Raw genomic sequence first — 55,866 nt, forward strand, 5'->3', positions numbered from 1 at the left:
CCCCCCCCCCCCCCCCCCCCCCCCCCCCCCCCCCCCCCCCCCCCCCCCCCCCCCCCCCCCCCCCCCCCCCCCCCCCCCCCCCCCCCCCCCCCCGGCCGGTTTCGGGGGACCATTGACGCAGATCGAGGGCGCCTATTAACTTCGCTATACGGATTGTTGATTCCGTGCAGCGGAAAATTGGAGGGTGTGGGAATGGGTCAGGGTCAGCAGGAGACGGTGGCGACGAGCCTCGCGGGCGCCGTCAGCGAGGAGATCAGCTCCTCCCTCGCGCCGGTCGACGCGGAGCTGGAGCGCCGCTACCCGGGCGACCCCGGCACCCGCCAGCCCGTCCACACCGTGTACGTCCCCGGCGACGCCTTCGCCGCCGACACCCTGCGCACCTGGGGCGACAAGGCCCTCGCCGCGCTCGACGAGCACGCTCCGGACGCCGCCTCCTTCGCCACCGTCCTCGGTCTCACCGACGACCTCGCCGAGCCGGTGTACGAGCGGGTACGGGCCAAGCTGGAGCGCGAGCCCGTCGAGGACCTGCGCGTCGACTTCGAGGACGGCTACGGCCCCCGCCCCGACGCCGAGGAGGACGAGAGCGCGGCGCGCGCCGCCCGGCTGATCGCCGAGGCATACGCGAACGGCACGGCGGCCCCGTACATGGGCATCCGCATGAAGTGCATGGAGGCGCCGGTCCGCGACCGCGGCATCCGCACGCTCGACATCTTCCTCACCGGACTCGTGGCCGCCGGCGGCCTGCCCGAGGGGCTGGTCCTCACGCTGCCGAAGGTGACGTACGCGGAGCAGGTCACCGCGATGGTCCGGCTCCTGGAGGAGTTCGAGAAGGCGCACGGGCTGGAGCCCGGCCGGATCGGGTTCGAGATCCAGATCGAGACCAGCCAGTCCATCCTCGCCACCGACGGCACCGCCACCGTCGCCCGCATGATCCAGGCCGCCGAGGGCCGCGCCACGGGACTGCACTACGGCACCTTCGACTACAGCGCCTGCCTCGGCGTGAGCGCCGCCTACCAGGCCAGCGACCACCCGGCCGCCGACCACGCCAAGGCGGTCATGCAGGTCGCCGCGGCGGGCACCGGGGTGCGCGTCTCGGACGGTTCCACCAACGTCCTGCCGGTCGGCCCGACGGCCAAGGTCCACGACGCCTGGCGCCTGCACTACGGCCTCACCCGCCGCGCCCTGGCCCGTGCCTACTACCAGGGCTGGGACATGCACCCCGCCCACATCCCGACCCGGTACGCGGCCGTGTTCGCCTTCTACCGCGAGGGGTTCGAGCAGGCCGCCGCCCGTCTCTCGCGCTACGCCAACCAGACGGGCGGCGACGTCATGGACGAGCCGGCGACCGCCAAGGCACTCAGCGGCTACCTCCTGCGCGGCCTCGACTGCGGCGCCCTCGACGTCGCCGAGGTGGCCCGGCTCAGCGGCCTCACCCGTGCCGATCTGGAGGCCTTCGCGGTGCCGCGCCGCGGTGACCTGACCGCCTCGGCCAAGTAGCTCAGGCAGACGTCGGGTTCGCGGCTCCGGCCGCGAGCACCGGCGGGGCGGCCGTCATCGTGGCGCCGGGGGCGCGGTCGGCCTCGCCCGGCCGTCGACGACCCGGGCGGGTGCGACGGGAGCCGCTCCGGACCGCCCGTCGGGTCAGCCGGCCGGGGGCAGTTCGCCCGAGCCCCGGGTGATCAGCCGGGTCGGCAGCTCGATGCGCTCGGGGGTGACGAGGTTCCCGTCCAGCTGGCGGAAGAGGCGTTCGGCGGCGGTGCGGCCGAGGGCGGCGGCGTCCTGGGCGACGACGGTCACGCCGGGCTGGAGGAGGTCGGCGAGCTCGATGTCGTCGAAGCCGACGAGGGCGACGGGGCGGCCGCGCTCGGCGATCACCCGGACCACGGTGACGGTCACACGGTTGTTGCCCGCGAAGACCGCGGTGACGGGGGAGGGGCCGGAGAGCATGTCCTCGGCCGCGCGGCGCACCCGCTCGGGGTCGGTGACGCCGAGGGACATCCAGGCGCCCTCGACCGGTATCCCGGCGTCCTCCATGGCGGCCCGGTAGCCCCGCAGCCGCTCGGCGGCGGTGTGGATGCGCGGCATGTCCCCGATGAACCCGATCCGCCGGTGCCCGTGCGCGATCAGATGGGCGACGCCGTCGCGGGCTCCGCCGAAACTGTCCGACAGCACGACGTCGGCGTCGATCCTGCCCGCGGGCCGGTCCACGAAGACCGTGGCGACGCCCGCCTTCATCTCGGGCTCCAGGTACCGGTGGTCGTCGCCGGCCGGGATGACGACGAGTCCGTCCACCCGGCGGGCGCACAGGGCGAGCACCAGCTCCTGCTCGCGGTCCGGGTCCTCGGCACTGGATCCGTTGATGAGCAGGGCGCCGTGGGCCCGGGCGACCTCCTCGACCGCGCGGCTGAGCGGGCCGTAGAAGGGGTCCGCGAGGTCCTCCAGGACCAGGCCGATGCTGGCCGTGCGGCCCTTGCGCAGGACGCGCGCACTGTCGTTGCGGCGGAAGCCGAGCGCCTCGATGGCCTCCTGCACACGGCGCTCGGTGTCCGGAGTGACCCCCGGTTCGCCGTTGACCACGCGGGAGACCGTCTTGAGGCCCACACCGGCACGCGCCGCCACGTCCTTCATGGTGGGACGATTGCCGTAGCGGGTCTCGGATCGGCGGGTGGTCTCGGCCACGATGTGCTGTCCTGTCCTGTCGTCCACGGGGATGCGTAGGTCCATGGGGTTGTATGAGGATGTGGCGTCGAGCATAGAGCCTGGACAACGTTGTCAGATGCGGGAGACACTGTCCATCGCAATCTCCGGTCCGGCACCCCACCTGGGGGAGCGCCGTCCTGCCGGCTTTCCGGCCGGGGATCCGGGCCCGCCCGCGGCAGCCGCCGTGAGCCGGGACCGGCACGACACAGCAGCGGGAGACCTGACTCTGATGCACACCGACCTCGTGGCCGCGCTCGACATCGGCGGCACCAAGATCGCCGGAGCGCTGGTGGACGGCCGCGGCCGGATCCTCCTGCGCGCGCAGCGCGCGACGCCCGCGCAGGAGGACGGTGACACCGTGATGCGGGCCGTCGAGGGCGTCATCGGCGAGCTGACGCTCTCTCCCCTGTGGGGCAGGGCGAGGGCCGTCGGCATCGGCAGCGCCGGCCCCGTGGACGCCTCCGCCGGCACGGTGAGTCCGGTGAACGTGCCGGGCTGGCGCGGCTACCCGCTGGTCGAGCGGGTGCGTACGGCCACCGCGGGCCTGCCGGTCGAGCTGATCGGCGACGGCGTGGCGATCACCGCGGCCGAGCACTGGCAGGGTGCCGCCCGCGGCCACGACAACGCCCTGTGCATGGTCGTGTCCACCGGCGTCGGCGGCGGTCTGGTCCTGAACGGACAGCTGCACCCCGGGCCCACCGGAAACGCCGGCCACATCGGTCACATCAGCGTGGACCTCGACGGCGACCTCTGCCCCTGCGGCTCCCGTGGCTGCGTGGAGCGCATCGCGAGCGGTCCGAACATCGCCCGGCGCGCGTTGGAGGGCGGCTGGCGGCCTGGTCCGGACGGGGACACGTCGGCCGCCGCGGTGGCCGACGCCGCCCGCGCCGGAGACCCGGTGGCCGTCGCCTCGTTCGAGCGTGCGGCGCAGGCGCTCGCCGCCGGTATCGCGGCGACCGCGACCCTCGTCGAGATCGACGTCGCCGTCATCGGCGGCGGAGTCGGCAAGGCGGGGGACGTCCTCTTCACCCCGCTGCGCGCCGCGCTCGGCCGGTACGCGACGCTGTCCTTCGTGGAACGCCTGACGGTGACGCCCGCACTGATGGGCACGGACGCCGGCCTCGTCGGAGCGGCGGCGGCCGCGCTCAGCGGGAAGCCGAGTACGACCGCCGGGGTGTGACGCCCCGGAGGTGGTACGGGCGTGGAGGTGCCGGGGGACCCCCGCCGCGGCGACCTCGGTGTCGTCCGCCCGGATCTCGAAGGCGACGGTGCCCTTGGTGTTCGCCGGGAAGCGGAACGCCGGAGGTCCGGAGAGACGCCTCCGGTCCCGACGGGCGTTGTCAGTGCCCGCCGCTACGCTGGCGGCAACGTAACTACGAACAAGTCGGGTTACTGCTGTGCCCCGCCTTTCCGCCCCGCAAGGGACAGCACCGGAAGGGCGGGGCATGCTGCTCTCGGTGCTCTCGGTGCTCTCGGTGCTCTCGGTGCTCTCGGTGCTCAGTGTGCGGGTGACATGGGAACCCGGTGGCGGGGGCCGTGGGTGCGCCCGGCGGGGTCGTCACCCGTGACTCATACCCGCCTTCGTAGTTGATCCGGGCATGAAGAAGCGAACCATGCTCGCCGTAGCCTCCCTCGCCGCCGGATTCGTCGTCGCGGCGGTCACCCCCTCGCACGCCCTCGACGGCGACGCGCTCGGCGACCTGAACCTCGACAGCACCATCGGCAACCTCGACCACACGATCAGCAACGACAGCCTGGCGATGGGGGAGGGCGTCCTCGACCAGGACGCCTGAGGGCTCGCTGTACGGCGCCGGCAGCCCGGGACGGGGTGCCGGCGCCGCTGCGTGCCGCCCTTCGGTTGGCTCCCCTCATCAGCACCGGGTTTCCGTGGCAGGGTGGAACGGGCAAGCCCCAGGGGGCCAACAGAAGAGGGGGAACCGTGATCGTCTGGATCAACGGTGCGTTCGGTGCGGGGAAGACGACGACCGCACGGGAACTGATCGACCTGATCCCGAACAGCACGCTCTTCGACCCCGAGGTCATAGGCGGCGCACTCACGCACCTGCTGCCGGCCAAACGCCTCGCCGAGGTCGGCGACTTCCAGGACCTGCCGATCTGGCGGCGCCTCGTGGTCGACACCGCGGCCGCCATGCTCGCCGATCTCGGCGGCGTCCTCGTGGTCCCGATGACCCTGCTGCGCCAGGAGTACCGCGACGAGATCTTCGGCGGTCTCGCCTCGCGCCGGATCTCCGTACGGCATGTGCTCCTGGCCCCGGCGGAAACGATCCTGCGGGAACGCATAGCGGGACGCGAGGTGCCACCCGACCTCCCCGACGGCGAGATACGGGTGCGTCAGTGGTCCTTCGACCAGATCGAGCCCTACCGGGCCGCGCTCGCCTCCTGGCTCACCGCCGACGCGCATCCCGTGGACACCAGCGCGCTCACCCCGCACGAGACGGCCCTGCGCGTCGCCGAGGCCGTACGCAGCGGGGACGCGGCGGTGAGCGACATCGTGCAGACGCCCGAGCCGACCGCGGAGACCCTGGCCGCCGGCGTCCTCCTCTTCGACGAACAGGACCGGGTCCTGCTGGTCGACCCGACCTACAAGCCCGGCTGGGAGTTCCCCGGCGGCGTCGTCGAACCCGGCGAGGCTCCCGCGCGCGCGGGCATGCGCGAGGTCACCGAGGAGACGGGCCTCACCCTCGACGAGGTGCCCCGCCTCCTCGTCGTCGACTGGGAACCGCCCGCCCCGCCGGGCTACGGCGGCCTGCGACTCCTCTTCGACGGCGGACGGCTCCCCAGCACCGAGGTCCGGCGCCTGTTGCTGCCGGGCCCCGAACTGCGGGACTGGCGCTTCGTCACCGAGAAGGAGGCGGCCACGCTGCTGCCGCCGGTGCGCTACGAACGGCTGCGCTGGGCGCTGCGGGCCCGCGAGAGAGCCGCGGCGCTGTATCTGGAGGCGGGGGTGCCGGTGGGCTGAGACGGGCTGCCCGTCCCGGTCACGGGTGGGCCCCTCCGCCGAGGGCGGAGAGGCCCCACCACCGGCCACCGGGGCCTCGGGCCGGGTCAGCTCGCCGCGTAGTTCCGCAGGAACAGGGCCTCCGTCACCGACAGGCGCTCCAGTTCCTCGGGGGACACACTCTCGTTCACGGCGTGGATCCGGGCCTCCGGCTCGCTCAGCCCGATCAGCAGGATCTCCGCCCGCGGGTACAGCGACGCGAGGGTGTTGCACAGCGGGATGGAGCCGCCCTGACCGGCGTACTGCATCTCCTGCCCCGGGTACGCGACCGCCATGGCCTCGGCCATCGCCGCGTACGCCGGGCTGGAGGTGTCGGCCTGGAACGCCTGGCCCTGGCCGATCTGCTCCGTGCGCACCCGCGCCCCCCACGGCGTGTGCGCCTCCAGGTGGGCCTGGAGCAGCTTGGTCGCCTCGGCCGCGTCGACGCCCGGCGGCACCCGCAGGCTGACCAGTGCACGGGCACCGGCCTGCACCGACGGCGTCGCGCCGACCACCGGCGGGCAGTCGATGCCCAGCACGGTGACGGCCGGACGCGCCCAGATGCGGTCGGCGACCGTGCCGGACCCGATCAGCCCGACCCCGTCGAGCACCTTCGCGTCCTTGCGGAACGCCTCCTCGTCGTACTGGAGGCCGTCCCAGCGCGTGTCACCGGTGAGCCCGTCGACCGTCGTCGAGCCGTCCTCGGCGCGCAGTGAGTCCAGGGCGCGGATCAGGGCGCCGAGCGCGTCGGGCGCCGCCCCGCCGAACTGTCCCGAGTGGAGGTTCCCCTCGAGCGTGTCCACCTGCACCCGGACCAGCGTCATGCCGCGGAGCGTCGAGGTGACCGTCGGCAGCCCGACCCGGAAGTTCCCGGAGTCGCCGATGACGATGGTGTCGGCGGTCAGCAGCTCCGGGTGCTCCTCGGCGTACCGCTCCAGGCCGCCCGTGCCCTGCTCCTCGGAGCCCTCCGCGATCACCTTCACGTGCACGGGGACGCCCCCGTTCGCCTTCAGCGCCCGCAGGGCGAGCAGGTGCATGATCACGCCGCCCTTGCAGTCGGCCGTCCCTCGTCCGTACCAGCGCCCGGCGCGTTCCGTCAGCTCGAACGGCGGAGTCGCCCAGGCGGCCTCGTCCAGCGGCGGCTGCACGTCGTAGTGCGCGTACAGCAGGACCGTCTTCGCGCCCTCGGGCCCGGGCAGGAAGCCGTACACGGACTGCGTGCCGTCCGGGGTGTCGAGCAGTGCCACGTCCTGGAAGCCCTCGGCGTGCAGCGCGTCGGCGACCCAGTTCGCGGCCCCCTCGCTCTCGCTCCGGGGGTATTGGTCGAAGTCCGCCACCGACTTGAAGGCCACCAGCTCGGTGAGCTCCGCCTTCGCCCTGGGCATCAGCGAGGCGACGGTCTCGGCGACCGGATTCGACGACATGGGCACGCTCCTTGTGGGTGCGACGTTGTGCTTCGGCGTACGGGTACGGGGTGTACGGGCACGTGCACCGGTACGTGGGTGTGCCGGGTGCACGGGGTGTACGTGTTGCGGACCTTGTGAGGGTTGTTCTGCGATCTTCCGGTGGTGCGTACGCGCTTCCTGGTGTGCAGGGCGCATATGTTGCCGATCCTCCCACAGTGGCCTGCGGCGATGCCCGCCGTAGGATGCGGGGGAAAGGTGCGGCAGGCGGCTGGATCGGGAGCAGTAGACCATCGTGAGCAGCGAGAACTCTTCGGCGGCGGACGACGCGCAGCAGGTATGGGACGTCGTCGTGGTGGGCGCGGGACCCGCGGGGGCTTCGGCCGCCTACGCGGCAGCGGTCGCGGGACGCAGCGTCCTGCTGCTGGAGAAGGCGGAACTGCCCCGCTACAAAACCTGCGGAGGCGGCATCATCGGCCCCTCGCGCGACTCGTTGCCACCCGGCTTCGAGCTGCCGTTCCGGGACCGGGTGCACGCGGTCACGTTCTCACTGGACGGGAAGTTCGCCCGCACCCGGCGTTCCAAGCAGATGCTGTTCGGGCTCATCAACCGGCCCGAGTTCGACCAGCAGCTCGTCGAGCACGCCCAGAAAGCGGGTGCCGAGCTGCGTACGGGCGTCACGGTCTCGCGGGTCGAGCAGCACGGCTCGGCCGTGCCCGACCGGCGCACCGTCGCCGTCGTGCTGCAGGGCGGTGAGTCCGTGCTCGCCCGGGCCGTCGTCGGAGCGGACGGCAGCGCCAGCCGGATAGGAGCGCACGTCGGGGTGAAGCTCGACCAGGTCGACCTCGGCCTGGAGGTGGAGATCCCGGTGCCCGACACCGTCGCCGAGGACTGGATGGGCCGTGTCCTCATCGACTGGGGCCCCATGCCCGGCAGTTACGGCTGGGTGTTCCCGAAGGGGGACACACTGACCGTCGGAGTGATCTCGGCCCGCGGCGAAGGCGCCGCCACCAAGCGGTACTTGGAGGACTTCATCGCCCGGCTGGGACTCGCCGGTTTCGAACCGAGCATCTCCTCCGGCCACTTGACCCGGTGCCGCACCGACGACTCGCCGCTGTCCCGCGGCCGGGTGCTGGTGTGCGGTGACGCGGCGGGTCTCCTCGAACCGTGGACCCGCGAGGGCATCTCGTTCGCGCTGCGGTCGGGACGGCTGGCGGGGGAGTGGGCGGTACGGATCGCCGAGGCGCACGACGCCGTGGACACCCGGCGCCAGGCGCTCAACTACGCCTTCGCCATCAAGGCGGGTCTGGGCGTGGAGATGAGCGTCGGCAAGCGGATGCTGGCGGCCTTCGAACGCCGTCCCGGCGTGTTCCATGCCGCGCTCACCGGTCTGCGTCCCGCTTGGAAGGCGTTCACGGGTATCACCCGGGGCTCGACCTCGCTCGGCGAGATGGTGCGCAGCCACCCGATGGCGGGGCGCGCCCTGACCGTGCTGGACCGGCAGTCCGCGGGCTGACGCCGCCTTCTCCGGCTGACGAATCCGCCGCCTGACGGGAGTTGCCCGCCTACGGGTGCGGTGAGGGCGCCCGGGTGTTCCGGCGGTGCGGGGCGGTCCGGAGGTGCGGGGCGGTCGGTTCCGTGGGCTGGGAGAGCGGCGCGAAGGCCGGCTGCCCCGGGCGCGCTGACACCGAGGTTCCGCCGGTGCGTCGGGCGAGGTGTCCCCGGGCGCCGGCGGGGCGGTCCGTCGACCGGCGGCGTCAGGGCTCGATCGTGATGCGGAAGACCGGGTGCCTGGGAGCGGCGGCGAGCAGTTCCTCGTCGCTGCTCTTCGCGTCGACGTCGCCGAAGAAGCGGCCGACCTCCCAGCCCCACTTCTTGAGGTAGGTGCGCAGGACGACCGGCTTCTCCTCGTCGGACATCTCGACCGCGGTGAACTCCTGGGTCCGGCGGCCGACCTGGAGCCGCCCGCCGCCGGCCGCTCGCAGGTTGCGCACCCACTCGGAGTGTCCGCGGGCCGAGACCAGGTAGGGGCCACCCTCGTACGGGAGCGGGTTGACGGGGACCTTGCGCCATTCGCCGCTCTTCCGGCCGCGGACGGAGAGCTCGGCGCTGCCGAGGAGGCTGACGCCGTGCCGGGCGAGCCAGCCGACCAGGCCGTTCATGGCCTTGTCGAAGGGCTTCGGCTTCATGTAGTGGGTCGATGACGACATCGATTCCTCCTCCTTGAGAGAGCAGCGCTCTCAGTTTGCGAGAGCACCGCTCTCGCTTGACATCAGTGTGGACCGGATCGGTGCTCCAAAGCAAGAGCAGTGCTCTCTATTCTGTGCGGCGCTCTTGTTTCGATGCGGCGCTCGCCCTCGGTGCAGGGTGGTGGTCCCGATTCGCGCCGCGTCGACGGGTGGGGTGGGTCGCTTGGGGGGCCGGATCGGCGCTGTACCCCGAAATGAACGGGGCTGCTGATCGAGAGCACTGATCTCGTTTGTGTGCGGTGCTCTGAAAGCGTGGGAGACTGCCCTGTATGAGCACCACACGTGGGGCCCGGGCCCGGGCCAGGATCGAAGTGACCGCGGCCATCAAGAACGAGGCGCGCAGACAGCTCGCCGACGAGGGCGCCGCCCGGCTGTCGCTGCGGGCGGTCGCCCGCGAACTGGGCATGGTCTCCTCGGCGCTCTACCGCTACTTCCCCAGCCGCGACGATCTGCTGACCGCGTTGATCATCGACGCGTACGACTCCCTCGGCGAGGCCGCGGAGTCGGCGCACTCCGAGGTCGCAGGCGCCACGCCGCAGGCCCGCTGGGTCGCGGTGTGCGAGGCGGTACGCGCCTGGGCGCTGGCGCATCCGCACGAGTACGCGCTGATCTACGGCTCGCCCGTACCGGGGTACACCGCGCCGGACGCCACGGTGCCGGCCGCGTCCCGGGTGGGCCTGGTCCTCATCGGCATCGTCCGCGAGGCGTACCGGGGCAAGGGGGTGGCCCGCCCGCCCTTGCCGCCGGAGCTGAAGGCCGAGGGGCAGCGGCTGGCCGGGGACATCGCCCCCGACCTTCCGCCCGAGGTGGCCGTGGCGCTCGTCGCCGCGTGGTCGCAGCTGTTCGGGCTGGTCGGCTTCGAGCTGTTCGGGCAGTTCAACCGGGTCGTCGAGCAGCGGGAGCCGTTCTTCCGGCACGCGGTCGCACAACTCGCCCAGGGAGTGGGCCTGGTGTATCCCTGACCTCGGGCTCCGCGTCGGCGGTACGCCGCACCCAGGACATACCGGCGAGCCTTCTGTCCGGCCCTGCCCCCGGCTCCGACGCCGGTGCAGGTTCCGGCGCTTCGGCCCGGCTCCGGCTCCGGCTCGGGGTCCCGCCTCGGGGTCCCGCCTCGGGACGGGCTCCCGCATGCCGCCGCCGGCCGGCGCCGCTCGGGCTCCCGCGTGCCGCCGCCGGCCCGGCTCCCGCGCCTCGGTCAGACTCCCGCATGCCGCCCCGGCTCCGGTGCCGCGGCCGGAATCCGGCTCTCGTCCTCCGGGAGGCGCTGCGCAGCCGCGGCTCCCGTACTCCCCAGGAAGTACCGCCGATCACCACGCCCGGCTGACGCCGGGGGAGCCGTGCGGCGTCTAGCGTGGCGGGCATGGAAGAGCAGCACAGCCGCAGGCCCCCGGGGTGGGGCGGACCCCGGTGGTGGCGGCACGGGCCGCCGGGGCGGAACCACGGGGACGGCGTGCACACCGGCGCCCGCCTGCCGTGGCGCTCCACTCTCCTGATCACCCTGTTCGTGCTCGCCGGTTCCACCTTCGCGGCCCACGTCCAGGAGGGTGACCGCGCGCCCCTGGACGCCTTCGCCCGCGTGCTGCTGGTCACGGGCTGTGCCGCGCTGCTGTGGCGGCAGCGGTATCCGGTGCTCGTCGCCTTCGCCACGGCCGCGGCGGCGATGGTCTACCTCGGCGCCGGATATCCGTACGGGCCCGTCTTCCTCAGCGTGGCGGTCGGCTGCTTCGGAGCTGTCGTCGCCGGGCACCGCAGAGCCGCGTGGGCGGCGGTGGGCATGCTGTGGGCAGGCCATCTCCTCGTGGCGCACTGGCTGTACCGCTGGCTGCCTCCGGCGGGGGACGGGCCGGCCGCCTGGGGCCAGGAGATCGTCACCGCGACCTGGGTGGTCGCGATCGTCGCGGTGTCGGAGCTGGTCCGGGTCCGGCGTGAGCAGTGGGCGCGTGACCGGGCCGAGCGTGCGCGGGCAGCCGAGCGGCGGGCCGACGAGGAGCGGCTGCGCATCGCGCGGGAGCTGCACGACGTCCTGGCGCACAGCATCTCCGTGATCAATGTCCAGGCGGGTGTCGGGCTGGCGCTGCTGGACTCCGACCCGGAGCAGGCGCGTACGGCGCTCACCACGATCAAGACCGCGAGCAAGGAGGCGTTGGGTGAGGTCCGGCAGGTCCTCGACACGCTGAGGACGCCCGGAGAGGCTCCGCGCGCGCCCGCGCCGGGACTCGAACGGCTCCCCGAACTCGTCGAGCAGGCCGCGAGCGCCGGGCTGACGGTCGAGGTGGTGGGTGAGGCTCCTGGGCTGGCGCCGGGCGTCGACCTCGCGGCGTTCCGCATCGTGCAGGAGGCGTTGACCAACGTCGTACGGCACTCGGGGTCGCGGCACGCGCGGGTCGGGGTAGAGCGCGCCGAAGGTGCCTTGCGGCTGCGGATCGACGACGACGGGCCCGCGACCGGTGCGGACGCCGGAGGCAGCGGCAACGGGCTCGCCGGGATGCGGGAGCGGGCCGCGGCGCTGGGTGGCACGATCGAGGCCGGGCCCCGCTCGGACGGCGGGTTCCGCGTGGTGGCGGTGCTTCCGCTGAAACGTGAGGAGGACCGGTGATCCGGGTACTGCTGGCCGACGACCAGTCGCTGGTGAGGGCGGGTTTCAGGGCCCTGCTCGACGCGCAGCCGGACATCGAGGTGGCCGGTGAGGCCGCCGACGGTGAGGAGGCGCTCGGCAGGGTGCGCGAACTGCGGCCGGACGTGGTGCTGATGGACATCCGGATGCCGCGGCTCGACGGGCTCGCCGCCACGCGCCGGATCACCGGGGACGCGGGGCTGGGGGATGTGAAGGTGGTCATGCTCACCACCTTCGAGCTGGACGAGTACGTCTTCGAGGCGATCCGCTGCGGGGCTTCGGGGTTCCTCGTCAAGGACACCGAACCCGCCGAACTCCTGCGCGCGGTGCGGGCGGTGGTGGAGGGCGACGCACTGCTGTCCCCGGGGGTGACCCGTCGGCTGATCGCCGAGTTCGCGGCCCGATCCAAGGAGCCCGCGGCCGCCGAGTCGCTGTCCGAACTCACCGAGCGGGAGCGGGAGGTGATGGCCCTGGTGGGGATCGGCCTGTCCAACGACGAGATCGCCCGACGCCTGGTCGTCAGCCCGCTGACGGCGAAGACCCACGTCAGCCGGACCATGGTGAAGCTCGGTGCCCGCGACCGGGCCCAACTCGTCGTGTTGGCCTACGAGTCGGGATTGGTACGGCCGGGCTGGCTGGGCTGACGGAGGTGCCGGAAGCGGGTCAGCACCGTCACGACGGTCGCGAAGAAGACGCAGACCGCGAGCGCGACCGCGGTCGACCTCAGGGTGTCGTCCGACCCGCGGGGAGCTCCGAACAGAGCGGGGACCAGATGGCGTACGCCCATGAAGGCCGCCCCCGCGAGCACCGCGCCGGCGAACAGCGCGTATCCGATCTCGACCGTCATCGCGTCCCGCTCCGCCTGCGTACGTTTCCCCATGCATCGAGTCAAACAGGCGTACGCCCGACGGACAAGGAAATGTCCGCCGGACGCAACCGGGTCGAGGTGGGGCGGGTCCGGACGGTCGTGAGGCCGTGGCGGCGAGCCGTGCGGTGTCCCGGGGCGAGGGACGGCGGCCTCAGTCGACGACCGCCACGCGCACCTCCTCGTCGTCCTTCCTCGCCGTGGCCGTCTCCTCGTGGGCGGAGCCGTCGTGCGGGGAGCGGGCGACCAGGATCGTCTCCCGCGTGCGCGGGGTGCGCAGGCCGGTCAGGGTGATGAGCAGGCCGGCGAGGGCGATGGCCGTCACGACGACCAGTCCCGACCGGTAGCTGTCGAGGACGGCCTGCGGAGAGGAGCCCTCGGAGGAGCTCGCGGTCACGACCGCCGTCACGACGGCCAGGAAGATCGCGCCGCCCACCTGCACCGAGGTGTTCAGCAGACCGGAGACCATGCCCTGCTCGTGGTCCTCCACGCCGTTCGTCGCCTGGATGTTGAGCGACGGGAAGACCAGGGCGCAGGCCGCGCCGATGAGCAGCATGGTGGGCAGGATGACGGCCGCGTAGACGGGATCGAGGTCGACGCGGAGGAAGAGCGCGTAGCCCACGACCATCAGGGCGAAGCCGACCGCGATCAGCCGCGGGGTGCCGAAGCGGTCGACCACCGAGCCCACCTTCGTGGAGGACAGCGCGACCAGTGCGCCCGCGGGCAGGAAGGCGAGCGCGGTGTGCAGCGCCGACCAGCCGAGCAGCGACTGCATGTAGAGCGTCACCATGAACTGGAATCCGACGTACGAGCCGAAGAACGCCATAGCGCCGAGCTGGGCGCGGATCTGGCTGCCCGACCGGAGCACCCCGAGCCGGATCAGCGGGCTCGGGCTGCGCCGCTCCACGGCCACGAAAACGGTGAGCAGGACGACGACGGCGGCGAAGGAGAGCAGCGTGCGGGCCGTGCCCCAGCCGACCTCGGGCGCCTGGACGACGGTGAAGACCAGCAGCAGCATCGAGGCGGTGCCGATGACGGCGCCGGGGATGTCGTATCCGCGGTGGTCCTTCTCGCGCTCGCTGCGCGGGATGAGCTTCAGGCCCGCGATCAGCGCGACGACGGCGATCGGCGCGGGCAGCAGCATGGTCAGCCGCCAGCTGGCTTCGGTGAGCAGGCCGGACAGCACGAGCCCCATGGAGAAGCCGGTGGCCGCGCAGGTGGTGTAGATCGAGAGCGCGCGGTTGCGCAGCGGGCCCTCGGCGAAGGTCGTGGTGATGATGGACAGGCCGGCCGGCGCGGTGAAGGCGGCGCTCAGGCCCTTGATGAAGCGGCTGGCGATCAGCAGGGGGCCCGAGTCGACGAGGCCGCCCAGCAGTGAGGCGAGGGCGAAGACGCCGAGGGCCACGAGGAAGACCTGGCGGCGGCCCAGGAGGTCGGCGGTGCGTCCGCCGAGGAGGAGGAGTCCGCCGTATCCCAGGATGTAGCCGCTGACGATCCATTGCAGCGTCGACGTGGAGAGATCCAGTTCGGAACCGATGGACGGCAGGGCGACGCCGACCATCGACACGTCGAGCGCGTCCAGGAACATCGCGGCGCACAGCACCAGCAGGGTGCCCCACAGGCGAGGCGTCCAGCTTCCCTGGGACGCGGGGGTGGTGAGCGGAGAGGTCATGGCGACGACAGTACATGCATACGCATCCAATGCAAGTGCATTTAATTCCGATGCAACAAAATGGATTCTTTGCTACGGTGCGGCCATGGCGGCGAAGAAGGCCGAGCGCGTGCTCGTGGACGAGTGGCGGAACCTCCTCGCGGTGCACGCGCGCACGCAGTGCGAGCTCGACCGTGAACTGCACCGACACGGCCTGGGTGCGAGCGACTTCGAGGTCCTCGACGTACTGGCCGAGGGCGGTGCGTCGGAGAGCGGTGCGTCGTACCGCGTGCAGGAGATCTCCGAACGCGTGCATCTGAGCCAGAGCGCGCTGTCGCGGTTGATCGGCCGACTGGAGAAGGACGGGCTCGTCACGCGCTGCGTGTGCTCGCAGGACCGCCGGGGTGTCAGCGTGACGCTCACGCCGCGTGGGCGCGAGCTCCGCGACGAGGTGCTGCCGCTGCAACGCGGGGTCCTGCGCCGGATGCTGGCGGGTGGGGGGACCGACTGCTCCTGAACCGGAGCCGACGTCCGGTTCGGCTCCTGAACCCTCGTCGGCTCCGAGTTTTCGGTTTCAGCAGGTCAGCTTGATGGAGCGTCAGCCGTAACTCGACCCGGTCACGGGCTTTTCAGTCGTCAGCTCCAGGCGACCGCGGACCTCTCCCGCCACAGCGCCGCGAGTTCGGCGTCGCCGGTCACACCCGGGAACGGCCGGCGGTTCCACAGGGCCAGGTACAACTGCTCCGCGGGTCCGGCCAGCTCGCAGTCGGGTTCCGGGTTCCCGCCCTCACCCCGCTCGCTCACGAGCGGCTCCGACGACAGTCGTACGGTCCACACGGCGCCCTCGGTGTCGGTCGCCCGCACCCTGAGGATCCGAGGGGTGTCCGAACGCACCCTGCTCTTCCCGCGGTTGTGGAACCCGCGCAGCAGTTCGTCGATGCCGTCCACCGCGAAGTCCGTGCCGACGGTGGCAGGCTCGGCACCGAGCGCCGACTCGGCGTCGACCCGGTGCACGGTCGTCTCGTGAGCCTGGCGCCGCGCCCAGAAGGCCAGCGGCGAGGGGGCGGGCAGGAAGGTCCAGCAGCGAAGATCGTGGGGCGCCGCGGCGAGGGTGTCGACGAGCCGGCGGTGACCGTCGCCGAACCAGGCCAGGAGCTCCTTGCCGTCCAGGTCCGGCAGGCCGCCGTCGGGATGGTACGAGGTGTGCCCGTCGGCGACGAACGCCGTCGCCCAGCGGTGCACCATGCCCGTGTGCCGCAGCAGGTCGCGCACCTGCCACCCCGGACACGTCGGCACGTCGGCATCGGCCCCGGCCTCCTCGGCGGCCAGCGCGAGCAAACGGCCCTCGCCGTCGAGGGTTTCCACGAACTGCGCAATCTCCATGCCGTGAGTGTGCCTGATGGAGTGCGGCCGAGGGGAAAACGAGGGGGTGCGAGTGCCCGGCGCCTGATCCGTACGGCCGCCCCGCGGCGCGGCGCGCCCGTGCCTCCGCCGGCCCACTTCTCGGTCTCTCAATCTCCTAAGCGACACTCACCCGGCGCGTGGCGAATGCGATCAGGGCCGCCACTCCCGCCAGGACCGCCACACTGGTGAGGGCCGTCGGCAGTGAGTACCAGTCGGCCATGAACCCGATCGCGGGCGGCCCGAGCAGCATGCCTCCGTAGCCGAGGGTGGAGGCGGCGGCGACCCCGGTCGGGCCCGCGAGCGCCCCGGCGCGGTCCACGGCCACGGGGAAGATGTTGGCGAGGCCGAGCCCGGTGACGGCGAAGCCGAGCAGTGCGGCCCACACCGAGGGGGCGAGCGAACCGACCAGCATGCCGAGCATCGCCGTCGTGCCGCCCGCGACCAGGGTCCTGGTCCGGCCGAGCCGTTCCAGCAGTGTCGTGCCGCTCAGTCGCCCGATCGTCATGGCCAGGGCGAAGCAGGAGTAGCCCGCGGCGGCCACACCGGGGTGTGCGGAAAGGTCCTGTTCGAGGTGGAGCGCGCCCCAGTCGGCGAGCGCGCCCTCGCCGTACGCGGTGCAGAGCGCGATGAGACCGAAGACCGCGACCAGGCCGCGGGTGCGGCCGCCGAGGCGGTGCGGTCCGCTCCCCTCACGGGCCGTGGCCTCCGGGGAGACCGGAGGTTCCTGGCGCAGCAGAGTGCGTCCGGCGATGGCCGTCACGAGCAGGCCGATCACGGTGAGGCCGAACAGGTGGCGGGAGGGGGAGAGGTGACCGGCGACCAGTCCGCCCAGCCCGGCGCCGAGCATGCCGCCGAGGCTGTAGGCCGCGTGGAAGCTGGGCATCACCGGGCGCCGGAGCGCGGCCACCAGATCGACGGCCGCGCTGTTCATGGCGACGTTGATGCAGCCGTATGCGGCGCCGAAGACCAGCAGTACCGTGCCGAGCGCCACGGCCGAGTGGGTGAGCGGGGGCAGGGCCACGCTCAGGGCGAGCAGGACGCCGCAGGCGACCGTCACCGGGTGGCTTCCGAAACGGCGGCAGAGCCGTCCGGTGAGCATCATCGTGATCACCGCACCGGCCGAGACTCCGAGGAGCGCGAGCCCGAGCGTGCTGGCCGAGGCGCCGGTCTGTTCCTTGATCGCGGGGATCCGGACGACCCAGCCGGCGAAGACGAAGCCGTCGAGGGCGAAGAAGGCGGTGAGGGCGAGGCGAAGCCGAGCGAGGTCGGTGCCCGGCACGACGCTGTGCGGGGTGAGTTTGTTTATTAGCGGCACAAATGCAGAGTAGGTGCGGGCGGCGGGTGCTTACAAGGGGGGTGCCTGGAGGGGGTGACCCGGTCGCTCTCCCCGGAGAGGGGTCCTGGGAGTCCGCAGTTTCCCCAGGCGGTGGCCGGGGCGGGGGCCGTGACGGGGCCGTGGCGCGGGCTCCCGAGGGGGGCGGGGCGTGGGTGGGCTCGCGTTGCCAGGGCCTCGGTCGTGGCCGGGCGCGGACCGCGGCGACCGCCTCCCCTCGGCCCTCCCGCCTCTCCCGAGGAGGTGCCGGGTTCGTGGCCGGGCGCGGACCGCCGCGACCTCCACCCCCGCCTCTCCCGAGGAGGTGCCGGGTTCGTGGCCGGGCTCAGACCGCCGCGACCTCCACCCCCGCCTCTCCCGAGGAGGTGCCGGGTTCGTGGCCGGGCTCAGACCGCCACGACCTCCACCCCCGCCTCCTCGAACCGCCGCACTGTCTCGTCCTCGGCCGCGGTGTCCGTGACGAGTGTGTTCACCGCTCCCGCCCCGCAGATGTGGGCGAAAGCGCGCTGCCCCAGCTTGCTGGAGTCGGCGGCGACGATCACGCGCTGGGCCCGCTCGCACAGCAGGCGGTTGATCGCGGCCTCGGCCTCGTCGTGCGCAGCCGCTCCGTGGACGGCGTCGAAGGCGACCACGCCCAGCACGGCGACATCGAGCGTGATCTGGGCGAGTACGCCGTCCGCGAGCGGGCCGATGAGCTCGTACGAGGACGGGCGGGCCACTCCGCCGGTAACCACGATCTTGAACTGGGGCCGCACGGCGAGCTCGTTGGCGATGTTGAGCGCGTTCGTCACCACGGTGAGCGCGGGCGAGCCGGTCGCGAGGTCGGGGCGTACGGCCAGCGCGCGAGCCACCTCGGTGGTCGTCGTGCCGCCGGTCAGGCCCACCGCCTCGCCCGGCGTCACCAAGTCGGCCACGGCCCTGGCGATGCGCTGCTTCTCCGAGGCGCGGCGCGCGGTCTTGTAGCGCAGCGGCAGTTCGTAGGAGACGCCGTGGACGACCGCGCCGCCCCGGGTGCGGACGAGCATCTGCTGTTCGGCGAGCTGGTCGAAGTCGCGCCGGATCGTCGCGGCGGACACCCCCAGCGCCGCCGCTGCCTCCTCGACGTCCAGTCGGCCCTGCTCCACGAGCAGATCCAGCAGCGTCTTCCAGCGGGCGTCGCGCGACATCCGCACTCTCCTGTTCCTCGATCCTCCGCGACCCTAGCGCACCACTCCGCGCGCTGAATGCTTGATTGTGCTCGAAAGCTCGCTATATCTTGCAAGAACAAGCATTCGTGGGAGGGGAACGGCATGACCCATGTCGAGAGCGAACTGAACAGCCAGCCCGAGTGCTGGGCGCGAGCCGCCGAGCAGGCCGCGGGGCACGGTGCCGCGCTGCCCGCGCCGGGGGAGCGGGTCGCGATCGTGGGCTGCGGCACCTCGCTCTTCATGGCCCAGGCCGCCGCCGCACTGCGAGAACACTCCGGACAGGGTGAGACCGACGCCTTCGCCGCGTCCGAGTTCCCGCACGGCCGTACCTACGACCGGGTGGTCGCCCTCACCCGTTCCGGCACCACCACCGAGGTGCTGGACCTCCTCGGCCGGCTCAAGGGCCGTACCCGTACGACAGCCGTCACCGCCGACCCGCACACCCCCGTCATGGAGTCAGCCGACGACATCGTGGTCCTCGGCTTCGCAGACGAACAGTCGGTCGTGCAGACCCGGTTCGCGACCACCGCGCTGACTCTGCTCCGCGCCCACCTCGGGCTCCACACGGATGCCGTCCTGGCGGACGCGGCCACCGCGCTGCGGGCCCCGCTGCCCGAAGGCCTGGTCGGCTGCACCCAGTTCACCTTCCTCGGCCGCGGCTGGACCGTCGGGCTGGCCAGCGAGGCCGGACTCAAGATGCGGGAGGCCTCACTGGCCTGGACCGAGGCCTACCCGGCGATGGAGTACCGGCACGGTCCCATCAGCATCTCCACCCGCGGCACGGCCACCTGGATGTTCGGCGAGGCTCCCGAGGGGTTGCCCGGGCAGGTGCGGGCGACCGGTGCCCTGTGGGTGGGCGGCAGCCTCGACCCGCTGGCCGAACTCGTCCGCGCCCAGCGTCTGGCGGTGGCGGTCGCCGCCGCCCGGGGACTCGACCCGGACCGGCCGCGTCACCTCACCCGTTCGGTGATCCTGCAGCGGAACGCCCACTGAGTCGGCTCAACCACACGCTTCACAGGAGGAGTTGTGCCACTCGCCGCAACCGGTGACCTGGTCGCCGCCGCCGTCCGGGCGCGAAGCGCCGTCGCCGCGTTCAACATCATCACGCTGGAGCACGTCGAAGCCGTCATCGCCGGCGCCGAGTCCGTGGCCGCACCCGTTGTGCTGCAGGTCAGCGAGAACGCCGTCAGATTCCGCTACGGACGGCTCCTCCCGCTGGCCCGGGCCGCGAGCGCGGCGGCCGAGCGGGCGGCGGTCCCCGTCGCGCTCCACCTCGACCACGTCCAGAGCGACGCGCTCCTGCGCCAGGCGGCGGACGCCGGATTCAGCTCCGTGATGTACGACGCGGCCCGGCTGTCGTACGACGAGAACCTGGCCGCCACCCGGGCGGCCACCGACTGGGCGCACGCACAAGGGCTCTGGATCGAGGCCGAGTTGGGTCAGGTCGGCGGCAAGCAGGGTGAGCCGGCCCTCGACGCGCACGCGCCCGGTGCGCGAACCGACCCCGCCGAGGCGCGTGCGTTCGTGACGGACGCGGGCGTGGATGCCCTGGCCGTCGCGATCGGAAGTTCGCACGCGATGACCACCCGGACCGCGACCCTCGACCACGACCTGCTCAAACGGCTGGCCACCGCCCTCGAGGTGCCGCTCGTCCTGCACGGCTCCTCCGGGGTCCCGGACGACGAACTGGCGGCGGCCGTCACCGGGGGCATCGCCAAGGTCAACATCGGAACGGCGCTGAACCTCGCCATGACCGGCGCCATCAGGGAGTTCCTGGCCGCCCGGCCCGAGGCCGTGGACTCCCGCAAGTACCTCGGCGTGGGGCGGGAGGCCATGGCCCGGACGGTGGCGCGCCTCATCGGAGTGCTGCGGGCCTGAACCGCCGGCCCGGTGGCGCCGCTCCGCGGCCGGTGCGGTGCCGGTTTCGCGGCTGCCGGCGTCCGGGGATCGCGGCCGCCGCGGTCCGGGAGGCGCGGGCGATGCGGTTCGGGAGTCGCGGCCCGCCCGGGCGCGCGAACCCGGCCGGTCTCAGTCGCCCCCGCCGGCACCAGCCTCTCGAAGAAGAACTGCCCGCATCCTGCGGTCACCGCCGCGATCGCCCACGTCGAGGCCCACCTCGCCGCACCGCTGACCGTCCCGGCGATCGCCCGCGCCGCCGGCGTCTCGCACAACCACCTCACCCGGCTCTTCCGCGCCGAGACGGGCGCCACGGTCGTCGGGTACGTCCGCCGCCGCAGACTGGAACGCGCCCGTCACCTGCTGCGCGCCTCGACGCTCTCCATCCCGGCGGTGGCCGCGTCCGTCGGCATCCCCGACCTCCAGGCGTTCAACAAGGCGTGCCGCAGGGAACTGGGCCCGTCACCCCGGGCCCTGCGGGCCGCTACTTCCTGACCGCTCTGAGCAGTACGAACTTCGCGTCGCTCGCCACCAGTTCGCTGTTGCCGAACAGGCGCCGCAGCTTCAGGTGGTAGCCGAGGTGCCGGTTTCCGATCACCCACAGCTCGCCGCCCGGACGCAGCGCGCGCCGGGCTCCGCTGAACATCCGCCAGGCCGTCGCGTCGGTCGTCGCCTGGTGGGAGTGGAAGGGCGGGTTGTTGAGCACGACGTCGACACTCCCGCTCGGTACGTCGTTCAGTCCGTCGCCGACCAGGAACTCCGCCGAACCTCCGGCATCCTCCGCCGACTCCGGGCCCCGCACGTTCGCCCGGTACGTCGCCTCCGCGGAGGCCACCGCCTGGTACGACTCGTCCACGAACAGGACGTGCGCCCGCGGGTTGGCCAGGGCCGCCGCCGTACCGACGACGCCGTTGCCGCAGCCCAGGTCCACCACACGCTCGTCGCCCCGGCTCCGCGGGAGGTGCTGGAGGAGGAAGCGGGTGCCGATGTCGAGGCGGTCGGCGCAGAAGACCCCGGCGTGATTGGTGACCGTCCGGCCCGAGACCACGCCGACGCCGTCGGGCAGTTCGTAGCGGTACGGCCACGGATTGTTCGACCGCACGAGCCCCGGGGCCGCGGTACTGAAGATGAGCCGGGCCTTCTGCTCGGCCAGCGAGGTGCGCGTCGGACCGACGATCCGCTCGAACAGGCGCAGCGTCGAGGTGTGGATCTCCTTCACCATGCCGGTGCCGACGACCACCGAGCCCTCGTGCAGGGCCGGGGCGAGCCGGTGCAGCTGGTCCTCCAGGAGCGCGAGACTCTTGGGCACGTGGACGACCAGGACGTCGATGCGGTCGGGCGGGGTGTCCCGGGTGGTGAGGAGAGGTACCGCGTCCTCGTCGACGCCGTTGCGCCGCAGGTTGGCCCGGGTCGCCTCACGGGTGAGAAAGGAGTCGGTGATCTGCACCGGGCGATGCGCCGCGAGCGCCGTGACGAGCGCGCCCCACCGGTCGCCGACCACGACCACCGACCCCGACAGGTCGGTGCCGCTCGCCGCGAGATGGCGCAGGAGATAGGCGTCGGCCGCGTCCCAGGCACGCAGCCGGTCGCGGGGGTCCTCGGGGAAGCGGGCCAGCGTGTACTCGCCCCAGGGTGTGGCCATCCGGTCGTTCATCGTGGCCCCAGGCTATCCGAGCCGCAGCTCAGGCCAGGTCCGGGCGGGGTGGGGACGCCAGTGGGGCGGATCCGGCGGGGCGCGGACGCCCGTGCGGCGGATCCGGCGGGGCCCGGACGCGGGCGTGGCGCATCCGAGCTCGGGCCAGGTCCGGCGGGAGCCCGTACCCGAATGCGGCGCATCCGGCGGGAGCCCGTACCCGAATGCGGTGCATCCGGCGGGAGCCCGGACCCGAGCACGGCGCATCCGGCGGGGCCCACCGGACCCGAGCACGGCGGGCCCGGTGGGCCCCGGCTGATCCGTCGGCGCCGCGAGGTGACCGGCATGAGCGAACCGCACGCTCGCGGTGACCGGTGCGGGCGGCCTCCGAGGTGGCCGTTCCTCACCGGTGACCGTGCGGCCTCGCGTCGCCGTTGCGGGCGCACCGCCGTCCCCACCCTCCGCGATGAGGACGGCTCACCCCTCACATCGCCGGCTTCGCACCGACATGACCACCCGCATCGGCGACTGCGGGATGATGGGAGGCATGGACGGCGAGTTGTTCCCGCGCGGACGGGCGGAGGTAGCGCCGGGCGCGGTGCACCTGCCGGACTGGCTGGACCCCGCAGGCCAGCGCCGGCTGCTGGCTGCCTGCCGCACGTGGGCCCGGCCGCCCGCGGGTCTGCGCACGGTCCGCACCCCCGGCGGCGGCACCATGAGCTCCCGGCAGGTCTGCCTCGGCCTGCACTGGTATCCGTACGGATACGCGCCCGCGGTGGTCGACGGCGACGGCGCCCCGGTGAAACCCTTCCCGGCCTGGCTGGCGGATCTCGGCCGCCGCGCGGTGACGGACGCCCTCGGCCCGGACGCGGCGGGCCACCCCGCGCACGACATCGCACTGATCAACTTCTACGACGCCGACGCCCGGATGGGCATGCACCGCGACAGCGACGAGAAGTCGGACGCGCCGGTGGTGTCCCTGAGCCTCGGCGACAGCTGCGTCTTCCGGTTCGGGAACACCGAGACCCGGACCCGCCCGTACACGGACATCGAGCTGCGCAGCGGGGACCTCTTCGTCTTCGGCGGGGCGTCCCGGCTGGCCCATCACGGGGTCCCCCGGGTGCACGCGGGTACGGCGCCGCCCGAGTTGGGCCTCACCGGCCGGCTGAACGTCACCCTGCGGGTCGGCGGGTTCTAGGCGGCCCGGCCGGGCCGCCGGATGTCCGGATCATGGGAGACTCGCCTTCATGAACGGCAAGGCGGGCCCCCGGGCGGCGGGGGAAGGGAACACACGGACGCGGCTGGACCGGGGGCGTGGCGCGCTCGGCCCCGCGCTGGAGCTCGTGCACACCGGACGTGCGCCGACCCGTGCCGTGCTCACCGCCGAACTGGGAGTCACCCGGGCGACGGCCGGCGCGGTGGCCGCGGAGCTGGAGGCGCTCGGCCTGATCCGCGTGGACGCGCGGCCCGGCGCGGCGGCCGGCTCCCAGGGACGCCCCTCGCATCGCCTCGAACTCGCCGAGGACGGCCCCGTCGCCCTCGCGGCGCAGGTCCACGCGGACGGCTTTCGGGCGGCCCTGGTCGGTCTGGGCGGCCGTATCGTCGCGACCGCGCCCGGCTGCGAGACGGTCGACGCCGATCCGGCGAAGGTCCTCGGCTCGGTCGTCGAGGCGGGCGCGGACCTGCTGGCCGCGACCGGGCGGCGCTGCGTCGGCGCCGGCCTCGCCGTGCCCTCTGCGGTCGCGGAACCGGACGGACTCGCCCTCAATCCGCTCCACCTCGCCTGGCCCGCCGGCGCACCGGTACGGCAGATCTTCGCCGAGCGCGTGCGCGCCGCGGGCATCCTCGGACCGGCCTTCGCGGCGAACGACGTCAACCTCGCCGCGCTGGCCGAACACAGGCACGGCGCCGGCCGCGGTGCCCGCGACCTGCTCTGCGTGGCCACCGGGCACCGGGGCGTGGGCGGCGCGCTCGTGCTGGACGGGCGTTTGCACACGGGCAGTTCGGGCCTCGCGCTGGAAGTCGGGCACCTCACCGTCAATCCGGAGGGACGCCCCTGCCACTGCGGCAGCCGGGGGTGCCTCGACGTCGAGGCCGACCCGCTGGCCTTCCTCGACGCCGCCGGCCGGGCGCCGGGGCCCGAGGTCTCGCTGCTCCAGCAGTCCAACGACCTGATCCGCGGCCAGTACGCCGACCCGGCCGTCCGTACGGCCACCGAGGCGCTCATCGACCGGCTCGGACTGGGGTTGGCGGGGCTGGTGAACATCCTCAACCCGGACCGCATCATCCTCGGCGGCCTGCACCGCACGCTGCTCGACGCCGACCCGGACCGTCTCCGCGCCGTCGTCGCCGACCGCAGCCTGTGGGGTCAGAGCGGCGGAGTGCCGATCCTCGCCTGCACGCTGGACCACAACAGCCTGGTGGGGGCCGCCGAGCTGGCCTGGCAGCCGGTGCTCGACGACCCGCCGGCGGCCCTCGCCGAGGTCTGACGCTCAGCCCCGCAGGGCGCTTCGGTCCCACTCCACCGCGAGGGCACGTCCGGGATTCCGGATCAGCATGCGGTCCACCAGCTCCGCGCCGAGGGCGGCCTCCAGGCGCGGCCGGACCCGGCGCAGCAGATACGGCATCCCGGGGCCGCCGTCGACGGACCGGGCGGCGGCGGTGGTCGTGTCGCCGCCCAGCAGCAGGCGATGTCCGTAACCTGCCTCGGCGAGAGCCCGTACCGCGTCCGGCATGCGCCAGTCGGTGGCGTGGTGGGCGCGCGAGGGCCCGTCGAAGGCGAGATAGGCGCCCGCCTCGGCGGCCTGGCGGTGCACCACCGGATCGGGGGACCGGTTGAGGTGACCGAGGATCACCCGGTGCGGCGCGACCCCCAACTCACCGCACAGCAGGTCGAGTACGTCCAGCGCGCCGGTGCCCAGCTCCAGGTGGACGGCGATCGGGGCACCCGTGGCGTGATGGGCCTCGGCCGCCGCGGTCATCGTCCAGCGGGCGTGCGCGTCCAGCGCGTGGAACCCTCCGGCGACCTTGATCAGTCCGGCCCGGACCCCGGTCGTACCGATGCTCCGCGTCAGCTCGGCGACGAACACCTCCGCCAGCCGGCCGCGCAGCTCGGCGAGCAACTCCGCCGAGTAGTGCACCGCTTGGTGCAGTCCCGTCGCCGCGACCAGGTGGACTCCCGTGTCGCGGGCGACGACCGGCAGATCGGCGGCGCGCCGGCCCAGTCCGTACGGTGTCCACTGCACGACGCTGCCACCGCCCTGCTCCCGGAACGCGGTCAGTTCGGCCCGTGCCGCGGCGGCGTCGCACAGTTCCTCGCCGGGGAGCCGGGGGCTGGCGAAGAAGACGTGGTCGTGCGCGTCGCACACGCCGAGTTCCTCGGGGCGCACGTCCCCGAGGACGGTGCGGACCGTGCTCACCACTGCGGCCCCCGCGGCAGCAGTTCCCGGCCGGGCTGCGACACGTGCAGCACCTGGAACACCTCGCCGGTGACCGCGGGCGAGTCGTGGGCCCAGAGCGAGAAGGTGACGACCTCCCAGTTCCGGGTGTCGACGGCGGCGGCCGCGCGGACCGCGCCGTCCTGTGAGGCCACCCGCTCGGCCTCGCGTGCCGCCTCCCGCGCCGCCTCCGCGGGGTCCACGCCTTCGGGCACGGTCTCGCGCCGCCGCACCGCCACCGCTGCCGGGGAGCCGGCGGCGGCTCCCTCCTCGTGGGCGAGCCCCGTCCACTGCTGGACCACGGGACGCCCGAAGTCGTCGACGATCCCCTGGAACGCGCCCGTCCAGAGGAAGGCGTTCATGCCCCGCAGCGTGTTCCACAGGTAGAACGGGGCGTACTGGTTGACCGGTGAGCCCTGCACGCCCCGTTCGCGGACCAGGTAGGCCTTGAGCCCGAGTCCGTCCCAGTCGTCGAGCCGGTGCCCGAGGCGCGAGACCCGGTCGCGGATGACGCTCATGTCGTAGTCGGCGGGCAGGGTCAGCTCGTACTGCATGGCGTGCATCGTGCCTCCGGAGATGCTGCTCGGGCGGGATGACGGCGAAAGGGCGCGGTGCTCGGCGGGCTGGGGGCGCGCGGGGCGCCGTGCTCAGCGGGCGGGGGAGAGGAGCGCGAGCAGTCCGCGCACACCGGTGTCGAAGGCGGCGGGGGAGCCGGAGGCGCGGGCGAGCACGTACCCGCCCTGGACGGTGGCGACGATCGTCGCGGCCACCTCCTCTGCGTCGAGGTAAGAGGCGAACTGCCCATGCTCTCGGCCCTCTTCGACGAGGGCGGCGAGGCGCTCGCGCAGCCAGTCGATCGTCTCGTCGACGGGGGCGCGCAGGTCCGCGTTCGCCATGACGTCCGGGTCCATGGTCAGCCGCCCGACGGGGCAGCCGCGCAGCACGTCGCGTTCGCGCCGCAGGTATGCCTCGATGCGTTCGTACGGCGTGCCCGGGGTGCTCAGGACGGCTTCTGCGGCGGCGCGCAGCTCACCGGCGGTGCGGACGATGGCGGCCAGGGCGAGGTCGGGCTTGCCCTTGAAGTGGTGGTACATGCTGCCCTGGCCGGCGCCCGCGTGCTGCTGGATCGCCTTCGGGCTGGTGCCCACGTAACCGCGCTCCCACAGCAGTTCGCGCGTGGACTCGATCAGACGCTCCGGAGTGCTCATGGAGTCAGTGTACATACTAGTAGGTACAGAAGCAGGGGAGTGAGGGCACTCGGAGGGAGCAGCCGGGCGGCCTCCGCGTACTCCCGGGGAGGTACGCCCACTGCCGCTGGCCGTACGACGACTCGGACCCCCTCCCGGAGCGAGGCTCGGAGCATCACGAGGAACCCACCGAGGAGATGAACCGAGATGCAGACCCTGGCGAACTGGGACGGCGGCCCCGGCCCGTGGATCCTGTTCTTCCCGCTGATCTGGGCGGCCGTCGTGATCGGCGTCGTGACCGTCCTGCGCCGCACCGTCGGGCGCGGCCGCGGCGGTCCCTGGCGGACCACGGACGCCGGCCGCCCGGCCGGCGACTCACCGATCGCCGTGCTCGGCCGGCGCTTCGCCTCCGGCGAGATCGACGAGGACGAGTACTGGCGCCGGCTCTCCGTCCTGGACGAGCAGTTCGGACGTACGGGCAAGGGAGGGCCGGCATGAGCACGGGACCCGTGGCCACCGCGCCGGCCACCACCCGGCATGCCGCGCGTGTCGCCGACGCCGTCAAGGTGTACGGCTCCGGCGACACGGCCGTGCGGGCCCTGGACGGGGTGAGCGTCGGCTTTCCGGCCGGGCGGTTCACCGCGATCATGGGGCCCTCCGGCTCCGGCAAGTCGACCCTGATGCACTGCGCGGCGGGTCTGGACACGCTCACCTCGGGAACCGCCTTCATCGGGGACACCGAACTGGGCGCGCTCGACGACCGCCGCCTGACCCTGTTGCGGCGCGAGCGCGTCGGGTTCGTCTTCCAGTCCTTCAACCTGGTCCCGACGCTGACCGTCGCGGAGAACATCACCCTTCCGCTCGACCTCGCCGGACAGCGGGGCGACACCGAGTGGATCGACTCGCTGGTCGAGGTCGTCGGCCTGCGCGACCGGCTCCACCACCGCCCCTCCGAACTGTCCGGCGGGCAGCAGCAACGCGTGGCCGTGGCACGGGCGTTCGCGGGCCGGCCGGACGTCGTCTTCGCCGACGAGCCCACCGGCAATCTGGACTCCCGCTCCGGCCAGGAGGTGCTCGGCCTCCTCGGCCGTGCGGTGCGCCGGATGGACCGCACCGTCGTCATGGTCACGCACGACCCGGTCGCGGCCGCCCATGCGGACGAGGTGCTCTTCCTCGCCGACGGCCGGCTCGTCGACCGGATGGAAGCACCGACGGCCGACCGGGTCCTCGACCGCCTGAAGGCCTTCGACGGCAAGGGGGCTCCGTCATGAACGCCTCCCTCCGCCTCAGCGTGTCGTCGCTGCGCACGCACAAACGGCGTTTCGCCGGTACGTTCCTGGCGGTCCTCCTCGGTGTCGCCTTCCTGGCGGGCACGCTGGTGATGGGGGACACCCTGCGGGCCGGCTTCGACACGATGTTCGGGAACGCGACGAGCGGCACGGACGCCGTCGTCCGCAGTGCCGCGACGATCACCACCCCCGGCGAGAGCCAGGGGGTGCGCAGGCCCGTCGACACCGCACTGGCGGACACCGTCGAGAAGGTGCCGGGTGTGGCGGCCGCCGTGCCCGACGTCCAGGGGGCCGGCCAGCTGGTCGGCTCGGACGGCGAACCCATCGGCGGCCAGGGCCCGCCCACCGTCGCCGGCAACTGGATCCCCGACAGCGAGCTCAACCCGTACCGGCTGGCCGAGGGCCGTGCGCCGTCGCGGAGCGGCGAAGTGGTGATCAATCGGGGAGCCGCCGAAAAGGGTGGCCTGAAAATCGGCGACACCACGACCCTGCGTACGCCGGACCCCGTCCGGGTGACGATCGTCGGCCTGGCGACCTTCGGGGGCGAGGACGGCATGGCCCAGGTGACGTTCACCGGCATGACCCAGGCCGACGCCGAGACCTACCTGACGGCCGAGCCCGGCAGAGCGGCGGCCATCCAGGTGCGAGCGGACCCGGGAACGAGTCAGCGCGACCTCGTCGACCGGCTGACTCCCGTGCTGCCGAAGGGAGTCGAGGCGATCACCGGCCAGGAGTCGGCCGAGGAGAACACCGACATGATCTCCAGCCGGTTCCTGACCCTGTTCACCACCTTCCTGCTGGTCTTCTCCGGCATCGCGCTGCTCGTGGCGACCTTCTCCATCCACAACACCTTCGCCATCGTCGTCGCCCAGCGCACCCGCGATAACGCGCTGCTGCGCGCCCTGGGCGCCACGAGCCGCCAGGTCACGGTCTCGACGCTGATCGAGGCGTCCGTCGTGGCGTTCACTGCCTCGGCCGCCGGCCTCGCGGGAGGAGTGGGCATCGCGGCCGGACTGCAGGCACTGTTCCCCGCCATCGGCTTCCCATTCCCCGACGGCTCCCTGGTGATCGGCGGACTGTCGATGCTGCTGCCCCTGGCCGTCGGCGTGCTCGTCTGTCTGGGCTCCGCACTGGTACCCGCCGTACGCGCGGGCCGCACCGCGCCCCTGGCCGCGCTGCGCGAGACCGCCGTCGACCGGTCCGGAGCCTCCCGGGCACGTGCCGCGCTCGGCGGTGGCCTGGCCGCACTGGCCCTCGGCACGAGCCTCGTCGGCGTGCTCGCCGTCCCGTCCCTGTGGCTCGCGGCTCTCGGCGCGGTCATGGCCCTGGCCGCCTTCGTCGTCCTCGGACCGGTCGCGTCCGCCACGGCCGTACGGGTCATCGGCCTGCCCCTCGACCGGCTGCGCGGGATCACCGGCGGCCTCGCCCGGCGCAACGCCCTGCGCAGCCCCAAGCGCACCGCCGCCACCGCGAGTGCGCTGATGATCGGGGTCGCCGTCGTGTCGCTGTTCACGGTCTTCGGCGCGTCGCTGAAGGCGACCATGGACCAGACGGTGTCCCGTTCCTTCGCCGGTGACGTCGCCGTCAGCACGCCCTCGTTCGGCGCGGGCGGCAGCGGGCTCAGCCCGGAACTGGCCCCGGCGATCGCCCGGCAGCCCGGCGTCGAGAACGCCGTCGGACTCGGCCGCGGCGTCGCGGAGGTGGACGGCGAGGGACGGGCCCTGACGGTCACCGACCCCGTCACGCTGGGCAAGGTCTTCGACCTCGGCCGGGTGAGCGGTTCCCTCGACGGCCTCGGCACCGACGGGATCGCCCTCACCCGCAAGGAGGCCGACGAGCGGGGCCTCACGACGGGCGACAGCACCCGGCTCACCTTCACCGACGGCGAGGAGGAGACCTTCACCGTCCGGGCGGTCTACGGGCAGTCCGAACTCGCGGGCGACTACGTGATCACCCGCGCCGCCTGGGCCCCGCACCGCACCCAGGACGCCGACACGCTCGTCGCGGTCTCCTTCAAGGACGGCGTGAGCGCGGCCGAGGGCAAGGCCGCGGTGGAACGGACCGCGGCGGCGTACGGCGGTCCCGACGTGCAGACCCGGGACGAGTACGCGCAGTCCTCGGCCGCCGGCATCGACATGATGCTGACCCTCGTCTACGCGCTGCTCGCGCTGGCGGTGCTCATCGCCCTGCTCGGCATCGCCAACACACTGACGCTCGCGATCCACGAACGCACCCGCGAGCTGGGCCTGCTGCGGGCCGTGGGGCAGACCAGGGCGCAACTGCGCGCCATGGTCCGCTGGGAGTCGGTCCTGGTCGCCGCCTTCGGCACGGCGGGCGGGCTCGCGCTCGGCGGCTTCCTCGGCTGGGTGCTGGTGAAGGCCTCCGACGGAGCCTCCGACAGCGCCTTCGCCTTCGCGGTGCCGCCCGTGCAGTTGGTGGTGGTCGCGCTGGTGGGCCTCGCGGCCGGAGCGCTCGCGGGTCTGCGTCCGGCCCGGCGGGCGGCGCGCCTGGACGTGCTGCGCGCCATCGCCGCCGAGTGACGCGGCCCCGTGACGCGGAGGTCACCGCCCGGTCAGCCGACAACGGCTGACCGGGCGGGAGCGTGTTCGGGCCTGCGCGCCTCGGAGCCGAACCTGCGGACAGGCGTCTCCAGCGCGGTGCCGTACGGCGGTCGGGGTGGCGCAGCCAACGCGGCGGCGTGCGCCGGAAGGGTGAACCACACGACCTTGCCCGACTCTCCGTTCGGCCGCACACCCCAGCTCTCGCTCATGGCCGCGACCATGGCGAGGCCGCGACCACAGGTGGCGAAGGGCTCCGCGTCCTCCACGACGGGCAGGCGCGGGTCGTTGTCGTGCACCGAGACCGTGAGCCGGTCGAGTAGGAACTCGATCTCCACGGTGCACATCTTGTCGGGCTCGGCGTGTCGGTGAACGTTGGTCAGAAGTTCGGTGACGCCGAGCGCTGCGCGGTCTATCAACGGGTCCAGATGCCAGTAGCGCAATTGCGCAGATACGATTCTGCGGACCTGGCCGATCCGCGAGGGCAGGGCTTGGAGCCCCACCGTGCAATGCCTGCTTGGCTGGCTGATCACGGCTGCGACTCCCCGAATTGAGGTCCGGAAGAAGACGGAGATCGGATCCAGCAGATGGCTGCGTGGAACGACCGCCTGCTGTGATGGCCGGCGGGCTGGTTCGCAGCGTTATCGCCGGTAAACCCAGAGTGACGTGAGATCAGCGTGACCCAGGGGATGCCGTCCCGCAACTCGCCGCGCATTCAACCGCTGCGCCCGGCCGCCTTGCGCACGGCCTCGATGAACCGGCGTGCCGAGGGCGGGCCCGGCTTTCCCGGTGCCGGGTCGTGGTCCCCGAGGGTGAGCTGATAGCGCGTGCCGTTGACGTCGGCCGACGCGCGGTCTTCGTGGGCGAACCACGGCTTCGACGCCCGCACCGCCTGTACGGGCGCGCTGTCGATCTCGCTGCCGTAGCTGGTGAGCAACTCGAGCCTGCCGTCGCTGATCCGGACCTGCCCGGCCCGGGTGAGCGAGCGCAGCCTCTTTCCGATCCGCACGCCCGTGGCCGTGAACTCCGGCTCCGCCATGATGCCCCGCCCCCTTGTGCGTTCGGCTGCTCCGTCGTGCTCCAGCGTGGTTCCCGATCCGGTGAAGCACCCCCGTGCGGTGCAGTCTGCCCGCCCCGGGCGTCGAGCACCAGTACGCCGGAGCAGGTCCCGCGGGGTGACGGGAGCACTCGTGAGGATGCGCCCCCCACCTGTCCGCGCCGCGCGCCCCAGGGTCTCCTTTGAGCTGCCCAAAGATGCGTTTATGCAGGTGAGAAGCGTGAGGAAGGTGTTTATGATCGAGGGGTCCGACCCTGTCCACCGGTGTCGGCGCACTGCGTAAGGAGCATCGCCGTGACCACCACGCCCTCGACCGGGACCGGCCTCACCCTCGACGTCGATCACAGCGACCTCGCCTATCGCACCTGGCTCAAAGAAGCGGTCCGCAAGGTCCAGGCCGACGCCAACCGCTCGGCCGACACGCACCTGCTGCGCTTCCCGTTGCCCGAGCAGTGGGGCATCGACCTGTATCTGAAGGACGAGTCGACCCACCCCACCGGCAGCCTCAAGCACCGGCTCGCCCGGTCGCTCTTCCTCTACGGTCTCTGCAACGGCTGGATCCGGCCCGGACGCCCCGTCATCGAAGCGTCCAGCGGATCGACGGCCGTCTCCGAGGCGTACTTCGCGAAGCTCATCGGCGTCCCCTTCGTCGCGGTGATGCCGCGTACGACGAGCGCCGAGAAGTGCCGACTGATCGAGTTCCACGGCGGCCGGTGCCACTTCGTGGACGACTCCCGCCGGATGTACGAGGAGTCCGCCGCCCTCGCGGTAGAGACCGGCGGCCACTACATGGACCAGTTCACCTACGCCGAGCGGGCCACGGACTGGCGCGGGAACAACAACATCGCGGAGTCCATCTTCCGCCAGCTGGAGCTGGAGCGGTTCCCCGAACCGGCGTGGGTCGTCGCCACGGCCGGCACCGGCGGCACCTCGGCGACGATCGCCCGCTATGTGCACTACATGCAGCACGACACCCGCATCTGTGTGGCCGACCCGGAGAACTCCTGCTTCTTCGAGGGCTGGACGACCGGCGACCCGGCCGTCACGACGGACTGCGGATCCCGCATCGAGGGGATCGGCCGGCCCCGCATGGAGCCCAGCTTCGTGCCGGGCGCCATCGACCGGATGATGAAGGTGCCCGACGCGGCCAGCGTGGCCGCCGTCCGCGCTCTGGAGCGGGCCATCGGCCGGAAGGCGGGCGGCTCCACCGGCACCGGCCTGTGGAGCGCGCTGAAGATCGTCGCCGAGATGGTGGCGGAGGGCCGCACGGGAAGCGTGGTGACCCTGCTGTGCGACCACGGCGACCGCTACCTGGACAAGTACTACTCCGACGCCTGGCTCGCACAGCAGGGCCTGGACATCGCGCCCTACACGGCGGCGATCGAGTCGCTGCTCCTGACGGGCGTCTGGCCGGACCGGACGTCCTGAGGGACGTCACGGAGGGCCCGCACCCTGAACGCTCCACGGCAGCCGTGTGGTTGACGGTCCGTCCGGCCGCAGGGCGGGCTGCCGGATCCTCAAGCCGCCGCGGCGGCCAGCCGTCGGTCCAGGGCCACGACCGCGTCCCGGAAGGCCCGTCCCAGGCCCGCCCGTCCCAGCCGGACAGCCAGCCGGAAGGGCGCCGACCCGTCGGCCGCGAAGGTCCACTGCACCCGCGTGCCCGGGCCGGCGGGCGTCAGCCGCCACTCCTCCACCAGGGCACGCACCCCCGGTGCGTTCGTCGCGTCGACGCGATACGCGTACACCCGAGGCGCGTCGGCCGCGAGGACGGTCTCCTCGAAGAACGTGCCGCCCCTGAGCCGGACTTCGCGCCCGTCCGCCGTCGGCCGGGCGCGGGTCACGGCCGAGAACCACTCCGGCCAGCCGGACACGTCCTCGGCGAGCGCCGAGAAGACGAGAGCGGGAGGTGCTGTCACCTCGCGTGCGAAGACCAGACGCAGGGGAGCGGTCTCGGCGAAGTCGAGTCCCACCGGACGCAGTCGGCGAGCCATGGACGAAAACCCCCTCGCGGACCCCGATCCGGGCGGAAACGGGTGCTGCCCGCGCCACCCGCCGCGGGCAGCGTCACCATAGCTGGCGACCCGTCAGATGTCTGCACCGTCTCCGGGCTCGCCCGCCACCACCAGACGCGTGAGGTGCTCCGCGATCTCCGAGCGCGCCTCGGCGGGCAGCCCGGAGTCCGTCACCCAGGTGTCGACCTGCTCCAGCGCGGCGAACGAACTCAGGCCCACCGTGCCCCACTTGGTGTGGTCGGCCACCACGACGACCCGCCGTGCCGACTGCACGAGCCGCCGGTTCGTCTCCGCCTCCGCCAGATTCGGCGTCGACAGCCCCGCCTCGGCCGATATCCCGTGCACGCCGAGGAACAGCACGTCGAAGTGGAGCGCGGCGATGGCCTGGTCGGCCACCGGGCCGACGAGTGAGTCGGAGGGCGTGCGGACCCCGCCGGTCAGGACGACCGTGGCCGCACCCTGACGCTGGCCCGACAGGCGCTGCGCCGAGTGGAAGACGTCGGCCACCCGCACCGAGTTGGTGACGACGGTCAGATCCGGCACGTCCACGAGCTGATGGGCGAGCGCGTACGTCGTCGTGCCCCCCGAGAGTGCGATCGCCGTCCCGGGGGCGACCAGCTCGGCCGCGGCCCGCGCGATGTCCTCCTTGGCCGTCAGCTCCAGTCCGGACTTGGCCTCGAAGCCGGGTTCGTGCGTACTCGCCTCGGCCAGCGGGACCGCGCCGCCGTGGACCTTCTCCACCACACCCTGGCGGGCGAGCGCGTCGAGATCGCGGCGGATCGTCATGTCGGAGACGCCGAGCTTTCGCGTCAGTTCGTTGACGCGGACTCCGCCGCGGCGCCGTACCTCGTCGAGGATCAGGGCGCGTCGCTGCTCCGCGAGGAGGTTCTGATTCTCGCTCACGTCCGCTCCGGTTCCTTTCGCCTCAACCGCCCGACACGCCGTCCGGACCCGCTCCGACGAGGGACGTTCTCCGCGCCGGGGTCCGGAGGACGTCCCATCCTTGCACGGCTCGCCGACAGTCGCGCCACTGCCTGCGCACGCGTCCCGGCCGCCCCCGTCACACGTACAGGGGAGATTCCGTGACGAGAGGTGTGAGCCGCCCCCCGAATGGAGATCCTGTGCCTGCACATGACACGCCAAACGGGCAGCACGGGGAAGTGCAGAACAGTGGAGCGTGCACGGGAACAGACCTCGACCGGGGAGCGCGGCGACTCCCTCCAGCACTCGACGGGGGAGCCCAGGACCACTCCCCGGCGGTCCGAAGGAGCCGAGACCGCCCTCGAACTCCTGGTCCACGGAGTCGGCGGCGCCACACCGCAGGACATGCTCGACGATCCGCGCACGGTGCGGATCACGGGCGACGAGACGGCCGCCGTCTACCGGCGCATCGACGACACCGACGACGGGCGGCACCCGGCGGGCCGACGCGCGGGACCGGTGCCCGAGGCGTACGTGTGGTGCAACCTCACCTCCGGCAACGGTGCCCGGGCCCTGTGGCTGATGCTGCTGCCCTTCATGGTGATCAACCTCGCCCACTGGATGCGCCCCACCGCGCGCGGCCGGACCCGGACGGTACGGCTGTACGGGCTGCTCGTCCGGCTCGTCGGCCTCAGCCTCACGGTGCTGCTGGTGGCCGCCGCCTGCGAGGTCGCCCTCGACCTGACCGCGTGGCAGTGCGCGGGCACACGCGCGTGCGCCGAACGCCACTCCTGGCTCGGGTTCCTCTCACCGGCCGTGTCCGGCGACGGCTGGTGGAGCCGGCCGGGACGCCGGCTGGCACTGGCCGGACTCGTGCCGGCCGCCCTCACCGGACTCCTCTGGTACCTCTCCCACCGCACCTGGAGCGCGTACGAGACACAGCAGCCCATGTCCCGCCGCGCCGAACCCGACGAGGAGACCGGGCGCACCGGGCTCGGCCGGCCCGGGTTCTGGTACGGGCGGCGCCTGGTGGCCCGGCTGCGCGCCGCGCACACCGCCGCGGGCTTCCTGACCGTCGCCGCGGCGGTCGGCACCTCGGCCGCCCGCCACGACCGCGGGTCCGACGGCCCCGCGCTCCTGGAGACCCTGGGCCGCCTCCTGGACGCGACACTCGTCGCGGGCGCGCTCGTCGTGATCTGGGTGGTCTGCAGCAGGGGCCGCAGCGAGAACCGCCTCGACCGGCACGTCGACAAGGCGCTCGTCCGCCTGCTGCCCGCAGGCACGCTCGTCCTGCTCGCCCTCAGCATGCTCTACGCCGGCTGGTCGCGACCCGGGTGGCGGTCGACGGGCCGGCTGCCGGGGGACATGACGTTCGGAGCCGTCGCCCTCGGACAGGGGCTGCTCGTGGTCGCGCTGGCCGCGGTCGCCCACGTCCTCTACCGCACCCGCCCCGACACGCGCACCGCGATGCGCGGCTACGCCGGTCCCGCCGTCGCGATGCTGGCGTGCGCGCTGGGCGGGGTGATGTCCGGCGGAGTCGCCCAGCGCGTCGCCGACTGGCTGGACGGCAGCAGGGACGCGCTGGTGAGCCCACCGGTGCTGCTGACCTGGCAGGCGTCGGTGATCCCGCCGCTGCTGCTGGTCCTGCTGGCGCTCGCCGGCTGGCTCGCCGGGCGGACCCGGCTGCTGCGGCACCGCGAGATGGAGCGCGTGGAACTGGCCTACCCGGGCGAGGCCAAGGACACGACCCGTACCCGCCGCATCGCCTCCGCCCGGGCGCACGCCGCGCTCACCGACCGCGCTCCCCGGATCGTCGGGATCACCTCAGCGGCGACCCTGTTCCTCGGCGCGGGGGCCCTGGTCGGCGCCGGGGTGACGGGGGAGGCTCCCGGCGAGGCGGCCCGCGGGTCGTACGCGTTCGTGCAGGGTGCCGCCCAGACCGCACAGGCCCTCGGATCCTGGCTGATCGGGCTCGGCTTCATACTGTTCGTCACCTGGGGCCGCCGCGCCTACAAGGACGCCGCGGCCCGCCGCACCATCGGCATCCTCTGGGACGTCGGCACCTTCTGGCCGCGTGCCGCCCACCCCTTCGCGCCACCCTGCTACGCGGAGCGCGCGGTCCCCGACCTCACCTGGCGCATGGCGACCTGGACCCGTGCCACCGGCGGACGGCTCGTCCTCTCCGGCCACTCGCAGGGCAGCGTCCTCGCGGCCGCCGCGGCGTGGCAGCTGACGCCCGCGGTCCGCAGGCGGGTCGCGCTCCTGACGTACGGCTCTCCCCTTGAGCGCCTGTACGGACGCTGGTTCCCGGCGCACTTCGGGCCGGCCGCCCTGACCTCACTGCACCGCGAGGTCGCGTGCTGGCGCAACCTGCACCGCCCCACTGATCCGATCGGGGGCCCGGTGGGTCTGTCCGGCGACTGCGGCCCGCAGGTCGACCGCGAGGCCCTGAGCGACCCCCTCGCCTACGGCCGCACCGAGCGGCACCCGCTGCCCGCACCGATCCTCGGGCACAGCGACTACCAGGCGGACCCCGCGTTCGCGGAGGAACGCGAGCGGCTGCTCGCCCGGCTCGGACCCGGCCTGCCCGGCCCGCGGGCCACCGAGGAGGACGGGGAGCCGCCGCATCCACCGGACGGCGAGGGCCCTCACGGCACTTCGGGCAGGTCCTCCGCGTAGAGCAGGGTGAGGTCGTCGGTGCTCGGCTCGTCGAGCTGGGCGACCCGCCCCGCGTGCCGTTCCACCATCGCCTCGAAGGTCTGCCGTGCCGTGCGGCCGTTGCCGAAGGCGGGGCCCTTCGGGATCGCCGTGAAGTACTTCAGGAGGGCCTCCGACGCGCCCGGCGCCAACCGGTACTCGTGCTCCTCGGCCTGCTGCTCCACGATCCGCAGCAACTCGTCCGGGACGTAGTCGCTGAAGGTGATGGTCCGTGAGAAACGGGACGCCACACCGGGGTTGACCGAGAGGAACCGCTCCATCTCGGCCGTGTAGCCCGCCACGATCACCACCACGGCGTCCCGGTGGTCCTCCATCAGCTTCACCAGCGTGTCGATCGCCTCACGGCCGAAGTCGCGGCCCGAGTCCTCCGGGGACAGCGCGTACGCCTCGTCGATGAACAGCACACCGCCGCGCGCCCGTTCGAAGGCCTCCTGGGTGCGGATCGCCGTCGAGCCGATGTGCTCGCCCACCAGGTCGACCCGGGAGACCTCGACGAGGTGCCCCTTCTCCAGCACACCGAGTGAGGCCAGGATCTCGCCGTAGAGCCGGGCGACCGTCGTCTTTCCGGTGCCGGGGGAGCCCGTGAAGACCAGGTGCCGGCGTGCCGAGGCCGCCTTCAGGCCCGCCTGCTGCCGACGGCGGCCCACCTCGATCATGTCGGTGAGGGCGCGCACCTCGCGCTTGACGCTCTCCAGGCCCACCAGCGCGTCGAGCTCACCGAGGACGGCCTTCGAGGGCCGGGCCGGCTCCCGGGGCTCCTCGGCGGGCGGGACGAGCGGTTCCTGCTCGGTGGTGCGCTGACCCGGGATGGCGCCCAGCAGTCCGGGGGAGTGGGCCGTGGTCTGTACGGCCGTCTCCGGAGCCGGGGGCCGCGGTGCCCCGCTCTCGTCGCTGGTGCAGTCCTCGACGACCGGGCCGCCGCCGGGCGCCGAGCCGGCCGCGGCGTCCGCGAATTCGTAACCCCCGCGCGCGCAGCGCTCCGTGCGGCACTTCCTCAGCGTCGTGCGGCAGCCGTCGATCACGTGGAAGCCGTAGCCGCCGCTGCCCGTGACCCGGCAGTTGTGGAAGCTGCCGCGGCCGCCGGCCGACACGTAGAACCCCGCCTCCGCGGGGGAGTCCACCGTGCAGCGCTCGATCGTGGGGTCGGCGCCCTTGGTGACGATCACGCCGGTCTGGGTGCCGTCCACGCTGCAGCCGGACAGCGTGCCACCGCTGCCGTGGTCTCGGAACCAGGCTCCGGTCGCGGCGTCCCGGATCCGGCAGTCGTCGAGCTGGGCGGTGGCGCCGTCACTGACCGACACCGCCGTGTTGCGCACCTGGGAGATGTCGCTGTCGACGACGTCGGCGCGGGAACCGCGGTCGAGGACGAAGAGCGCGTCCGGTACGTCGTGCACCCGGCAGGACTCCAGGACGACGGTGGCGCCGTCGCTGACCCACACCGCCGGATAGTCGCCGGTGCTGTCGAAGATCTCGCACTGGTTGGCGTCGACCCGCGTACCGGGGTCCCACACGGACAGCCCGTTGCGGCCGAACTGGCGCACGGTCGTGCGTGTCAGGGTGAGCACCGACCGGGAGCGCAGGTCCACCGCGTTCTCCGGGATGTCGTGGATGCGGCAGTCGGCGAGCGTGAGGACGGCGTCGGTGTCGAGCGTGACGCCGTCCGCGGTCGTACGGTGCACGTCGCAGTCGGTGAGATGTGCCGTGGCCCGTCCGGTGATCTGCACCCCCGAGCCCCGGACCTCGTACACCTCGCAACCGACCGCCTCCAGGGACGAGTTCTCACCCGTCGCCGAGAGACCCGCGCCCGAGGCGTGGTGGATGCGGCAGCGCTCCAGACGTGGGCGGGCGCCGCCGCGCACCGCCACTCCCGACTGTCCGGCCGCGACGACCTCGCACTCCTCGAAGACCCCGCCTCCGCCGTCGAGGACGGCGATGCCGATGCCCGCCGGATTGTCGACTGTGCACCGCCGCACCGTCGGGCGCGCGCCGCCGCGCACCTCGATCCCGGCCGCGGACCGGGTGACGATCCGGAGGTCCATGAGTTCCGGAGTGCCCTCCTCGACGAGCACCGCGGGCGCGGCCGCGTCCTGGCCCTCGATGTGCAGGTCCTGGACCACGGCGGAGGCGCACACGGTGAGCGGCACGCCGTCGACGGGGGCGATGCGGACCGATCCGGGCGTGCCGTCGGGGCCGCGGAGGGTCACCGCCCGCCGGACGACGAGGTTCTCCCGGTAGGTGCCGGGAGCGATGGTGAGGACGTCGCCGTCGGCCGCGGCCTCCAGGGCGGCGGCGAGGGATGCGTACTCACCCGTGCGGCGCCGCCACCGCGACGTGCCGGTGTGCGTCACCTGGACCGTGCCCTGTGCCATGGCGCTGCTGTGCCCCCACCTAGTCGTACGCGGGTCCCGAGTGGTCGACCGCGTCCTGCCGGAGATCCGCTTTCCCGCCGACGGGAGATCTCATCCCGTCGAAGAGCGAGGACAACCTCTCACGAAGGTGCCGAACAGTTCGGCCGGTCCACCGTAGCGTGCGCGGGCACGGCGGGTTGACCGGAACAACGACGCGGTCAGCTGCCGGTGCCGGTCCTGCCCCAGTCCGGGCCCGCCCGGTCCCAGGCCCGGTCCCAACGGGCGTACCGGCGAAGGACCATGCGCCACACGATCAGGCGCCTGCCGCCCTCGACGAGTGCGACGGTCAGCGCGGCCGCCCCGAATCCGGCCAGCACGGCGTGAGTTGCGGCGGTGGCGGAGTCCAGGGGGCGGCCGGCTATGCGCCCGTGCCGGTCGGTCCAGACCGTGAAGTGGTCGCCGCGGTGCGGGACATCGAGGGCGGCCATGGCCGTGCCCCGGCGGGCGATGCCGTCCGGGCCGGTCCAGCGGGCGAGCACCCGGCTGTGCGCGTCCCGCGTCGAGGAGGTCTCGGGATCGGGGTCGAGAGGGGAGCGGTCCAGTCTTCTGACCACGGTGGCCACGATCCGGTGGCGGTCCTGGTGCTGGTCCCGGACGGACTGCTGGAGTGCCTGCTGCGCGGCGCCGCCGACGGCGACACCGACGAGCGGTGCGGCCACCAGGACGAGCGTCAGGGCCGCCAACGCCAGCCAGGCCTCGATCAGATCGGTCGTACGGCGCAGGGGATTGTGCCGCCACCGCCAGAGCCCGCCGATCGCTCGCACCGTCCCGCACCCCCTTCCGCCTCCGTGATAACCCCCCGCGGATCCGTCCACCCGCGGGCTCGGAGAAGAGAGAGCGAAATCACCCGCCCGTCTCCCACAGCCGTTCCATGGTCTTCATACCGTCCCAACGACCTTGACGGGCCTCCGGGTTCCCCGCACGGAGGTTCGCTCGCGGGGCGGTGGGACGGTCACGCCATGACGCCCCGGCCTAGTCCAGGATCTTGACGGGATCCCCGACCCGCACCGTCCCGGGGGACTCCGGCACCAGGTTCTGCCCGAAGGCGAGCTGATCACCGAAGCGGCGGTGACGGCCGAGGGTGCGCAGCGGTTCCCTGCCGCGCTCGGCGGTGCCCTGGTCGGTGGTGGTCACGACGCAGCGGCCGCACAGCTTGGCGACCCGGAAGGTGACCTCGCCGATGGCGATGCGCGCCCAGTCGTCCTCGGCCCACGCCGCGGTGCCGGCCACGACGACATTCGGCCGGAAACGGTTCATGGGCAGCGGGCCCTCGTCGGGGTGGTCCCCTTGGGCGACGAGGGAGTTGAGCGCGTCCAGCGAGGCGAGCGTGGTGAGCAGCAGCGGATAGGCGTCGGCGAGGCTCACGGTCTCGCCGGGATACGCGTGCGGGGCGTCGTCGATGGGGCGGCGGGTGGCCGGGTCGTCGAGGTGGACGAGAGTCACGTCGGTCCCCAGATATCCGCTGAACCACGCGCTCGCGGCGGCGTCGGCGGCGACCGTCTCGATCTTCTGGCGCGAGAACCTGGCGGGGATCGTGGCGACGGGCTCGGGCACCGCCACGGTGAGCGGGTCGGTTCCGGGCCCGGACAGCCGGATGCCGCCGCCGGGCAGAGGCTCGGCGGCGGCCAACGCGAGGCGGGGCTGCTGTCGTTGGGTGACGACCTTGCCCGCTTCGTCGATCAGCGCCCAGCGCCGGTCACCGGCCAGCCCCCAAGGCTCCACCACGGCGTCGCGGGCCGCGTGGGCCCGCAGTGCCTTGACCGGATGGACATGAATCGCGTGCAGCGCCGGATTGTTCGCCATGGGGCCATGGTGCCAGCACCTGCCGACAGCCTCGGCCCCGACGGGGCGAGGGCCGGTCAGTAGCCGCGGTACTGCTGCCCGTTGTTGTACGGGTCCTGGTACGGCGCGGGGGCGGGGCGGGGAGCCGCGGGGCGCATCGCCTCGTAGCCCGTGCCGGCCGCCATGGGGCGGGGCTGCTGTTGCTGGGGACCCGGGTAGCCGCGCGGGCCGCCGGCCTGCTGCGGGATGTAGCCGGTGGGGGCCTGGTGCAGCGGTGCGGGCTGCTGGGCCTGGGGGTAGCCGTAGGCCTGCTGGGACGGCCCGGCCGGCAGCGCGGGGAGGGCCGACGGCAGCGCGGGCAGGTGGCTGCCCGTGTCGTACGCGGAGGGGACCCGGATGGGGGCGATCTGAGGGGTGCCCCGTTCGGCGACGAGGGAGTCGTAGATCGGGGTGTCCGGGAAGGACGGCGCGGAGTAGTAACCGCCGCCATAGGTGGAGCGGGGGGAGGTCATGGCACATAAGTTAAGCCCACGATGTGCTGGTTGGGGAGACCGATAAGAGGGTTGTTTTCCGTGTCGGCGGTGACGTGGGATCCCCAATGCGAGCGAACTCGGCAAAAAAGGACGCCAAACAGGGGTCGGATCGGGTAAAGGCCGAGTTCCTGGGGGGTTACCGGCGGTTGGCGGACGGCCGTCGGGCCCGGATCATGGGCGTTCGCGGCTCGGGGGAATAGGTTTGGCCGCACGGATCCGACGAGCCGGTCGGATCGTCCGCACTGTCCTGAACGGCTCGGTGTGAAGACGGCGATGGGGGCGTACATGTCAATGTCCAAGGGGTCGAATGTGGCCGTGCCGACGGCCGCGCTGCGCGTCGAACTGGGCCGGCGCTCCGGACCCGGGGTCCCCGACGCCGACGCGTCGGCGCTGCTGCTGGTCTCGGGGAAGGTCCGGTCGGATGCCGACTTCGTCTTCTACAACCAGCCGGTGCACTCCTCCGGCGCGGTCCGCCACGAGGGCAAGGGGGAGGCCGGCGGCCAGGCGACCGACACCCTCCACGTCGACCTCGCGCGCGTGGAGCCCGCGATCGAGACCATCGTCCTGGCCGCCTCCACGGACGGCGGCACCTTCGGGCAGATCCCGGGTCTGTACATCCGCGTGATCGACGCGCAGGGCACCGAGATCGCCCGCTTCGACAGCGCCGCCACGGTCGAGACCGCCTTCGTGCTCGGGGAGTTCTACCGCCGTCAGGGCGCCTGGAAGTTCCGCGCCGTCGGACAGGGCTACGACAGCGGACTGGAAGGACTGGCCACGGACTACGGCATCACGGTGGACGAGCCGCAGCAGGCGGCGGCTCCGCCCGTCACCATGCCGCCGCCGGTCGCATCCCCGCCGGTCGCACCGCCCGTCACCATGCCCGCGCCCCCCACGGCTCCGCCGCCCGCCCCTCCCACGGCCCCCGTCCGCCTCACCAAGGTCACGCTCACCAAGGAGGCCCCGTCCGTCTCGCTGACCAAGCAGGGCGGCACCTCCGGCGCCATGCGCGTGAACCTCAACTGGGAGGTGCGCAAACAGTTCTCGGGATGGGCCAGCAAGCTCGGCCGGGCGGTCGCGATGCACGCGGACCTCGATCTCGACCTGTGCGCCCTGTACGAGCTGACCGACGGCCGCAAGGGGGTCGTCCAGGCGCTCGGCAACGCCTTCGGGGCGCTGCACCAGCCCCCGTACATCCATCTCGACGGGGACGACCGCACCGGCGCCGCGGCGAGTGGCGAAAACCTCTCCATCAACCTCGACCACAGGCAGAGCATCCGGCGGATCCTCATCTTCGTCACCATCTACGAGGGGGCACGCTCCTTCGCCGATCTGCACGCCACGGTCACCCTCCAGCCGCTGAACGGTGCGCCGATCGACTTCTCGCTCGACGAGTGCACGGTGCCCTCGACCGTCTGCGCGCTCGCCCTGATCACGAACAACGGCGGCGACCTCGTCGTCCAGCGCGAGGCCCGCTATCTGATCCCCGAACGCGGCGTCAGCCCGCAGCGCACCGTCGACTACGCCTACGGGTGGGGCATGAACTGGACCCCCGGCAGGAAGTGAGCCGTCAGCTCTCGTCGAGGACCGCGGTGTCCGGACGGGCGTAGGTGCGGCCCTTCCAGGCCGCACCGCGCCCCCGGTAGTGCTGCACCGCGGAATCGACCGTCATGAGGAGATAGAGGAACGCGGTGGCCGGCAGCAGCGGGGCGAGCCACGGCGAGAGGCCGTAGTAGCGCAGCATCGGCAGGTAGGTGGCCGTCATCACGGCCCAGGCGAGCCCTCCGGCGGCGGCGGCGCCCGCACTTCCCGCGCCCAGACCGGCCGCCAGGGCGAACGGCGGCACCAGGTACACGAGCGTCAGGCCCAGGACCGTGCCCAGGAGCAGCGGCGGGCTGTGCCGCAACTGGGCGTAGGCACTGCGCGACACCATGCGCCACAGGTCGTGCAGGCGCGGGTAGGGGCGCACACTGTCCACCCGCTCGGCGAGGCCCAGCCAGATGTGCCCCCCGCTGCCCTTGACCGCCCGGGCGAGGGCTACGTCGTCGATGACGGCGTGCCGGATCGCGTCGGGGATGCGGGCGCGGTCGGCGGCGTCGGCGCGCAGCAGGACGCAGCCGCCGGCCGCGGCCGCCGTCCGCGACCCGCGCACGCCGATCCGGCGGAACGGGTAGAGCTGGGCGAAGAAGTAGACGAAGGCCGGCACGACGAGCCGTTCCCACATGCTGTCCACGCGCAGCCGTGCCATCAGGGAGACGAGGTCGAAGCCGCCGGTGCGGGCCGCCGCCACCAGGTCCCCGAGACTGTCCGGCGCGTGCGCGATGTCGGCGTCCGTCAGCAGCAGGTAGTCGGGCGTACGCGCGCGTGCCAGGCCGATTCCGTGCCGTACGGCCCACAGCTTGCCCGTCCAGCCGGCCGGGGGCTCGCCGGGGGAGTCCACGGTGAGCGGCAGGCCGCCGTGCCGACGCGCCAGCTCCCGCGCCAGGTCCCCGGTGCCGTCGGTGCTTCCGTCGTCCACCAGGAAGATCTCGGCCCGCCCCGGATAGTCCTGGGCCAAGAGGGACGGCAGGCTGTCCGGCAGCACGGCGGCCTCGTCCCGCGCAGGGACGACGATGCAGACGGACGGCCAGTCGTCCGGATCCCGACGCGACGGGAGACGCACGTCGGTGCGCCAGAAGAAGCCCTGGCAGAAAAGCAGCCACAGCCAGGCGGCGAGTGATCCCACGGCGGTCCATACAAGGGCGCTCACCCGTCGAAGTCTGCCCCACCCCGTCGGCCCGTCGAGGCCGATCGTCTATGGTGACCGGGTGAAGATCGCGCTCATGGACTCCGGAATCGGCCTGCTCGCCGCAGCCACCGCGGTACGCCGTCTGCGGCCCGACGCCGATCTCGTCCTCTCCTCGGACCCCGGCAGCATGCCCTGGGGGCCCCGCACTCCGGAGGACGTGACCGCACGCGCGCTCGCCGTCGCCGAGGCGGCCGCCCGCCTGGACCCCGCCGCGCTGATCGTCGCCTGCAACACCGCCTCCGTGCGCGCCCTGTCCGCGCTGCGCGACCGTCTGGAGCCGGGGGTGCCCGTCGTCGGCACGGTGCCGGCGATCAAGCCGGCCGCCGCGGGCGGCGGCCCCCTGGCGATCTGGGCGACGCCCCTCACCACCGGCAGCCCCTACCAGCGGAACCTCATCCGCGAGTTCGCCCACGGAGTGAGCGTCACCGAGGTGCCCTGCCCGGGACTCGCCGACGCCGTGGAGCACGCGGACCAGGCGGCCGTCGACGCGGCCATCGCGGCCGCCGCGGCCCGGACGCCCGAGGACGTGACAACCGTCGTTCTGGGCTGCACTCACTACGAGCTGGTCGCCGAGCGCATCCGGGAGGCCGTGCAGCAGCCGGGCCGCCCGCCGCTCGTGCTGCACGGCTCGGCCGGAGCGGTGGCGGCCCAGGCGCTGCGCCGGATCGGGGAGCTCCCCGACCCGGACGCGCCCGCGACCGGGTCCCTCACGGTGCTGCTCGGCGGACGCGAGGGCACCCTGCCCGAGTCCGCGCTGGCCTACGAGGAGGGCCGCCTCCTGCAGGCGGTCAGTCCCGCGGGCTGACCCCGGCGCCCCGGAGAGCGGACGGGTCCGCCGGCCGCCCGCCCGGAGCAGTCACCGTGCGCCACCAGGTACCCGCACAGGGAAACCTGAGTACTCTCATACGCATGAGGGACCACCCCCACGGCGAAAACGCCCCCCACTCCGAGGTCTGGACGGGACGCGCGAGGAACCGCGTCCAGTGGCTGCCGGCCCTCGGTGGTGCCGCCTGCCTGGCGCTCGGTATCGAGCTGGCCGTCGACTCCGCATGGACCTCGGGCAGCGCTCCGCTCGTGATGTCCGTCGTCGGATGCATCGCGGCAGGACTGCTCATCCTCTTCGGCACGCTCGCCTTCGTGCACGTGGCCGTCACGGTCGACAAGGACTGCCTCGAAGTGCGCTGCGGCCACATCGGCCTGCCGCGCCGCCGCATTCCGCTGTCGCACGTGGTCGGGGCGGACTTCGCGCCCCAGGTCACCCCGCGCCAGTGGGGCGGCTGGGGCTACCGGTGGCGCCCCGAGCAGGGGACGGCCGTCATCGTCCGGCGCGGCGAGGGTGTCGTCCTGCGCCTCGGCGACGGACACACGTTCACCATCACGGTCGACAACGCGGAAGCGGCCGTACGGACCATCCGCAACCATCTGCGCCCGGGGACGCCCGCGGCACCCTGACGGTGACCGGCGCCGGCCGCCGGCGCGGCCCGCCCGCCCCGTGGGCGCGCCTCACCCGGGAAGGCTCCCCCGCGGGGACCTGTCCTCGGCCAGCGGCCGTGCCGTGGCGATCCCCGCCAGCAGTCCCGCGCCGACCGTCACGGTGGTGAAGCTCAGGGCGTTGCCGACCGCCGCGATGGCGGCCAGCGCCGTCAGGGACGCCCCCGCGCTGAGCACGACGGGCGTGGGGCGCGGCGAGCGCCACAGGGCGAACAGGACCCATCCGAAGGCCACGGCCAGCAGCGCGACGCCGACCACGCCCTGCTCGGACAGCTGCTGGAACACCGCGGAGTGCGGTTTGCCGTCGGAGGCGGGCGCGAGCGCGGCGGTGGGACTCACCTCGCCGAAACGGCCGGGCCCGGCGCCCAGGGCGGGGTCCCGCGCGGCCATGCCGAGCGCGTCGCGCCACAGCAGGACACGGTGCTCGGTGAGCTGGCCCTCCACGGTGGCCGTCGGCCCCTCCGGCAGCACGTCCTCGGCGACCGCCCAGGTCAGGCCCGTGACCAGCGCCGCGGTGAGCGCGAGCCCCGCGAGTCCCAGGACCCGGCGCCGCATGCGGTCGGCGGCGAGGGAGCACAGGAGCACGCCCGCGCAGGCGACGAAGCCCGTCGTCGAACCCGTCAGGGCCGCGGTGACCGTGGTGGCCGCGGCCATCAGCCTCAGCGCCGTCCGCAGCCCGGAGGTGCGTGCCGACCATGCCGCGCAGCACGCGGCGCCCACGGAGAGGGCCAGCAGCGCGGCGGTCGCTCCCGTGTGCCCGAGCGGCGACAGGAGTTGGGGACCCGAGACGGTGTACGGGGCGGCGAGCGCGAGCGCGAGCCCGGTCAGCGCTCCCGCACCGGGCGCCGCGACCGGGAGCAGGGCCCCGCAGATGCGCCCCGAGGCATAGCCGGCGGCCACGGCGAGCACGGCCAGAAGTACACCCTCCGGACGGCCGTCGTGCGCCGTCGCCGTGACGAGGGCCCAGGCGGCGCAGGCGCCGAGCACGAGCACGCCCGCGGCGTCCGCGGTGCTGCGTCTCTCGCCCGCGGCGGACGCACCCGCCGCGGACTCCGTCCCCGTCGACCCCACCTGTCGCCCCCCGACCCGTGACCGCCCCTCGGTCGTCGATGCCGTGTCCGGCCGCACGTCAGAGGCTCGGGCACACCGTAACGGGTGATGTGCCGAATTGTGGATGAGTTGCGCAGAAACGTTGCGCCAGAGGGATCGGGTCCACCCCGTGCGTACGGGACCGACCGTGCTGTCGGGGCCCAGGTCACCCGCCGTAGACTCACCGGGTGACCGCGACCGCAACCTCCGTGGACGAGCCGGAGCAGCTCGGACCCCAGGCCCAGCCCGTCTCCCGCGGTGCCGGATGGGCGCGACGGCTCGTTCCGTGCGCCGCCGCGGCACTCTCCGGAGTGCTGCTCTACGTCAGTTTTCCGCCACGCACCCTGTGGTGGCTCGCGCTGCCGGCCTTCGCCGTCTTCGCCTGGTCCCTGCGCGGCCGCTCCTGGAAGGCGGCCCTCGGACTCGGCTATCTCTTCGGTCTCGGGTTCCTACTGCCCCTGCTCGTGTGGACCGGCGTCGAGGTCGGCCCCGGGCCCTGGCTCGCGCTCGTCGTGGTGGAAGCGGTCTACGTCGCGCTCGTGGGCGTCGGTATCGCGGCGGTCTCCCGGCTGCCCGCCTGGCCGCTCTGGGCGGCGGCCCTGTGGACCGCGGGTGAGGCGGCACGCGCGCGCGTGCCGTTCGGGGGCTTCCCCTGGGGCAAGATCGCCTTCGGTCAGGCGGACGGGGTCTTCCTTCCCCTGGCCGCGGTCGGCGGCACCCCCGTGCTGGGATTCGCCGTCGTGCTGTGCGGCTTCGGGCTCTACGAGATCGTCCGCCAGGCCGTCGGGGGACGCCGCACCGGCGCCGTACGGCGCGGGGCTGCTGTGGTGGCCCTGCTGAGCACCGGCGTACCGCTCCTGGGGGCGCTGGCCGCCCGGTCCCTCGTCAGCGACAAGGCGGAGGACGGCACGGCGACCGTCGCGGTGATCCAGGGCAACGTGCCGCGTGCGGGACTCGACTTCAACGCCCAGCGCCGGGCCGTCCTCGACCACCACGTCGAGGAGACGGAGCGACTGGCCGCCGAGGTGCGGGCGGGCCGCGTCGCCCGGCCCGACTTCGTGCTCTGGCCGGAGAACTCCTCGGACATCGACCCGTTCGCCAACCCCGACGCGCGTGCCGTGATCGACGGCGCCGCGCGGGCCATCGGCGCCCCGATCTCGGTGGGCGGTGTCGTCGAGCGCGACGGCCGGCTCTACAACGAGCAGATCCTCTGGGACCCGGACAAGGGACCCGTCGACACCTACGACAAGCGCCAGGTCCAGCCGTTCGGCGAGTACCTCCCCCTGCGCTCGCTGCTCGGCGCCGTCAACGAGAACTGGACGTCCATGGTGCGCCAGGACTTCAGCCGCGGCACCGAACCCGGCGTGTTCACCATGGCGGGCACCAAGGTCGGTCTCGCCACCTGCTACGAGGCGGCCTTCGACTGGGCGGTGCGCGACACGGTCACCGGCGGCGCCCGCATGATCTCGGTGCCCAGCAACAACGCGACCTTCGACCGCAGTGAGATGACCTACCAGCAGCTGGCCATGTCCCGCGTCCGCGCGGTCGAGCACAGCCGCACCGTCACGGTGCCGGTGACCAGCGGGGTCAGTGCCGTGATCATGCCGGACGGGCGGATCACCCAGCGGACCGGGATGTTCGTGGCGGACTCGCTGGTGCAGGAGGTCCCCCTGCGCTCCTCCGAGACGCCCGCCACCCGCCTGGGGATCGTGCCCGAGATGGTCCTGGTGGCGCTCGCGCTCGGCGGACTCGGCTGGGCCGGGGCCTCGGCGCTCCGCGCGCGACGGGCCGACGCGGCCCGCGCACGGTCCGAGGCGGGGACCACCACCGGCCCCGAGGCGGACGAAGCGGGCCGTTAGGGTCGCCCCATGGCCACTCCCGACTTCATCCACACGATCCGCGCCGCCGCCGGCCACCAGCTGCTGTGGCTGCCCGGGGTCACCGCCATCGTCCTCGACGACGACGGCAGAGTGCTGCTGGGGCGCCGTACCGACACCCGCAAGTGGTCGGTGATCGGCGGGATCCCGGATCCGGGTGAGCAGCCCGCGGCCTGTGCCGTGCGGGAGGTCTTCGAGGAGACGGCGGTGCAGTGCGTGGCCGAGCGCGTGGTGCTCGTCCAGGCGCTGGAGCCGGTGACGTACGCCAACGGCGACACCTGCCAGTACATGGACATCACGTTCCGGTGCCGGGCGGTCGGCGGGGAGGCCCGGGTCAACGACGACGAGTCGCTGGAGGTGGGCTGGTTCGACCTGGACGCCCTTCCGGAGCTCAACGAGTTCGGACTGTTCCGGATCAAGCAGGCACTGTCCGACGCACCCACGTGGTTCGACCCCATGACCTGAGTGCGAAGTATGGGTGGCGACCATATCGGGAGGGCTACGGGTGCTGCCTAGGGTCGAGACATGACCGCGCCCAGTGCCCTTCCGGGTCTCCTCGCCCCGTCTCTCGACCTCGGCGGCCGTACCGCCCTCGTCACCGGTGCCGCGAGCGGCATCGGCCGTGCCTGCGCCCTGCGCCTCGCCGCCGCCGGGGCCAAGGTGAGAGCGGTCGACCGGGACGCCCCGGGCCTGGACACCCTCACCGAACAGGCACGGGGACTGGCGGGCACCGTCGAACCGCATGTCCTGGACCTCACCGACCTCGACGCGGCGGAGCTCTGCGCCGCCGGCACCGACGTCCTGGTGAACAACGCGGGGCTCCAGCTCGTCCGTCCGCTGGAGGAGTTCCCGCCCGACGTCTTCCACACCGTGCTGACCGTGATGCTGGAGGCGCCGTTCCGGCTCATCCGCGGCGCGCTGCCCCACATGTACGGGCAGGGGTGGGGCCGGATCGTGAACGTGTCGTCGGTCCACGGGCTGCGGGCCTCGGCCTTCAAGTCGGCCTACGTCTCCGCCAAGCACGGCCTGGAGGGACTCTCCAAGACCGCCGCCCTCGAAGGCGCCCCCCACGGAGTCACCTCCAACTGTGTGAACCCCGCCTATGTGCGCACCCCCCTGGTCGAGAAGCAGCTCGCCGACCAGGCCCGCACGCACGGCATCCCCGAGGAACGGGTCCTCGGGGAGATCCTGCTGCGGGACAGCGCCGTCAAGCGGCTCATCGAACCGGACGAGGTCGCGGAGGCCGTCGCCTACCTCTGCAGTCCCCAGGCGTCCTACGTCACCGGCACGTCCCTCGCGCTGGACGGCGGCTGGACGGCCCACTGATGCGCCGGCGACGGAGTTGTCCACAGGGCTGGCGGCGCCGGCCCGCCGACAGGTAATCCTGTGACCATGTCCCGCGATCACGTGCAGTCCGCCGAGCGCTCCGCAGCCGGCGCCGAGGCGCCGTTCCTGGAGCTGCTGGCCCGAGGCGCCTCCGCCGACGCGTACGAGCAGCCGGTCCTGCTGGCCCGCGCCGAGGGCCGGTCCGCCGAGCGCGTGGCCGCGCTGGAGCAGGCGAAACTGCTGGCCCTGCGGGTGCGCTCGGAGATGGAGGGACGCCGCCGCCGGGAGGCGGAGCTGTCCGCGCTCTTCGAGACCGCGCACGACCTGGCCGGACTGCGCGACCTGGACGCCGTGCTGCAGGCGATCGTCCAGCGGGCCCGGTCGCTGCTCGGCACGGACGTGGCCTACCTGAGCCTGAACGACCCGGCCAGGGGCGACACCTACATGCGGGTCACCGAGGGCTCCGTGGCCGCGCGGTTCCAGCAGCTGCGGCTCGGCATGGGCGAGGGGCTCGGCGGCCTCGTCGCGCAGACGGCCCGCCCGTACGTCACCGACGACTATTTCGAGGACGACCGTTTCCAGCACACCCAGACGATCGACACGGGGGTGCGGGACGAGGGCCTGGTCGCGATCCTCGGCGTGCCGCTGATGATCGGGCACCACGTCATCGGGGTGCTGTTCGCCGCCGACCGGCGAGCCCGCGTCTTCGAGCGCGAGCAGATCGCCCTGCTCGGTTCCTTCGCCGCCCTGGCCGCCGCCGCGATCGACACGGCGAACCTGCTCACCGAGACGCGTTCCGCCCTCGACCGGCTCGGCCGGGCCAACGAGATCATCCAGGACCGCAGCGCGGTGATCGAGCGGGCCTCCGACGTCCACGACCGCCTCGCCGAACTCGTGCTGCGCGGCGGCGGGGTGCACGACGTGGCCGCCGCGGTGTCCGAGGTCCTGGCGGGCACCGTGGAGTTCGCCGAGGCCGGCATCACACCCGACGCGGCCCTCGAGGCCTCCCGTGCGGAGGGGCACGCCGTGCGTCGCGGTGACGACTGGGTCGCCGCCGTCACGGCCGGCGGAGAGCTGCTGGGCGCACTGGTGCTGCACGGGCAGGCCGGCCTCGACCCCGTCGACCAGCGCACCCTGGAGCGCGCCGCGATGGTCACGTCCCTGCTCCTGCTCGCCAGACGCTCCGCCGCCGAAGCCGAACAGCGCGTGCGCGGTGAGTTGCTGGACGACCTGCTCGACTCCCGCGACCGCGACCCGCGCCTGCTGCGCGACCGCGCCGCCCGGCTGCACGCCGACCTCGACGCCACCCACGTCGTGCTCGCCGCCCGCCTCGACGGCACGGCGGCCGACGCGGACCAGGAGGCCGGTGCGCGCCGGCGCCTGTGGTCCGCCGCATCCCACCTGGCCGGCACCCGGCGCGGACTGGCCGCCGCGCGCGACGGAGGCACCGTCCTGCTGCTGCCGCTGGAGCCCGGTGACGCCGCGACCGAGCTGGCCCGCCGCACCGCGAGACACCTCGGCACGGCGGTCCACGAAGCGGTCAGCGTCGGCGCCTCCCCTCCGGTCCGGGACCTCGCGGCCCGGCCCGACGTGGTGGCCGCGGCGTACGCGGAGGCGCAGCGGTCCCTCGAAGCCCTGAGGCTCCTCGGCCGCGCCGGGGACGGGGCCGCCGCGGAGGACTTCGGGTTCCTGGGGCTGCTGCTCGCGGGGGACCGGGACATCTCCGGCTTCGTCGAGCGCACGATCGGGCAGGTCGTGGCGTACGACGAGCGGCGCGGAACCGACCTGCTGCGCACCGTCGACGCGTACTTCGCCTGCGGCATGAGCCCGGCGCGCACCAAGGACGAGCTGCACGTCCACGTGAACACGGTGGCGCAGCGGCTGGAGCGTGTGGGCCGGCTCCTCGGGGACGACTGGCAGAGTCCGTCCCGGGCTCTGGAGATCCAACTGGCGCTCCGTCTGCACCGGTTGTCCTCGGCCGCACGGCACTGACCCTCGTACGCGGGTGCGTACGAGGGCCGGTGCGGTGCTCCCGGATCAGACGGTCCGCGCGTCCTCCGCCGGGGCCGGCGCGACGGGTTCCGCGCCGGTCGGGGCGTCCACGTCGGCCAGGTCCCGGTGCCGGGTCTCCTTGGCCACCCCCACGGCGACCAGCGTCAGGAGGACCGCCGCGATCACGTACAGGGCGATCGGGGTCGAGCTGTCGTACTCGGCGAGCAGGGCGGTCGCGATGAGCGGGGCGGGCGCGCCGGCCGCGACGGAGGCGAACTGCGCACCGATGGAAGCCCCCGAATAACGCATCCGGGTCGCGAACATCTCCGAGAAGAAGGCGGCCTGGGGTGCGTACATCGCCCCGTGCAGGACCAGGCCGACGGTCACCGCCAGGATGAGGTTCCCGAAGCCGCCGGTGTCGATCAGCCGGAAGAACGGGAACATCCACAGCCCGACTCCGGCAGCGCCCAGCAGATAGACGGGACGCCGTCCGACGCGGTCCGAGAGAGCACCCCAGGCCGGGATGACGGCGAAGTGCACGGCGGACGCGACGAGCACCGCGTTCAGTGCCGTCTGCTTGGACACGCCGGCCGACGTGGTGGCGTACACCAGGATGAAGGCGGTGATCACGTAGTAGCTGATGTTCTCCGCCATGCGGGCGCCCATCGCCACCAGCACGTCCCGCCAGTGGTGGCGCATGACCGAGACCAGCGGCATCTTCTCGGCCGCCACGACCGCGGTGCTCGCGGCCTCCGCCTTCTTGCGGGCCTCCGCCTGCGCCAGGGCCTCCTTGAAGACCGGTGATTCGTCGACGGACAGCCGAATCCACAGACCGACCATCACCAGGACGCCGGAGAGCAGGAACGGGATGCGCCAGCCCCAGGAGCCGAAGGCGTCGTCCGACAGCGTGGCGGTCAGCAGCGAGAGCACGCCCGTCGCGAGCAGTTGTCCGGCGGGAGCTCCGGTCTGCGGCCAGGAGGCCCAGAAGCCGCGCCGTTCGGGGTCCCCGTGCTCCGACACCAGCAGGACGGCGCCGCCCCACTCGCCGCCGAGGGCGAAGCCCTGCACGAGGCGCAACGTGGTCAACAGCACCGGGGCCGCGACGCCGATGGTGCCGTACGTGGGCAGCAGGCCGATCGCGAAGGTCGCTCCGCCCATCAGCAGCAGGCTGAGCACCAGCAGCTTCTTGCGGCCGAGGCGGTCGCCGTAGTGCCCGAAGACGAGGGCGCCGATCGGCCGGGCCGCGAACCCGACGGCATAGGTCAGGAACGAGAGCAACGTGCCGACGAGCGGATCGGAGTTGGGGAAGAAGAGTTCGTTGAAGACGAGAGCGGCAGCGGATCCGTAGAGGAAGAAGTCGTACCACTCGATGGTGGTGCCGATCAGGCTGGCGGCGACGATGCGGTGGAGATGGGGGGCTGGCGGAGCACTTGTGGGCGACGACATCGGCACCACTTCCTGAGGGTGAACGGGGACTGTTGTGTGTCGCCATACCGTAGGAACGCGCAGGTCAGAGGCGTATGTGGTGGGACACCATAGTTCTGGGCCTGATAGTGCGTGTGCTCACCATGTCGGCAGGGCCGGGGGCTTGGGTGCCGGGCTCGGTGAACTCCCTGAGGGGCATGCCTGACGTGCGTCGTTCCGCCCCGCTCCGATCCGGCCGTGAAAGGGCCCGGCGGGTCGGGCGGTCCGTCGTTCGCGCGCGACGACTCCGCGGGCACCCGTTGAATTGACGGACCGTCAGCTGGGACCTGCGAGACCACTTCGAAAGACATCTTTTCGCTCGGTGTGTGCCGTATCACGCCCTTAAATGGCGCCCAAGTTGTCTGCATCACAGCGTAAATGTCCCTTTGTCGCCCATGCTCCCTAGGGACAGCGACTCCCGAAGCGGAGCCCCTCTGCGTGGGCACGAACTCCCAAGTGGCCCATGGCGCAGCCCCCGACGTCCTCCTGCCCCCTGGAAAGGTGCCCCCTCATGGCCGCTTACCTGTGTCCTCCCGCCGTCATCCACGGAGAGCACGCCGTGGAGACCAGCCGGATCGTGGCGGAGGTGCGCGACCGGCACCCGGACGCGGCCTGGGCGCCGCGCATCGACGGAATCGCCGCCAGTACGGGTATCGAGACCCGCGGCTGGATGCTGCCGTTGGAGACGGCCGTCGCGCCCGGCAACGGCGGCGGCCTGGGAGCCGTCGGCGTCGGGACCGCCCAAGAGGCGCTGGCGCGCGAGGGGTTCACCGCGCAGGACGTGGACCGTGCGATCGCCGCCCTGGAGGCGATACCCGCACCGCAGACCGTCCAGGAACGGACCGCGCCGGCCTGGGAGGCCGTGCAGTCCTACGGGGAGCGGGCGGCGCGCGGGGCCCTGCAGATCGCCGGGCTGGACGCCTCGGACGTCGACTGCCTGATCACCAGTCACTCCACCACCCCGGCGCTGCCGGGCCTGGACGTCGCCCTGGCCAACCGACTCCCGCTCCGCAACGACGTGATGCTGCTGCCGGCCACGCAGTGGGCCTGCGTCGCGGGGACCCGTTCCCTGGCCCTCGCGGCGGACCTCGTGGCCGCCGACCCCGACCGGGTGGTCCTGGTCGTCATCGCGGAGGCGCTGAGCACGACCTACCAGCCCGCGGACGACACCCTCGAATCCCTCATCGTCCGGCTGCTGTTCGCGGACACCGCGGTCGCCGCCGTGGTGACGGGCCGCCCGAGGGAGGAGTCGATCGTGCGGCTGGACACCGCCTGGCACCACACCCTCCCCGGCACCAACGACCTGCACCGACTGGACACGCGGGCGGACGGCGCCCACTTCGTGATGGACCGCCGCGGACCGCGCGCCGTGCAGGAGACGGTCACCGCCATGTGGGACTGGCTGAGCGTCCGCGACCAGGACGCCCCCGGCTCCTGGCACCCCGACGTACTGCTCGCGCACCCCGGCGGCACCCGGGTGCTGGAGTACATGGAGCAGACCATGCCCGACACATGGCCGTCGGGGCTGCTGGACCACAGCCGGGACAGCTACGCGAGCGGCAACCGCGGAGGCGCCGCCGTCTTCGACATACTGCGGCGGGCGCACGACGCCGGGCAGAAGCCGGGCAGTCGCGCCGTCCTGTACGCGGCGGCTCCGGGCCTCACCGCCACCGCCCTGGAAGGGGAGTGGCTGTAGCACCGCCGCAGCACCCCCGTGTGCCGCCGCGTCATCGGGCGACCTCCGCCCACACCACCTTGCCGGTGTCCGTCCACCGCACCCCCCAGCGGGTGGTGAGCCGGTGCACGACGTGCAGGCCGCGCCCGCCGTCGTCGAGGAGGTCGCCCCGGCTCAGCTGCGGCCTGCCGTTACCGGTGTCGCCCACCTCGCAGAGCAGGCTGTGACCGGACCTGATCAACCGGACTGTGACGGGACCGGTGGCATGGCGCACCGCGTTCGTGACCAGCTCGCTGACCAGCAGCGGCACAGCGTCCCGGGTGTCGGCCCTG

Annotated in this window: 50 protein-coding genes and 1 pseudogene (1 of these 51 only partly in view); 27 read left to right on the plus strand and 24 right to left on the minus strand. The window is 73.1% G+C overall.

Going from position 1 to position 55,866, the window contains the following annotated elements; translation table 11 throughout:
- Positions 1–192 precede the first annotated feature (192 nt).
- Positions 193–1,497: a DUF6986 family protein gene (locus ACZ4NT_RS31495; protein ID WP_121408364.1), complete on the plus strand. Its 1,305-nt coding sequence runs from the start codon at positions 193–195 to the stop codon at positions 1,495–1,497.
- A 144-nt stretch (positions 1,498–1,641) separates the two neighbouring features.
- Here ACZ4NT_RS31495 and ACZ4NT_RS31500 read toward each other — a convergent pair whose 3' ends face one another.
- Complete coding sequence (locus ACZ4NT_RS31500) at positions 1,642–2,724, minus strand: LacI family DNA-binding transcriptional regulator (protein ID WP_467728511.1); 1,083 nt, start codon at positions 2,722–2,724, stop codon at positions 1,642–1,644.
- Positions 2,725–2,929: 205 nt separating this feature from the next.
- Here ACZ4NT_RS31500 and ACZ4NT_RS31505 point away from each other — a divergent pair, with 205 nt between their 5' ends.
- The 3 genes from ACZ4NT_RS31505 (at position 2,930) to ACZ4NT_RS31515 (ending at position 5,680) form a co-directional block, all read left to right on the plus strand.
- The gene (locus ACZ4NT_RS31505; RefSeq protein ID WP_467728512.1) at positions 2,930–3,880 is read left to right on the plus strand and encodes an ROK family protein; all 951 of its coding nucleotides are present in this window, start codon (positions 2,930–2,932) and stop codon (positions 3,878–3,880) included.
- A 418-nt stretch (positions 3,881–4,298) separates the two neighbouring features.
- The gene (locus tag ACZ4NT_RS31510) at positions 4,299–4,493 is read left to right on the plus strand and encodes a hypothetical protein (RefSeq protein WP_467728513.1); all 195 of its coding nucleotides are present in this window, start codon (positions 4,299–4,301) and stop codon (positions 4,491–4,493) included.
- Positions 4,494–4,639: 146 nt separating this feature from the next.
- The gene (locus tag ACZ4NT_RS31515; protein WP_121408360.1) at positions 4,640–5,680 is read left to right on the plus strand and encodes an NUDIX domain-containing protein; all 1,041 of its coding nucleotides are present in this window, start codon (positions 4,640–4,642) and stop codon (positions 5,678–5,680) included.
- 86 nt (positions 5,681–5,766) lie between these two features.
- Here the strand turns inward: ACZ4NT_RS31515 and ACZ4NT_RS31520 are convergent, their stop codons facing one another.
- The gene (locus tag ACZ4NT_RS31520) at positions 5,767–7,122 is read right to left on the minus strand and encodes a M20/M25/M40 family metallo-hydrolase (RefSeq protein ID WP_467728514.1); all 1,356 of its coding nucleotides are present in this window, start codon (positions 7,120–7,122) and stop codon (positions 5,767–5,769) included.
- Between the two features lie 274 nt (positions 7,123–7,396).
- Between ACZ4NT_RS31520 and ACZ4NT_RS31525 the strand changes: the two genes are divergently transcribed.
- Positions 7,397–8,617, plus strand: a complete 1,221-nt coding sequence (locus ACZ4NT_RS31525; protein ID WP_467728515.1) for a geranylgeranyl reductase family protein — start codon at positions 7,397–7,399, stop codon at positions 8,615–8,617.
- A gap of 241 nt (positions 8,618–8,858) precedes the next feature.
- Here ACZ4NT_RS31525 and ACZ4NT_RS31530 read toward each other — a convergent pair whose 3' ends face one another.
- Positions 8,859–9,311: a nitroreductase family deazaflavin-dependent oxidoreductase gene (locus ACZ4NT_RS31530; protein ID WP_467728516.1), complete on the minus strand. Its 453-nt coding sequence runs from the start codon at positions 9,309–9,311 to the stop codon at positions 8,859–8,861.
- Between the two features lie 308 nt (positions 9,312–9,619).
- On the opposite strand from ACZ4NT_RS31530, the gene ACZ4NT_RS31535 reads away from it, so the two are divergent.
- From ACZ4NT_RS31535 to ACZ4NT_RS31545, 3 genes are all read left to right on the plus strand, one after another.
- The gene (locus ACZ4NT_RS31535) at positions 9,620–10,312 is read left to right on the plus strand and encodes a TetR/AcrR family transcriptional regulator (RefSeq protein ID WP_467728517.1); all 693 of its coding nucleotides are present in this window, start codon (positions 9,620–9,622) and stop codon (positions 10,310–10,312) included.
- A gap of 398 nt (positions 10,313–10,710) precedes the next feature.
- Positions 10,711–11,946: a sensor histidine kinase gene (locus tag ACZ4NT_RS31540; protein ID WP_467728518.1), complete on the plus strand. Its 1,236-nt coding sequence runs from the start codon at positions 10,711–10,713 to the stop codon at positions 11,944–11,946.
- Complete coding sequence (locus ACZ4NT_RS31545) at positions 11,943–12,608, plus strand: response regulator transcription factor (RefSeq protein WP_121408354.1); 666 nt, start codon at positions 11,943–11,945, stop codon at positions 12,606–12,608. The genes ACZ4NT_RS31540 and ACZ4NT_RS31545 overlap by 4 nt, the downstream gene beginning before the upstream one ends.
- On the opposite strand, the gene ACZ4NT_RS31550 is transcribed toward ACZ4NT_RS31545, so the two are convergent.
- Together ACZ4NT_RS31550 and ACZ4NT_RS31555 are read right to left on the minus strand one after the other, a co-directional pair.
- The gene (locus ACZ4NT_RS31550; RefSeq protein WP_121408353.1) at positions 12,569–12,844 is read right to left on the minus strand and encodes a DUF6332 family protein; all 276 of its coding nucleotides are present in this window, start codon (positions 12,842–12,844) and stop codon (positions 12,569–12,571) included. The genes ACZ4NT_RS31545 and ACZ4NT_RS31550 overlap by 40 nt on opposite strands.
- Positions 12,845–12,983: 139 nt before the next feature.
- The gene (locus ACZ4NT_RS31555) at positions 12,984–14,501 is read right to left on the minus strand and encodes an MFS transporter (RefSeq protein WP_121408352.1); all 1,518 of its coding nucleotides are present in this window, start codon (positions 14,499–14,501) and stop codon (positions 12,984–12,986) included.
- Positions 14,502–14,586: 85 nt separating this feature from the next.
- Between ACZ4NT_RS31555 and ACZ4NT_RS31560 the strand changes: the two genes are divergently transcribed.
- Entirely contained in the window at positions 14,587–14,997 is a 411-nt protein-coding gene (locus ACZ4NT_RS31560) for a MarR family winged helix-turn-helix transcriptional regulator (protein WP_467728519.1), read from the plus strand.
- A gap of 119 nt (positions 14,998–15,116) precedes the next feature.
- Here ACZ4NT_RS31560 and ACZ4NT_RS31565 read toward each other — a convergent pair whose 3' ends face one another.
- The 3 genes from ACZ4NT_RS31565 to ACZ4NT_RS31575 all read right to left on the minus strand — a co-directional run bounded on the left by ACZ4NT_RS31565 (position 15,117) and on the right by ACZ4NT_RS31575 (position 18,383).
- Positions 15,117–15,863, minus strand: a complete 747-nt coding sequence (locus tag ACZ4NT_RS31565; RefSeq protein WP_467728520.1) for a maleylpyruvate isomerase family mycothiol-dependent enzyme — start codon at positions 15,861–15,863, stop codon at positions 15,117–15,119.
- A gap of 136 nt (positions 15,864–15,999) precedes the next feature.
- Positions 16,000–17,163 carry an MFS transporter gene (locus ACZ4NT_RS31570; protein ID WP_467728572.1) on the minus strand — a complete coding sequence of 388 codons (1,164 nt, stop codon included), beginning with the start codon at positions 17,161–17,163 and terminating at the stop codon, positions 16,000–16,002.
- A 440-nt stretch (positions 17,164–17,603) separates the two neighbouring features.
- On the minus strand, positions 17,604–18,383 hold the full coding sequence (locus ACZ4NT_RS31575) for a DeoR/GlpR family DNA-binding transcription regulator (RefSeq protein ID WP_467728521.1): 780 nt from the start codon (positions 18,381–18,383) through the stop codon (positions 17,604–17,606).
- A 123-nt stretch (positions 18,384–18,506) separates the two neighbouring features.
- Here ACZ4NT_RS31575 and ACZ4NT_RS31580 point away from each other — a divergent pair, with 123 nt between their 5' ends.
- The 3 genes and pseudogenes from ACZ4NT_RS31580 to ACZ4NT_RS31590 form a co-directional block, all read left to right on the plus strand.
- Complete coding sequence (locus tag ACZ4NT_RS31580; RefSeq protein WP_467728522.1) at positions 18,507–19,397, plus strand: SIS domain-containing protein; 891 nt, start codon at positions 18,507–18,509, stop codon at positions 19,395–19,397.
- Positions 19,398–19,430: 33 nt separating this feature from the next.
- Positions 19,431–20,282: a class II fructose-bisphosphate aldolase gene (locus ACZ4NT_RS31585; protein WP_467728523.1), complete on the plus strand. Its 852-nt coding sequence runs from the start codon at positions 19,431–19,433 to the stop codon at positions 20,280–20,282.
- Between the two features lie 192 nt (positions 20,283–20,474).
- Positions 20,475–20,795: pseudogene (locus tag ACZ4NT_RS31590) on the plus strand (helix-turn-helix domain-containing protein); the annotation flags it as partial.
- Here ACZ4NT_RS31590 and ACZ4NT_RS31595 read toward each other — a convergent pair.
- Complete coding sequence (locus ACZ4NT_RS31595) at positions 20,785–21,954, minus strand: methyltransferase (protein WP_467728524.1); 1,170 nt, start codon at positions 21,952–21,954, stop codon at positions 20,785–20,787. The pseudogene ACZ4NT_RS31590 and the gene ACZ4NT_RS31595 sit on opposite strands and share 11 nt — an antisense overlap.
- A gap of 526 nt (positions 21,955–22,480) precedes the next feature.
- Between ACZ4NT_RS31595 and ACZ4NT_RS31600 the strand changes: the two genes are divergently transcribed.
- Together ACZ4NT_RS31600 and ACZ4NT_RS31605 are read left to right on the plus strand one after the other, a co-directional pair.
- Positions 22,481–23,131 carry an alpha-ketoglutarate-dependent dioxygenase AlkB family protein gene (locus ACZ4NT_RS31600; protein ID WP_467728573.1) on the plus strand — a complete coding sequence of 217 codons (651 nt, stop codon included), beginning with the start codon at positions 22,481–22,483 and terminating at the stop codon, positions 23,129–23,131.
- Positions 23,132–23,180: 49 nt separating this feature from the next.
- Positions 23,181–24,422, plus strand: coding sequence for an ROK family protein (locus ACZ4NT_RS31605; protein WP_121408344.1), 1,242 nt, complete (start codon positions 23,181–23,183; stop codon positions 24,420–24,422).
- A 3-nt stretch (positions 24,423–24,425) separates the two neighbouring features.
- Here the strand turns inward: ACZ4NT_RS31605 and ACZ4NT_RS31610 are convergent, their stop codons facing one another.
- From ACZ4NT_RS31610 to ACZ4NT_RS31620, 3 genes are all read right to left on the minus strand, one after another.
- The gene (locus ACZ4NT_RS31610) at positions 24,426–25,352 is read right to left on the minus strand and encodes a phosphotriesterase family protein (RefSeq protein WP_467728525.1); all 927 of its coding nucleotides are present in this window, start codon (positions 25,350–25,352) and stop codon (positions 24,426–24,428) included.
- On the minus strand, positions 25,349–25,933 hold the full coding sequence (locus tag ACZ4NT_RS31615; protein WP_467728526.1) for a DUF4865 family protein: 585 nt from the start codon (positions 25,931–25,933) through the stop codon (positions 25,349–25,351). The genes ACZ4NT_RS31610 and ACZ4NT_RS31615 overlap by 4 nt, the downstream gene beginning before the upstream one ends.
- An 84-nt stretch (positions 25,934–26,017) precedes the next feature.
- Complete coding sequence (locus ACZ4NT_RS31620) at positions 26,018–26,578, minus strand: TetR/AcrR family transcriptional regulator (protein WP_467728527.1); 561 nt, start codon at positions 26,576–26,578, stop codon at positions 26,018–26,020.
- 186 nt (positions 26,579–26,764) lie between these two features.
- Here ACZ4NT_RS31620 and ACZ4NT_RS31625 point away from each other — a divergent pair, with 186 nt between their 5' ends.
- From ACZ4NT_RS31625 to ACZ4NT_RS31635, 3 genes are read left to right on the plus strand one after another with little or no spacing between them, the layout of a single operon-like run.
- Positions 26,765–27,055: an SHOCT domain-containing protein gene (locus ACZ4NT_RS31625; protein ID WP_467728528.1), complete on the plus strand. Its 291-nt coding sequence runs from the start codon at positions 26,765–26,767 to the stop codon at positions 27,053–27,055.
- Positions 27,052–27,828 (plus strand): ABC transporter ATP-binding protein, encoded by a 777-nt coding sequence (locus ACZ4NT_RS31630; protein WP_121408340.1) that lies wholly within the window; start codon positions 27,052–27,054, stop codon positions 27,826–27,828. Before ACZ4NT_RS31625 ends, ACZ4NT_RS31630 begins: the two co-directional genes overlap by 4 nt.
- A complete protein-coding gene (locus ACZ4NT_RS31635; protein ID WP_467728529.1) occupies positions 27,825–30,386 on the plus strand; it encodes an ABC transporter permease in 2,562 nt (853 codons plus the stop codon). Before ACZ4NT_RS31630 ends, ACZ4NT_RS31635 begins: the two co-directional genes overlap by 4 nt.
- Positions 30,387–30,418: 32 nt before the next feature.
- Here ACZ4NT_RS31635 and ACZ4NT_RS31640 read toward each other — a convergent pair whose 3' ends face one another.
- Positions 30,419–30,937: an ATP-binding protein gene (locus tag ACZ4NT_RS31640; protein ID WP_121408338.1), complete on the minus strand. Its 519-nt coding sequence runs from the start codon at positions 30,935–30,937 to the stop codon at positions 30,419–30,421.
- Positions 30,938–31,119: 182 nt separating this feature from the next.
- Positions 31,120–31,443, minus strand: a complete 324-nt coding sequence (locus tag ACZ4NT_RS31645) for a hypothetical protein (RefSeq protein ID WP_121408337.1) — start codon at positions 31,441–31,443, stop codon at positions 31,120–31,122.
- A gap of 312 nt (positions 31,444–31,755) precedes the next feature.
- Between ACZ4NT_RS31645 and cds1 the strand changes: the two genes are divergently transcribed.
- A complete protein-coding gene (gene cds1, locus ACZ4NT_RS31650) occupies positions 31,756–32,889 on the plus strand; it encodes an L-cysteine desulfhydrase Cds1 (RefSeq protein WP_467728530.1) in 1,134 nt (377 codons plus the stop codon).
- 89 nt (positions 32,890–32,978) lie between these two features.
- On the opposite strand, the gene ACZ4NT_RS31655 is transcribed toward cds1, so the two are convergent.
- Positions 32,979–33,452, minus strand: coding sequence for an SRPBCC family protein (locus ACZ4NT_RS31655; protein ID WP_467728531.1), 474 nt, complete (start codon positions 33,450–33,452; stop codon positions 32,979–32,981).
- A gap of 93 nt (positions 33,453–33,545) precedes the next feature.
- Positions 33,546–34,376 carry a DeoR/GlpR family DNA-binding transcription regulator gene (locus tag ACZ4NT_RS31660; protein WP_121408334.1) on the minus strand — a complete coding sequence of 277 codons (831 nt, stop codon included), beginning with the start codon at positions 34,374–34,376 and terminating at the stop codon, positions 33,546–33,548.
- Between the two features lie 267 nt (positions 34,377–34,643).
- On the opposite strand from ACZ4NT_RS31660, the gene ACZ4NT_RS31665 reads away from it, so the two are divergent.
- Positions 34,644–37,073: a hypothetical protein gene (locus tag ACZ4NT_RS31665; RefSeq protein ID WP_467728532.1), complete on the plus strand. Its 2,430-nt coding sequence runs from the start codon at positions 34,644–34,646 to the stop codon at positions 37,071–37,073.
- Here the strand turns inward: ACZ4NT_RS31665 and ACZ4NT_RS31670 are convergent.
- The 4 genes from ACZ4NT_RS31670 to ACZ4NT_RS31685 form a co-directional block, all read right to left on the minus strand.
- Complete coding sequence (locus tag ACZ4NT_RS31670) at positions 37,043–39,481, minus strand: right-handed parallel beta-helix repeat-containing protein (protein ID WP_467728533.1); 2,439 nt, start codon at positions 39,479–39,481, stop codon at positions 37,043–37,045. The two genes, ACZ4NT_RS31665 and ACZ4NT_RS31670, sit on opposite strands and share 31 nt — an antisense overlap.
- A 197-nt stretch (positions 39,482–39,678) precedes the next feature.
- Positions 39,679–40,284, minus strand: coding sequence for an Rv1733c family protein (locus tag ACZ4NT_RS31675; protein WP_183117173.1), 606 nt, complete (start codon positions 40,282–40,284; stop codon positions 39,679–39,681).
- Between the two features lie 208 nt (positions 40,285–40,492).
- The gene (locus tag ACZ4NT_RS31680) at positions 40,493–41,323 is read right to left on the minus strand and encodes an MOSC domain-containing protein (protein ID WP_467728534.1); all 831 of its coding nucleotides are present in this window, start codon (positions 41,321–41,323) and stop codon (positions 40,493–40,495) included.
- Positions 41,324–41,379: 56 nt separating this feature from the next.
- Complete coding sequence (locus ACZ4NT_RS31685; RefSeq protein WP_121408329.1) at positions 41,380–41,814, minus strand: DUF6643 family protein; 435 nt, start codon at positions 41,812–41,814, stop codon at positions 41,380–41,382.
- Positions 41,815–42,126: 312 nt separating this feature from the next.
- On the opposite strand from ACZ4NT_RS31685, the gene ACZ4NT_RS31690 reads away from it, so the two are divergent.
- Entirely contained in the window at positions 42,127–43,398 is a 1,272-nt protein-coding gene (locus tag ACZ4NT_RS31690; RefSeq protein WP_121408328.1) for a TerD domain-containing protein, read from the plus strand.
- Positions 43,399–43,402: 4 nt separating this feature from the next.
- Here the strand turns inward: ACZ4NT_RS31690 and ACZ4NT_RS31695 are convergent, their stop codons facing one another.
- Positions 43,403–44,581, minus strand: a complete 1,179-nt coding sequence (locus tag ACZ4NT_RS31695; RefSeq protein WP_467728535.1) for a glycosyltransferase — start codon at positions 44,579–44,581, stop codon at positions 43,403–43,405.
- Positions 44,582–44,639: 58 nt separating this feature from the next.
- On the opposite strand from ACZ4NT_RS31695, the gene ACZ4NT_RS31700 reads away from it, so the two are divergent.
- Positions 44,640–45,425, plus strand: a complete 786-nt coding sequence (locus tag ACZ4NT_RS31700) for an aspartate/glutamate racemase family protein (RefSeq protein WP_121408326.1) — start codon at positions 44,640–44,642, stop codon at positions 45,423–45,425.
- Positions 45,426–45,529: 104 nt separating this feature from the next.
- The gene (locus ACZ4NT_RS31705; RefSeq protein ID WP_121408325.1) at positions 45,530–46,072 is read left to right on the plus strand and encodes a hypothetical protein; all 543 of its coding nucleotides are present in this window, start codon (positions 45,530–45,532) and stop codon (positions 46,070–46,072) included.
- A gap of 51 nt (positions 46,073–46,123) precedes the next feature.
- On the opposite strand, the gene ACZ4NT_RS31710 is transcribed toward ACZ4NT_RS31705, so the two are convergent.
- Positions 46,124–47,182, minus strand: a complete 1,059-nt coding sequence (locus tag ACZ4NT_RS31710) for an O-antigen ligase family protein (RefSeq protein WP_467728536.1) — start codon at positions 47,180–47,182, stop codon at positions 46,124–46,126.
- Between the two features lie 206 nt (positions 47,183–47,388).
- Here ACZ4NT_RS31710 and lnt point away from each other — a divergent pair, with 206 nt between their 5' ends.
- From lnt to ACZ4NT_RS31730, 4 genes are all read left to right on the plus strand, one after another.
- Complete coding sequence (gene lnt / locus ACZ4NT_RS31715) at positions 47,389–49,059, plus strand: apolipoprotein N-acyltransferase (protein ID WP_467728537.1); 1,671 nt, start codon at positions 47,389–47,391, stop codon at positions 49,057–49,059.
- Positions 49,060–49,068: 9 nt separating this feature from the next.
- Positions 49,069–49,542 (plus strand): NUDIX hydrolase, encoded by a 474-nt coding sequence (locus tag ACZ4NT_RS31720; RefSeq protein WP_121408323.1) that lies wholly within the window; start codon positions 49,069–49,071, stop codon positions 49,540–49,542.
- 60 nt (positions 49,543–49,602) lie between these two features.
- Positions 49,603–50,403 carry a 3-hydroxybutyrate dehydrogenase gene (locus ACZ4NT_RS31725; protein WP_467728538.1) on the plus strand — a complete coding sequence of 267 codons (801 nt, stop codon included), beginning with the start codon at positions 49,603–49,605 and terminating at the stop codon, positions 50,401–50,403.
- 66 nt (positions 50,404–50,469) lie between these two features.
- Complete coding sequence (locus ACZ4NT_RS31730) at positions 50,470–52,395, plus strand: helix-turn-helix domain-containing protein (RefSeq protein WP_467728539.1); 1,926 nt, start codon at positions 50,470–50,472, stop codon at positions 52,393–52,395.
- A gap of 45 nt (positions 52,396–52,440) precedes the next feature.
- Here the strand turns inward: ACZ4NT_RS31730 and ACZ4NT_RS31735 are convergent, their stop codons facing one another.
- Complete coding sequence (locus ACZ4NT_RS31735) at positions 52,441–53,841, minus strand: MFS transporter (protein WP_467728540.1); 1,401 nt, start codon at positions 53,839–53,841, stop codon at positions 52,441–52,443.
- Between the two features lie 529 nt (positions 53,842–54,370).
- On the opposite strand from ACZ4NT_RS31735, the gene ACZ4NT_RS31740 reads away from it, so the two are divergent.
- A complete protein-coding gene (locus ACZ4NT_RS31740) occupies positions 54,371–55,555 on the plus strand; it encodes a type III polyketide synthase (RefSeq protein WP_467728541.1) in 1,185 nt (394 codons plus the stop codon).
- 31 nt (positions 55,556–55,586) lie between these two features.
- Here the strand turns inward: ACZ4NT_RS31740 and ACZ4NT_RS31745 are convergent, their stop codons facing one another.
- Positions 55,587–55,866: the 3' end of an ATP-binding SpoIIE family protein phosphatase gene (locus ACZ4NT_RS31745; RefSeq protein ID WP_121408319.1), read on the minus strand. 1,877 nt of this gene lie beyond the right edge of the window; 280 of the gene's 2,157 nt are visible here — the last part of the coding sequence; its start codon lies off the right edge, out of view; the stop codon is at positions 55,587–55,589.

The organism is Streptomyces sp. NPDC026417 (assembly GCF_055567695.1).

What these genes read in the sequence shown, in the direction of transcription:
- ACZ4NT_RS31495 (WP_121408364.1), top strand. Translation starts at nt 193, where the DNA reads ATGGGTCAGGGTCAGCAGGAGACGGTGGCGACGAGCCTCGCGGGCGCC.
- ACZ4NT_RS31500 (WP_467728511.1), bottom strand. Translation starts at nt 2,724, where the DNA reads ATGGACCTACGCATCCCCGTGGACGACAGGACAGGACAGCACATCGTG.
- ACZ4NT_RS31505 (WP_467728512.1), top strand. Translation starts at nt 2,930, where the DNA reads ATGCACACCGACCTCGTGGCCGCGCTCGACATCGGCGGCACCAAGATC.
- ACZ4NT_RS31510 (WP_467728513.1), top strand. Translation starts at nt 4,299, where the DNA reads ATGAAGAAGCGAACCATGCTCGCCGTAGCCTCCCTCGCCGCCGGATTC.
- ACZ4NT_RS31520 (WP_467728514.1), bottom strand. Translation starts at nt 7,122, where the DNA reads ATGTCGTCGAATCCGGTCGCCGAGACCGTCGCCTCGCTGATGCCCAGG.
- ACZ4NT_RS31530 (WP_467728516.1), bottom strand. Translation starts at nt 9,311, where the DNA reads ATGTCGTCATCGACCCACTACATGAAGCCGAAGCCCTTCGACAAGGCC.
- ACZ4NT_RS31535 (WP_467728517.1), top strand. Translation starts at nt 9,620, where the DNA reads ATGAGCACCACACGTGGGGCCCGGGCCCGGGCCAGGATCGAAGTGACC.
- ACZ4NT_RS31540 (WP_467728518.1), top strand. Translation starts at nt 10,711, where the DNA reads ATGGAAGAGCAGCACAGCCGCAGGCCCCCGGGGTGGGGCGGACCCCGG.
- ACZ4NT_RS31550 (WP_121408353.1), bottom strand. Translation starts at nt 12,844, where the DNA reads ATGGGGAAACGTACGCAGGCGGAGCGGGACGCGATGACGGTCGAGATC.
- ACZ4NT_RS31555 (WP_121408352.1), bottom strand. Translation starts at nt 14,501, where the DNA reads ATGACCTCTCCGCTCACCACCCCCGCGTCCCAGGGAAGCTGGACGCCT.
- ACZ4NT_RS31560 (WP_467728519.1), top strand. Translation starts at nt 14,587, where the DNA reads ATGGCGGCGAAGAAGGCCGAGCGCGTGCTCGTGGACGAGTGGCGGAAC.
- ACZ4NT_RS31565 (WP_467728520.1), bottom strand. Translation starts at nt 15,863, where the DNA reads ATGGAGATTGCGCAGTTCGTGGAAACCCTCGACGGCGAGGGCCGTTTG.
- ACZ4NT_RS31575 (WP_467728521.1), bottom strand. Translation starts at nt 18,383, where the DNA reads ATGTCGCGCGACGCCCGCTGGAAGACGCTGCTGGATCTGCTCGTGGAG.
- ACZ4NT_RS31580 (WP_467728522.1), top strand. Translation starts at nt 18,507, where the DNA reads ATGACCCATGTCGAGAGCGAACTGAACAGCCAGCCCGAGTGCTGGGCG.
- ACZ4NT_RS31595 (WP_467728524.1), bottom strand. Translation starts at nt 21,954, where the DNA reads ATGAACGACCGGATGGCCACACCCTGGGGCGAGTACACGCTGGCCCGC.
- ACZ4NT_RS31600 (WP_467728573.1), top strand. Translation starts at nt 22,481, where the DNA reads ATGGACGGCGAGTTGTTCCCGCGCGGACGGGCGGAGGTAGCGCCGGGC.
- ACZ4NT_RS31605 (WP_121408344.1), top strand. Translation starts at nt 23,181, where the DNA reads ATGAACGGCAAGGCGGGCCCCCGGGCGGCGGGGGAAGGGAACACACGG.
- ACZ4NT_RS31615 (WP_467728526.1), bottom strand. Translation starts at nt 25,933, where the DNA reads ATGCACGCCATGCAGTACGAGCTGACCCTGCCCGCCGACTACGACATG.
- ACZ4NT_RS31620 (WP_467728527.1), bottom strand. Translation starts at nt 26,578, where the DNA reads ATGAGCACTCCGGAGCGTCTGATCGAGTCCACGCGCGAACTGCTGTGG.
- ACZ4NT_RS31625 (WP_467728528.1), top strand. Translation starts at nt 26,765, where the DNA reads ATGCAGACCCTGGCGAACTGGGACGGCGGCCCCGGCCCGTGGATCCTG.
- ACZ4NT_RS31630 (WP_121408340.1), top strand. Translation starts at nt 27,052, where the DNA reads ATGAGCACGGGACCCGTGGCCACCGCGCCGGCCACCACCCGGCATGCC.
- ACZ4NT_RS31635 (WP_467728529.1), top strand. Translation starts at nt 27,825, where the DNA reads ATGAACGCCTCCCTCCGCCTCAGCGTGTCGTCGCTGCGCACGCACAAA.
- ACZ4NT_RS31645 (WP_121408337.1), bottom strand. Translation starts at nt 31,443, where the DNA reads ATGGCGGAGCCGGAGTTCACGGCCACGGGCGTGCGGATCGGAAAGAGG.
- ACZ4NT_RS31655 (WP_467728531.1), bottom strand. Translation starts at nt 33,452, where the DNA reads ATGGCTCGCCGACTGCGTCCGGTGGGACTCGACTTCGCCGAGACCGCT.
- ACZ4NT_RS31670 (WP_467728533.1), bottom strand. Translation starts at nt 39,481, where the DNA reads ATGGCACAGGGCACGGTCCAGGTGACGCACACCGGCACGTCGCGGTGG.
- ACZ4NT_RS31680 (WP_467728534.1), bottom strand. Translation starts at nt 41,323, where the DNA reads ATGGCGAACAATCCGGCGCTGCACGCGATTCATGTCCATCCGGTCAAG.
- ACZ4NT_RS31685 (WP_121408329.1), bottom strand. Translation starts at nt 41,814, where the DNA reads ATGACCTCCCCCCGCTCCACCTATGGCGGCGGTTACTACTCCGCGCCG.
- ACZ4NT_RS31690 (WP_121408328.1), top strand. Translation starts at nt 42,127, where the DNA reads ATGTCCAAGGGGTCGAATGTGGCCGTGCCGACGGCCGCGCTGCGCGTC.
- ACZ4NT_RS31705 (WP_121408325.1), top strand. Translation starts at nt 45,530, where the DNA reads ATGAGGGACCACCCCCACGGCGAAAACGCCCCCCACTCCGAGGTCTGG.
- ACZ4NT_RS31720 (WP_121408323.1), top strand. Translation starts at nt 49,069, where the DNA reads ATGGCCACTCCCGACTTCATCCACACGATCCGCGCCGCCGCCGGCCAC.
- ACZ4NT_RS31725 (WP_467728538.1), top strand. Translation starts at nt 49,603, where the DNA reads ATGACCGCGCCCAGTGCCCTTCCGGGTCTCCTCGCCCCGTCTCTCGAC.
- ACZ4NT_RS31730 (WP_467728539.1), top strand. Translation starts at nt 50,470, where the DNA reads ATGTCCCGCGATCACGTGCAGTCCGCCGAGCGCTCCGCAGCCGGCGCC.
- ACZ4NT_RS31735 (WP_467728540.1), bottom strand. Translation starts at nt 53,841, where the DNA reads ATGTCGTCGCCCACAAGTGCTCCGCCAGCCCCCCATCTCCACCGCATC.
- ACZ4NT_RS31740 (WP_467728541.1), top strand. Translation starts at nt 54,371, where the DNA reads ATGGCCGCTTACCTGTGTCCTCCCGCCGTCATCCACGGAGAGCACGCC.